The organism is Mycobacterium sp. P7213 (assembly GCF_900604305.1).
Taxonomy (GTDB): Bacteria; Actinomycetota; Actinomycetes; order Mycobacteriales; family Mycobacteriaceae; genus Mycobacterium.
In genome coordinates this window covers 1-57,671 of sequence record NZ_UWOA01000027.1, presented here as the reverse complement: position 1 = coordinate 57,671, position 57,671 = coordinate 1, and the positions used below count along the sequence as shown (strand labels likewise).

The window sequence follows — 57,671 nt, the reverse complement described above, 5'->3', positions numbered from 1 at the left end:
GTGTGGCGCTTGACCTTCTGCTCGGCCACCTCGCCCTCGTGCGCGACGAACTTCAGCGAGAGATTCATCAGCTGCTCGCAGCTTTCGCAGTGACAGTTGCGGCCATTCTCGATAAGGGCCCGACGATTCAGGAAGGCCTGGTGCATCCGCGACAACCGCTCGCTGACCAAGACCTGGGCATCGCCGTTGGGCGCCCAGAAAAAGGCGGCGTCGCCCTCCAGCTTCGCCAGCTTCATGCCCTTGGCGGCGTCGATGACTGATTCCAGCAGCGTGGCCACTGCCAGCTGGGCATGCACCAGATGGGTCCGGTTCCAGTTCATGTAGGCGGTGTATCCGCCGATGTCGGCAATGACGAGCACCGCGCGCCGGATGGCCATGAGCTCAACAGTCTAGTCCGGGTAGCTATCCGTAACCACGTTTCACCAGATGCCGTGCGCCGGCCTCCATGGCAGCTGGGCCGGCCACCTCGAAGCCGAATGCGTTGGCCAACCGATCGGTGATGTTGAAGGCCAGGCCGACCGCCAGTGCGTCTTTGACCTGCCCGGGTGTGACGCCGGCTGCCAGCACGGCACGTACGTCGTCGGCGTCGACGCGGTGCCGGCGTGTCAGTTTGTCGAGCAGGCGAAGGGTGGCCCGCAGCTCTTCGGGGATCGGGGCGGTGTCCAGATCGGCGAGGGTGGCGGCCGCGGTCTCGTCGTCGTAGCAGATGTTGGAGGTGGCCGTGTGCGCGGCGACGCAGAACGGGCAGTCGTTGGCCTTCGAGACGTAGGCGGCCATCAGTTCCCGCTCCCCGATGGTCCACGCCGATGGCCCGCGCATCGCCTCGTTGGTCAGGGGCCCACCGCCGTAGAAGTCCGGGCGATAGAAAGCGAGCTTGACGGCGTCGACCACGGGCTGGCGTGAGATCAGCCGAATGATTCCCAGCAGGGCCTTGGTGCGCAACCGGTGGCCGCGATCGAGGATGGCCAGCCTCATGGCGCTCCGCGGTCCGCGGTGGCATCGGCGAGCGCTTCCAGCGCGCTGGCGTACTGCCGGGTGGCCTGGCCGACCGCGGCGCACACCGCGATCTCGAAGATCTGGTCTTCGCTCAGACCTGCGGCTCCGACCGCGGCAACGTCCTCGTCGGTCACCTCGTAGGAGCGCAGGGTCACCTTGTCGACCAGGGTGCTGAGCGGTTCCTCGAGTCCGGCGTTGTCGTAAGCCGCTCGGCGCAATTCGAGGGGCGCTGTCCCGCCCCGACCCAGAACGCGGCCGAGCAGCGCTTGATGCAGTTCGGTGATGTCGGACATGACGTTTCGTGGACCTCCTCCCCCGCGCAGGGCCACATCGGTTGGTCACTGCCGTCCATTGTGCGACCGCAGGGCCCTTTCGGTCCAGATCAGTGCGACAGATCCGCCGGCGGGGTGTCGACGAGGCCGGCATCGGGTGCTCCCGACATGCGCAGCAGACCGCGCACAACGCGGATGACCAGCAGCCAGGAGCGCGGGGCACGCAAGTTGATGCCAGCGATCAGCTGTTTGACCATGGACAGCGTGTCGAAGTAGATACGCTCGATCGCCAGGTTCTCCTGCTCGTCGAAGACGAAGTAGGCGGTCATCCGGGTGCGGTGGCGTGATCCGGTGGCCGGAACCGTGCCTAAGGGTCCCAGATGTGTTCCGGTCAGCCAGAATTCGACGATCACTGCGTCGGCACTGTGACGCAGTGCGATGATCTCGTGGTTCTGGTCCGGGAATGCCACTCGGGTGTCGTGGTAGTAGCCGCGCACTTCCGCGTCGCCGTCGTGCACGGTCAGCGTCGGGATGATCTCGTAGTGGGGGTGGCCGAACGTGGCGAGCACGTCGTCCCAGTGCTGACGTACTTCGTCCCGAAAATGGTCGAGTACCAGCTGCTCACGGGCGCGCAAGACCTCGATGGACGGGATGGCGTAGCGGTTGGTCACGGTGTCCCCCTCATGGAGTCAGACGTTGTCCTGCACGCGCTCCTCTTACTCGTGGCTCGCCTGCCGATACTGCCGCAACTCGGCGCGCACCGCCGCATCGAATGCCCGGTCCAGACTGGCGTGCGCCGCCCGTCGGGCCACCCTGCGCATGGCGTTGACCAGGTCGGCAGCCCAGGCGAGTTCGTCGTCATTGGCCGGTAACCACCCGGGCCCGCGCTGGCGGACCACCTCGGCATGTCCGCTGCGGGTCAGAAGTCCGGCCGCATCGTCCAACTTCTGGTCGACGGCAATCACGGTCTCCAGCATCACCGCCAAGGGCATCCCCCGCGACATCAGCGTGGCGAGATCATCGATCTGATCGGTGTCGGTCACCCGGTAGACGTCGTCGGTGTCGGTCGGCTCGATGACTCCACTGGCGGTCAGGCGCCGCAACAAGGGGGCGTCCAACTGGCCCAGCCGCGCCTCCAATTGTTCGCGCGTCATCGTCCTCGACACCGGACGCGACCATGGCGCAGTCACCAACTCTCCCAGATCAGCCAGATCCAGGACCTCGACCAAAGCCTCACCACGCTGCAATCCGGTCAGGAACTTTAGGATGTGTTTGACCGTGAATCCCTCGCCGAGCAAACGGATGATCGCCTGCAACTGCTTGAGGTGCCGGTCGGTGTAGATCGCCACCCGGCCGCGGCGCTGGGGCCGGGGCAGCAGGCCGCTTTCCTGGTACACCCGGACGTTGCGAGTGGTGGTCCCAGCCTGTCTCGCAAGATCGTCGATCCGGTACTCGGTCACTACCACATCCTAGGCAGTCAGGACCGGGTCGCTGCGGGTCTTCTCGGCGGTGATCTTGAAGTCTTCCAGCTCCAGCGTCTTGAGTTGGTTGACGAATTGCGTGGCGAAGCCCGGGAACATGGTGGCGTTGAAACCGTCCTCGGTCAGATACCAGCTCTGGCATCCGGAATTCCACGTGGTGGTCTTCAGGCGCCGCTGGATGTCCTGGTTGTAGCGGTCCTGCACCTCGGGCCGCACGTCGAGCGACTTCCATTGGTACTGCAGTAGTTTCGAGATCGCGCCGACGATATAGTCGATCTGCGCCTCCATGTAGACCAGAGCCGAGCTGTGGCCGGGTCCGGAGTTCGGCCCGAAGGTGAAGAACAGGTTCGGATAACCCGATACCGCGACACTACGGTAGGCGTAGGCACCCCTGCTCCACTCCGAAGCCAGGTCACGGCCATCGATTCCGGTGATCGGAATCGGGGTGCCGGTTTTGGACACCTCGAATCCGGTGGCGAACACGATGGCGTCGAACTGGTGCTCGATGCCTTCGACGGTGCGAATCCCCTGGGGCGACAACCGAGCGATGGGCCAGGTGACCAGCTTGCAGTTGTCCTTCTGCAGCGCTGGATAGTAGTCACTGGTCATCAGCAGGCGCTTGCAGCCGGCGGAGAAGTCCGGTGTGAGCTGTCGGCGCAGCCACGGATCCTTCACCTGCGCGCGCAGGTTCGCCAGGCTCAAGGCCTCCACGAGCCGGGTGAACGGGCTGTCCCACACCACGCCGACCGCAACAGACTCATGGCCCCAGAACCAGGCGGACCGCATCAGCTTCTCGGCCAGCGGCACATCCTTGTAGATCTTCTTCAGCCAGCCACTGGTCGCTGTGTTGAGCCGCGGCAGCACCCATCCCGGGGTGCGCTGGAACACCTTGACCGACTCCGCCACCTTGACCAGTTCGGGGATGATCTGCACCCCGCTGGCGCCGGTGCCGACCACGGCCACCTTCTTGCCGGTGAAGTCGTAGTCGTGATCCCAGCGGGCGCTGTGGATCGTGTGCCCCTCGTAGTCCGCCAGGCCGGGGATATTCGGGAAGCTGGCGTTAGCCAGTGGCCCGGAGGCGAGGATGACGGACTTGGCCCGCACGGCTTCCCGGCCATCCAGGTCGATGGTCCACTCACCGGCGTCCGCGTCGTAGCTGATCCCGGAGACGTCGTGTTCGAACCGGATATACGGCGCGATCCCGAAGGATTCGACCATGGTGTCGATATAGCCGAGGATCTCCGCGCTGCCCGAGTAGGTGTGCGACCAGTCGGGGTTGGGAGCGAAGCTGTAGGAGTACAACCGCGACGGGATGTCGCAGGCCGCACCCGGGTAGGTGTTGTCGCGCCAGGTCCCACCGACCCGCGTACCGCGTTCGAGGAGGACGAAGTCGGTGATTCCCTGGTCTTTGAGGCGAATGGCGGCACCGATGCCGGCGAAGCCGGCGCCGATGATGGCTGTTGAGATAGTCACAGTGATCGTTCCTCTTACTTACGCGACCGGCTCGTAGGTCAGTTCCTGCGACCAGGTGGGGGTGTTGTGCACCAGCGCGGGCGGGATGATGCCGGTGATCCTGACCAGGGAATCGGCCAGCCAGTGGTACTTCGAGCTGCGGTCGATAACCTTCTTGCCGTGCCAGGAGATCAACTGATACATCGGCACCCGGCGCGCGAAAGAGCTTCGTTCGCCGACGCTTTGGAAGCGTCGCATGGCCTGGTAGAGGCGTTCCTCGTTGACGCCCATCGCCACGATGTTGTCGCGCATCTTGTTCAGCAGCGGGAAGTAGCTCAAGGTGCCGAGCAGCAGCGCGGGGTTCATCCAGCTGCCCACCAACTCGACGGCCAGCTTCCGAATGCCGGCGTGGCCCAGGATGTCCATCACCTCGAAGTCGACCGCCAGGTGACGCGACTCGTCTGAGTTGATCCGCTTGAAAACCTCTTGAGCCACCGGGTCTTTGACCTCGTCGGTGATGAACTTGATCAGCGCGCCGTCCAGGGCCACTTCCAGCATGGGGATGACGGTGCCCAGGATCGACAGCGACATGCTGTCGGAGAACTTGTCCAGCCAGGTGATCACCAACTGGACGTTGACGCTCGGAGCCGGAATTTCGTCGTCGTCCAGCATCCCCCACCGTCGCATCAACGCGAGCTCGGCGTTGGCGTGCTTCTGCTCCTCGGCGTGGAAGTGCTCGTAGATGCTCTTCAGGGTCGGGGTGGGAGCCTTCTTGGCGAGCGCCGCAAAGCCCCGGGCGCCGACGTTCTCGATCCACATCAGGTCGGTCATGAAGGGCTTGAGCTTGGCCCACAGCTCCGGCTCGATCAGCTCGGCTCCGGGGGCGTCCCAATCGATGTCGACCAAGGCCCACTGCTTGTCCTTGATCTTCTGCAGCATGTCGTCGAGGTTCATCGCCATGATCAGTTCTTTCCTTTCACAAGACGGTCATTCGCAGGTCAGTTCCGGGGAAGGAGGCGCGCAAGCAGCCGCCGCGAGCTCGTCGGATCGCTGGTCGGCGTAGACACCGGCGATGAAGGCCGCCACGCGGCGCAACGCGGGCTTTGCCTCCGGGGCCAGCCGCGGCAGCGCCTGGAAGACATGCACCATCCCCGGCCATACCTCCAAGGTGGAAGCTCCGCCGTTTCGGCGTATCTCGGTGTCCAGGTGGCGCGCGTCGGCGCTGAGGATCTCGAAGCCACCTACCTGGGTGAACACCGGCGGCAGCCGATCCGCCCGGGCGAAGTCGAGCCGGAGGCGCACATGGTCGGGGTCTTGGCCCCGCACGTAGAGCTCCACCAGCCGGCGCGCCGAGGCCGCCGACACCGCGGGGTCACGCCGCACCTTCTCCTGCTGCTCGGCGAGCTTGAGCGTGAGGTCGATCAACGGCGAGAACAGCACGACCCCGGCCGGTTGAAACCCCGGCTCATCGGCATGTGCGAGCAACATGTCGCAGCTCAGGTGGCCGCCTGCGGAGTCCGCACCGATCACGACCTCGGCGGCGGCATACCCCTGAGCCAGCAACCACCGGTAGCCGGCTTCGACATCGTCGGCGGCCGCCGGGAACGGGTTCTCGGGAGCCAAGCGGTAGTCCACGGAGAACATCGGCAGGCCGGTTGCCTCCGAGAGCCTGGCGACCAGCTTGCGGTGGGTCCGCGTCGAGCACAACACGTATCCGCTGCCGTGCACGTAGTACCCCGCCCGCCGGCCGAACTCGACTCCGGGGCCGAGCACCCATTCGCCGCGCACCCCTGCCTCGCGCACCGGAATGACCCGGGTGCCGGCCGGCGTAGAGCCGAGAGTTCCCATGATGGTGGCGATCAGACCGCGCGCGAACGCGATACCCGGTCGATTCATTGGAATCATGTTGTTCAGAACGTGCAACGTCCAGCGCGTGGACGTGCCGGCCACCACGGCGCGCATCGACGCGCGCGTGGGCACCGGCGGCAGGGGCAAACCATCGGGTTTCGTCACGCCACATACAACACCAACTATTGTGCCATTTGTCAATGGCACGATTGGCGATGTAGGCGTAGCGGCCGGAGTCAGGAGACCGTGACCGGGCCCAACAGCTCGGGCACTTCGGCCTGGTACGGCGGCAGGCTCGGTATGGCCGGCCTGAGTTGGGTCGACGGGGCCGGCGGAGGCGTGGATCCCATACTCCAGTTGCCGTCGTTGCCGGCGGTGTAGGCCAGCCAGACCCGGTCGACACCGGCTTGGGCCTTGGCTGCCTTGAGCAGTTCGTTCTGATACCCGGTGCGGGGTACCGCGAATGCGCCCTGCCCGACGCATGCCAGGGCACCACCGGCGAACTGGCCGGCGCCGGAACTGATGCGCCAGCCGTCAGGAGCCTGGCAGGCGTAGTGCAGGAACTGGCCGCAGGCCTCCGCCTGGAAGCGACCGTCGCCATTATGCACGGCGCATTGCTGGGTGGGGCTGGACAGCGGCTGACCGTAGGACCAGCTCCAGGCGAAGCCCGCCAACTGGTCGGCCTGTGGGTCCACAAAGTTCGGGCCGGGCGCGTTGGCACCGCATTTCATCATCTCGTGGATATCGGCGGACGTCATCGGCTGGGCGTTGCCGCCGCCGGCGAGCACATCGACCAGCGTGCTGGAGTCGAAGAACCGCGTGTAGGAACTTTCGTACTGCGCTCTGCTGAAGTAACAGTCCGGGTACTGCACGGTGACCGGCCTGCCCTTCTCCGCCACATTGCTGTCGTTGAACCCGAGCGCGTCCCACGCCGCATTCCGGCCACACCCGCTGTTGGTGAAGAGCAACACCTGCTTGCCGCTCGCCAGGATCTGGGCCATGGTGACGCCCAGCGGGATCGGCTGGGTGTCGCAGGATGAGCCGGGCTGCACCTGAGAGGGGCGGAACAACAGGTCACGCGCGGAGGTATTGCCCAGCGTGCTCTCGATGACCGCAGCCCCGGCAGGCAGCGACTTGGTGGTGTCATCGACCGGGTCGTCGAGCCGATTCTCGATGTAGAGGACCACCACCTGGTCGGGGTGCGCATCCAGCCAGCGCCTGATCTGCTGCAAGCCCGAGACCGCGGGCTGTTCGAAGGTGCAGCCCAGGTGGTTGTCGAAGCCGTGACACAGAATGGGTGCGTAGCCGCCGGGGGCGCCCAGGCTCGGATACCAGTGCAGGTCGAGCTCAAGGAACCTCATGTCCAAGTCGAGTTGATCGACCAATGAATAGAGCTGGTCGGGGTCCATGCCCGACAACGTCGGCGGCACGTTGGCATTGGTGTAGTTGAAAGAGTTATGGGTGGCGGGGATCTGGGCCTCCCCCAGCGGCAGCGTCATGCTCAGCCGGTACTGCTGTACCAGCGCCTTGTGGACCGGACCGGCCAGGTAGTTCTGCACCGACCGCTGGCCGATGGGGCTGCCGTTGCGCAGCGCGCAATAGTCGATCGGGCCATTGATCACCCGACACTGGCTGGCCACCAGTTGCGCCGCTGCGTCGAGCGTCTTACAGGTCGCCGCCAGCTGCCCGGTGGCGACATCGAAGCAGGCGCTGATCAGCCCGTGCTTGTTCCCGCCGAACCAGCTGCACGCCTCGACGGAACCGACTGTGCTGCAAGCGTTCACGATCGGGTTCGTGACATCGCCGATCGCCTTGCACACCGGGGTGAAGGCCGGACCCAAGTCGGTACAGGCGGTAGCCAGCGACGGCGGAGCGGAGGACGGGGACATCACGGTGATACCGACGGTGGCCGGCGTCGAGACCGTCACGCCGTCGGTGGTGGCGTAGCTGAAGGCGTCGGTGCCGACGAAGCCGTTGGCCGGGGTATAGGTGAAGGTAGCGCCCGTGATCGTCGCCGTGCCGTTCGCGGGAGGGCTGACGATGGCGAACTGCGTGGCCGGGTTCGCCGGAACGGCAACCAGTCCGGCGCTGACCGGACTGGCGGTGGTGGTCACCGCCACCACGTTCTGCGGCTCCGCGCTGGCCGCCGACGCCAGTCCGGGAAGTCCCACCGCGGTCCCCGCCCAAGCGATGAGCACCGACAACACGGCGAGGATCGCCGTCCAGCGCAGGCGGCGCGTTGCGGTGGTGGTAGCGGCCGGCCACCGGAAGTGGCGCCGAGAACGCTCAATTGCCGCCCCAAAGACCACCGACCAAACTCCTTATTCGGTTACGACACCGACTCGCTCTCGGAACACTCAGGCAACTTCCGTAACAATGGGCAACAGAAATCACACCGGCAACACGACACGATCACAGATCGGGCTCAATGAATTCTTCGGCTTAACTTGGCTTGCGCTCACTCAAAGGAGCGCGCCGTTCCCTCCGGCGCGAACGCCGACTGGCTCAGAAGTCCAGAAGTAGAGCGCTCGGCTCGACCACGTCCCCCAGGTCGAAGTCGCCGAGGTCCGGCGGCGGCGAACCATCGATCGGCGAGTACGAAGCACCGATCGACTCGGCGACAGCGCGCGGCAGATAGTTCACCAGGGCATCGACGAAACCCGTTTGGTCAACGTCTTCGAAGGGCTCCAGAATGCCGGCCAGGCCCGGCGCGTCACTGTTGAGATAGGCGTTGAGGAGATCGGCCGGTGCGCCGATCAAGCCGAAGAGTGCGCCGGTGATATCGCCGGCCGCCAGATCATCGACGAAGTTGCGGGCGAGCGTCTCGAATTCGACGACCACGGCCTGCAGTGAGCTGAGTGCGGCAAGCCCGACCGGCACCTGCACCGCGTGCAGCGTGGCCATTGCCGCGTTCACGATGTTCCCGACGATGTCGATGGGGATCGCCACCAGGCGGTCCACCAGCCCCAGGACCGGAAAGGCACTGATCACGATGATGATCGCCTGCCCCAACGCCTCGGTGATATCACCCGACGAGATGGCGCTGAACAGGGTGTCGAGCTGGTCGGGCAGGTTGATCAACCCGTCGACGAAGGACTGGGCGGTGGCCCCGAACGCCTCGAACGTGCGTTGCGCGTAGTCGAACCAGTTGGTGGCCAGTTGGACGACTGTGGGCAGCGGGTCCTCCAGCCAGTGCGCGCCGATGGTGCCCAGGTTGTTGAAGGTGTTGGTGACCAGGTCGATATAGGGGTCGAATGGACTGGCCGTCAGCTCGACTACGCGCGCGACGACGTCAGAGGGCGGCGCCGCCACTGGCGGCGCGATCAAGGTGCTCGCGGCCAGTGCTGCGATGCCGACGGCAATCCGGGGTTGGCTGACTGATCCCACAACACTCATTTCATGACTGGAGCCACTACGGTAACTCTGGGCACGCTGGTCAACGGTATAAACGGGCGTTTTGCGATTGCCACGTGCCAGCCAGGCCGCCTCTGGAGCGCCGGGTGCATCCGCAGCTGGGGGCACGTACCGCCGGCGGCCGAGCCCGCACCGGATACCGGGCAGCGAGCGGATCCGCACCGGTCAGTTTTCCTGTCGCCGAGTACCCAAGAAAGGACATAAGTCTTTTTATTCCCGACCTGCGGCTCCTTTAATGCATCAGCCGACGGGACATCGGCTATTTCATTCAGGGAATGTTTCAGATCCGAATACGAAAATTGACACGGCTTGCAATAATCCTGTGAGTTGCCAACTGACGGCACGGCGTACGGCCCGACATCTGCTGGGGGCATGTCGGAGACGTAATCGCCTGCCGCGCAAACAGCTTGGCGACCACCACCAGTGATCGCTCCGAACGAGGGGATTCGATGAAGAAAATCATCTTGGGCGTTGCATTTTGTGGCGCTGCGCTGGCGTTCGCCGGTGCGGCCAACGCCGCCAACGACAACCAGTACGACTTCCTCTACGGCTCAAGCGATGCGCTTATTCTCGGGCCGACCGGCATCGCGACACCGAGTGTCGGCTACATCAACAGCGCGGTGGACCGGTATCTCGATCCGCTGGGATACGACGGCACTCCCGCAACGACGTTGCCGCTGACCCTCCCCAACACCTGGGAATTCTTCCAGAGCGTCCCGGCGGGCCAGGCCGTCCTCGTCGACGCGATTCTTGCCGACTACGCCGCCGGCGAGATGGGCTGCGACGCTTCCGGCGTGTGCAGCGACCCGCTGACCATTTTCACCTACTCGCAGAGCAGCCTGGTCGCCGCCTATGCCCAGCAGGAACTCTCCGACGCCGGCGTGCCCACCGATGCCTTACGTTTCGTGATGCTCGGCGCCAACCCCGCCCCCGTCCCCACCGACCTCTACCCCACCGAAGTGTTCAACATCCAGGGCGACATCTACACGAATCCGCTGGGCCAAAGTTGGATAGACCTGCTGTTCGGTGGCACAAGTTGGCAGGACCTGCTGTACGGGCTACTAGTCCATAACGCCTACCTCGGATTGACGGCAGACCAGATCGACTCGGCCACCTCGGTCGTCGACGGGATGACCACCTTCAACGAGATCCCAGCACTGGACACCGGCGAATTGTGGCAAGCGCTGTTCACTTCGTTCTTTGGCTTGTGACGCCTAGGGGAGGAGTTGAGCCGGGCGGAACTCGGCTCAACTCCCTCACCCGCGGAGCGTCAAGGATCAACCGAAGCCGCTGTCAAGCATCAGCCGAAACACCTCAACCGACGCCCGAAGCCATACACCTCTGAAGTAGGGCGGGCGGGGCTCGAACCCGCGACCAATGGATTATGAGTCCACGGCTCTAACCAACTGAGCTACCGCCCCTGATACGCATGTGCGCGGGAACCATCGTGCCATGCCGCACCAGCGGCGTCTCCATGCACCGTGGCCCCCGATCCACGCCGTGACGATGTATCCGTCGACGACTTCGTCTCCCCTGCCTGTCCCGCTGATCGCGGACGCCTCCTGCCGATTGGCGTTGCGTCCCGGCCACAGGATCAGCACCGCCGGCCGACGTGACATCCGGCCGATCGACCTCCTTAATCATAGTATTATTGCAATATATGCATGATTACGGTAGCGTCGCCGCCATGAACACGACAGCGCATCAGACCCACTCCCACAGCGAACACACCCACGGCGCCGACTGCGGGCACGAGGCAATCCAGCACGGCGACCACGTGGACTACCTGCACGATGGTCACCGTCACGCCGCGCACGGTGACCACTACGACGAGCACTGATCACTAACCAACCAGCAAGCGGCACAGGCGTGTCCGCAACGTGGGCAACCGACCGCACGCAACCGATGGGGAAGGCTCCGCAACAGCGGGGCCTTCCTCATCAGCAAGCGGGGAACGCTGGCTAAGTGCCGCTGTCCGGCTCTTCGGAAGGACGAGGCAGATCCATGCCGGCCAAGCGGACCGGGTCCGCGATCGACACGATGCCCACCAGCCGACCATCTCGCACCGTGCACGCCATCAAGGCCAGCGGCCGGCCCGTCGGCCCCCAGCCCAAAATCCCGGGTTCGCCGTTGACCAGGACACGACGCGCGGTGAAGCGCGCCCCCTGACCTCGACGGACGGCCTCCACCACCGCACTGGCCCCAGTGGTCACGCTCACCCCGCGCACCGTGTGCCGACGCCAGCTGACCTCGGGGTCGAGCACCCGCAGCAGCGCCTCGAAGTCCCCTCCTTGCGCGGCCGCCAGAAACGCATCCACGACCTGGCGCTGCGCACGCCGATCCCCTGCCGGCGTCGGGACGTCCTGGACCTTGCGGCGAGCCCGGCTGGCCAACATCTTCGCGGCATCAGCCGATCTCCCCACGATCGGGCCGATCTCGGCGAACGGCACCGCGAACATGTCGTGCAGCACGAACGCCAGCCGTTCGTCGGGGCGCAGCGACCCCAGCACCACCAGCAGCGCCAATCCGACTGAATCCGACAGCACCGCCGCATCTTCGGGAGTGTCGCGGTCATCGGTCACGACGAGGTCGGGAAACTCCTGATCGATCGAGGCTTCGGGCCGCGCCGCACGCGACCGCAGGGTGTCGATGCAGATCCGGCCGATCACCGTCGTCAACCACCCCGACAGGTTGTCGATCGCATCGACGTCCTGGCGAGCCAACCGCAGCCAGGCCTCCTGGACCGCATCTTCGGCGTCCGCCCCCGAGCCCAGCACTCGATACGCCAACGCCCGCAGGCGATGACGCTGCTGATCGAAGGCCTGTGCCAGCTGCGTCTCGGTCGTCATCGGTTACCTCTCGAGGTGTCGGTCCGTCATAGGTAATGACGAACCGCACCCGACCGAGGTAACCACGAACACAAAGGAGCGCGCCATGAACACCACGCTGTGGATCATCGCCTGCGTCGCCGCCGCCGCATATGCCATCGGCGGCGCCACCCTGCTACTGCTGCCCCGGGCGCGGTACCGCGCGTTGGGCGCGAATCAGCACTGGGTCGACGACTTCGCCGACGGCCACCTCAAGGCGATCGGAACGATCAAGCTGCTCGGCGCGATCGGCCTGATCCTGCCGGCAGCTGTCGGAGTGGCACCACTGCTGGCGCCCCTGGCCGCCACCGGTCTGATGCTGTTCATGGCGGGCGCGGCCACCACCAGGTTCCGCCGCAGCGAGTGGATCGCCATGGCCGGCGACGTCATCTTCATCGCGATGTTCGCGTTCCTGGCCTGGGGCCGATTCGCGCTGCACCCGTTCGCCTGAACCCACCGGGCACCAGCATCGGCACCTGGCGGCGATACTGCCGGTATTCCTCGCCGAGCGCGGCCACCAGGTCTCGCTCCTCCAGCTGCACCGCGACCAGGATGAAGCACGTGGCCGCGACCGCGAACAACAGGTGACCGGCAGTCATGGTGGGCGTGGCCCAGAACGCGATCACGAACCCCACCATCAGCGGGTGGCGCACCACCCGGTACAGCGCGCGGGCGTGAAAACCGACATGGGAGTATGGCCGTTCCCGCCATGCGAGGTAGACCTGGCGCAGTCCGAACAGGTCCACGTGACTGATCATGAATGTCGACGCCAGGGCTATCACCCAGCCGATCCAGAACAGTCCCCACAGCACCGTGCGCTCCGCGGGCATCGTCAGATTCCAGACGGTTGTCGGGATCGGCCGCCACTGCCAATACAGCAGGACCAGAACCAGATTCGACGCCAGAACATAGGTGCTGCGTTCGATGCTCTCGGGCACCAACCGGGTCAACCACCGCTTGAATGCCGGGCGCGCCATCACGCTGTGCTGCACCGCGAACAGGGCCACCAGCGCGACATCGATGACAACCGCCCACCCGAGCGGCGCGGGCGGGCCGTGGTCGACGCTGCGCGGCACGACGAAGTTGCCGAGAAAGCCAACCAGATACAGGAAGACAGCGATGAAACCGAGATAGTTGAGTGCCCCGTAGGCCAGGGCGAGATAACGGGGCATGGCGCCCTCCCGAGTTTGCCGACGCCGCCATCGTAGTCCCCCGAACCCGCAGGTCACCATAGGTTTCGTCGGGCAAGTGACCGACCGTTAGCAAGGTCGGCTTACTATCCCAGGATGACCGCGGAAACCTTCGTCACCCACGCGCCCGGCGACGTCCGGATCATCGCCGACCGGCACGGTGACCGCGCCGCGCGCGCCGTGGTGTTCCTGCACGGCGGCGGTCAGACCCGCCGATCCTGGGGGCGGGCGGCCGCGGCGGTGGCCGAGCGCGGCTGGCAGGCGGTCACCGTCGACCTGCGCGGCCACGGCGAGTCGGATTGGGCACGCGAGGGCGACTACCGGTTGGTCAGCTTCGCCGCCGACGTTCACCAGGTGCTGCGCACCCTGCCGCCGGACCCGGTGCTGGTCGGCGCCTCGCTGGGCGGATGCACCGCGATGCTGCTCGGCGGCGAACTGGCGCCGGGCGCGGCCAGTGCGGTGGTCCTGGTCGACATCGTGCCCAACATGGACGCCTCAGGCGCGCAGCGCGTGCAGGCGTTCATGGCCGAGAACATGGAGTCCGGCTTCGACTCTCTCGACGAGGTCGCCGACGCGATCGCCGCCTACAATCCGCACCGGCCCCGCCCCGCCGACCTCAATGGGCTCACTACCAACCTGCGCCGGCGCGGCGACCGCTGGTACTGGCACTGGGACCCGCAGTTCATCAGCGGCCCCGAGCACCAGGGACCGATGGAGATCCACGATGTCGAGCGGCTCAACGCCGCGGTGCAGACCATTCTCGACGGCGGCGTGCCGATGCTGCTCGTCCGCGGCCAGCTCAGCGACCTGGTCAGCGCCGCCAACGCCGAGGAGTTCCTAGCCCGGTTCCCGCAGGTGGAGTTCGTCGACGTTGCCGGGGCCGGTCACATGGTCGCCGGAGATCGCAACGACATCTTCGCCGACGCCATCCTGGCCTTCTTGGCGCAGCACTCCGCCTGAACTCAGCCGAACACGGTCTGGCCGTCTGCGTCCAGCAGATAGCGCTCGGTGCCGTCGGCAACCCGCGGTGCGTCGGCGGCCAGTGACACCGCAATCTTGTTGCCGGCGTTGCGCATCACATCCAACGTCAGCTCGACGGCCTGCTCATCGGTGAAGTGCCGGCGCACCCCGGCGGCCACCTCTGCGTCGATATGCGCCGGTGTCCAGACCAGCGCGTCGACGTAGCGCAGCGCCACCTTCTGCGCCTCGCTGAGTAGCCGGGACTGCTCGAAACGTTCGATGTCGTCATAGAGCGACTCGGATCCGCCGGCATTCAGGGCGGTCGTCTCTCGCAGCGACTTGCACAGCCGGCAGTTGTGCTGGGCCGCTCCACGCAGCCGCACCACCTCAGAGGTCACCGGATCCAAGGACCGCAATCGGGCGACGGCGGGCATGAACCCGTTGAACAACGCGTCGGCCGGGTGGCCTGAGTTATCCCAGACGATCACGTCCGGCCATGACACCTCGACGCCGACGGCGTCCAGCCCGGCACGCACCCGGGGCACGAAGTCACCGATGTACATCTGCACGACGGCGTCGAAGGCCTTGTCCCCCAGCGCATCCCGCAGCCGATCCCGCTGGGCATCGGAGATCATGGAGACGTCCACACAGAACTGTTCGGCGAATTCGGTCACCGCCGGATCGGCATCGGACGCCTCGGCGCTCACCTCGGCCGGCAGCGGCGACAGGCCCAGCGTCCGCCCGCACACCTGGCGGACCAGGGCGCCCAGCCGGCCACCCGAGCACGCCACCAATCGGTTCAGCTCACCGAGTATCTCCATCTCGCTGAGTTTATGCCGCCCACATAGGGTGAAACCCATGCGCGTCGTCGTCATCACCAAAACCGGTCCTCCGTCAGTGCTGCAGGTGCAGGACCGGCCCGACCCGCCGCCGCCCGCCAGCGGACAGGTACGGATCGGGGTGCGAGCCGCGGGGGTGAACTTCGCCGATCACCTCGCCCGGGTCGGGCTGTATCCCGATGCGCCGAAGCTGCCCGCCGTGGTCGGTTACGAGGTCGCGGGGACCATCGAGGCCGTCGGTGACGGTGTCGACCCGGCCCGCATCGGTGAGCGAGTGTTGGCCGGCACCCGGTTCGGCGGCTACGCCGAGATCGTCAACGCCAACGCCGACGACACGGTCACCCTGCCGCCGGCGATGAGCTTCGAGGAGGGCGCAGCCATACCGGTGAACTACGCGACGGCCTGGGCGGCACTGCACGGCTACGGGTCGCTGCAGGCCGGCGAGCGGGTGTTGGTGCACGCCGCGGCCGGCGGCGTCGGCATCGCGGCGATCCAGTTGGCAAAGGCCGCCGGTGCCGTCGTGCACGGCACCGCGTCACCGGGCAAGCACGCCCAACTCGATGCCCTGGGCATCGACCGCGCGATCGACTACCGCCGCAAAGGCTGGTGGGACGGTCTGCCGCCGTATGACATCGTGCTCGACGGGCTCGGCGGCACCTCGCTGCGGCGCTCGCTGACGTTGTTGCGTCCCGGCGGACGCCTTGTCGCCTACGGTCTTTCGTCATTGCAGCAGGGCGAGAAGCGGTCGCTGCTGCGGGCGGCGCCGCAGGCGCTGGCCATGCTGCGCGGCTTCAGCCTGATCACGCAGATGGAGCAGTCCAAGACCGTTATCGGCCTGAACATGCTGCGACTGTGGGACGACCGCGGCACGCTCGGACCCTGGATCGCCCCGCTCTCCGAGGCGCTGGCAGACGGGACCGCGGCCCCGGTGGTGCATGCGGCGGTGCCATTCGCGGACGCACCAGAGGCCCACCGCATTCTGGCCGCGCGGGAAAACGTCGGAAAGGTGGTGCTGGTGCCCTGAGGGCGGTACGCCGGCTCACCGGTCGCCGCCGGCTATCCCGCGGTGGGTGGCCTCGGCATCCGAAATCGGCGGTCCCGCATCCGGAACACCGGGGTTGCGTGGTTGCGGGCGGCCGAGCGCCCCATCGGCCCCATCATTCCCATTGGGGCGTGGTTTCCGGTGGCTCGCAGCGGGCTGGCGGGTTCCGCAGCCAACCCAGGGAGACCTCCCAGCCGGGATGCACCGCCGGCGGGATCGGCGGAGTCGATCATCTGAACCGCTGTCAACCAGCGCTGCGGCACCGTCAACTTCCCCACCGGTGCCGATCGGCCGGTGCTCGCCAGCACCGCGTTGGGGAACTGCGGCGATCCGGGCGGACCGTCGGGACCGGCCGGGTTGGGCAACGCGGTTCCTGCGGCCGCTTTTGCCTGCGCATTCAGAATCGCCACAGCGAAGATGCCCTGCGACCCGGTGGTGAACACCACTTGTTGAGCGACCCCGAGCACCCCCAACGTGGGTCCCAGCACCGCAAGCTCGGCGACTATCGGCCACGTCTGTGGCGACGAGGCCGCCGCAAGACCCGCGTGCGCTGGCTGTGTGGAGGTAGCGGCCAGGAGTTGGGGGGACTCCAGCACGCCAGTCAGCGGCTTAAGTACCGATAGTTGCGGCTGCCCGGTGACAGCGTCGGCTGCCGCACGCGCCGCCGCGGCGTGTTGAGCGAATTGCCCGCCCGCGTTGGTTGTCTCCGGCGGCCGCTGAAACGGTGTGAGCGCGTGAGCCTGCGCCGAAGCCGCGGCGTAGCCATACATAGCGGAGGCGTCTTGAGCCCACATCTCGGCGTAGACGGCCTCGGTGGCAGCAATCGCCGCCACATTCTGCCCAAAGAAATTGGTGGCCACCAGCATCAACAACTGGGCCCGGTTGGCTGCTACCGCGGTCGGCGGTACGGTCGCCGCGAAGGCAGTCTCGTACGCGCCCGCCACCGCTCGGATCTGGGCCGCCGTCGCTTCGACTTGCGCCGCCGTGGCCGAAGCCCACGCGACGTATCGTGTGGCTGCCGCCACCATCGCTTGGGTGGCAGGACCCGACCACGCCTGGCCCTGCAGGCTCGAGATCGTCTCGGTGTAACCGGCGGCGAGTGAGTCCAGTTCTCTCCCGGTGGCGTCCCAAGCCACGGCAGCCGCGATCATCGGCCCCGAACCCGGACCGGAATACATTCGGGTCGAATTGATTTCGGGAGGCAGAGCGCCGAAGTCAAACACCACAGATCCTGCCGCTGCGGCAGCGGATCACTTGAAACGCTTCGCGGAAACTCCCGCGGCGCACCAACATCAGCTAGCCGCCGAGGGACGGGCGGGGCATGGTGAATCGACTGGGCGCCACACGCAGAGCGCTGGACACGGTCTGGCGCCCCGTCGCCGCCGCGCCGCCCATCATGGCGGCCATCGGGCCCATACCCAATGCCGGAGCAGCCCCGGACAGCTCAGCCGCCGAACCCTCCGGCACCGCCAGTTCGCCGGCAAGCTCGTCTTCGGACAACCACACCGGATCGGTGGAGGCGGCTGCCACCGGGGTGGCGTCGGCCCAGGCCGGGGGCACCGACAACTGGCCCACCGGGACCACGTCGCTCCCCATGTGGGCCAGTACCGCGCGACGGTCCGCGACTTCAGACTCCGCTGCCGGCCTATCGTCGTTCACCAGGACGTGCCTGCCGTCTTTTGGCTCACCCGCGCCGGCGTCACCATGGGCGATCAGATAAGCGTTACCGGCCAGCGCGAAGGAACCCACCGACGAGATGGTCCGCGCTGTCTGCAAGGCGAACGAGGTCGGTCCCAGCACGATGTTGAGGGCAGCGATCACATCCAGCGGCAGCCACGGATCCGCCTGAGCGGGCAGCGCCGCGGCCTGCCCGGTCGAGAGGCCGCCAAGCTGCTGCGGCAACTCGGCGAGCAGCGGCGAGAGCAGACTCTGCGTGTCCGAGGCAGCAGTGGAGCCCGCGGCACCGGCGACCGCGGCGGTCTGGGCCGCGCCGCCGACGGGGTTGGTTGTCTGCGGCGGCTGCTGAAACGGCGCCAACTTCGTAGCCGTCGCGGCCGAGGACGCATACCCGAACATCGCCAGGGCGTCTTGGGCCCACATCTCGGCGTATGCGAACTCGGTGGCCGCGATCGCCGGTGTGTTCTGCCCGAAGATATTGGCTGCAGCCAGGCTCGCAAGCTGAGCACGGTTGGCTGTCACGACCACCGGTGGAACGATCGCGACACGCGCCTGCTCATAGCTGGCCGCCGCCGCGCGCGCCTGGCCGGCGGCCCGTTCAACCTGGACAGCCGTTACCGCCGCCCACTCGGCGTAGGGCATTGCCGCTGCGGCCATCGCCGCAGACGCCCTGCCAGTCCAACCGTCGCCCTGCAAGTCCGCGATCACCGAGTGATAGCCGGTCGCAAATGCACTCAGTTGCGCAGCAAGCGCATCGTAAGCGGCCGCAGCGGCCAACAGTGGTCCCGAGCCGGGGCCGACATACATTTTCGCCGAGGTGATCTCGGGCGGAGACGTTCCAAAATACAACACCGCGCATATCCCCTCTAGTTGCCGTTCTATCGGCGACCAGCGGTGCCGGGCTCCCCCCGCGTTTGCAGTTCATGGAGCTGATCGACCAACGCTGGTTCCACCGGACCGGATCATGTGACGGCGTCGCCGCCCATCACGGGGAATGCCTTCCGGACAATGACTCCGGCCCGGTGGAAATCTGCTTCCACCTGAGTCCAGCTTCATCGCCGTGCTCGCCCTGCGCCATCGGAGCTGACACCCAATCGCGGGGGGTGAAAACCTGTAGAAAAGAGCTGCGACCGGCAAGAGCCGCCGGCCGCACCGGCTGCCCCTGGCGAGCTCAGACGGTGCGGGCCAGCCGGTGCGCCAGCAGTTCGGCGAAACGTGCCGGATCGTCAAGCGCCCCGCCCTCGGCCAACAGTGCAGTACCGTAGAGCAACTCCGCGGTCTCGGCCAGGTCGGCGTCCTCGCCGCCCCGCTCGCCGTGCGCCTGGCGCAGACCGGTGACCAGCGGATGGCTCGGGTTGAGCTCGAGGATGCGCTTGCCGACCGGGACCTCCTGGCCGTTGGCGCGGTAGATGCGGGCCAACGCCGGCGTCATCTCGAAGGTGTCGGTGATCAGGCACGCAGGCGACGCGGTCAGCCGGGTCGACAACCGCACCTCTTTGACCTGCTCGGCCAAGGTCTGTTCCAGCCACGCGATCAGGTCGGCGAAGTCCTTCTGCTGCTCCTCGCGCTCGGCCTCGTGCGCAGCCTTGTCCTCCTCGGAGTCCAGATCCACCTCCCCCTTGGCGGTCGACTGCAGCGGCTTACCGGCGTACTCGGCGACGGTGTTCACCCACACCTCGTCGACCGGGTCGGTCAGCAGCAGCACCTCGTAACCCTTGGCCTTGAACGCCTCCAGGTGCGGTGACTTCAGCAGCTGCTGGCGGGACTCGCCGGTGGCATAGAAGATCTGCTCCTGGCCGTCTTTCATGCGCTCGACATACTCGGCCAGCGTGGTCGGCTCGGAGTCGCTGTGCGTCGAGGCGAACGAGCTGATCGCCAGCAGCGCCTCCTGATTGTCGAAGTCGGACAGCAGCCCCTCTTTGACGACGCGACCGAACTCGGTCCAGAAGGTGCGGTAGTCATCGGGCCGCTGTGACTGCAGCTCCTTGATGGTCGACAGCACCTTTTTGGTCAGCCGCCGCCGAATCGCGTTGATTTGGCGGTCCTGCTGCAGGATCTCCCGCGAGACGTTGAGCGACATGTCCGCCGCGTCGACGACACCCTTGACGAAGCGCAGGTATTCGGGCATCAGCTGGTCGCAGTCGCCCATGATGAACACGCGTTTGACGTACAGCTGCACGCCGACCTGGGCGTCCCGGTTGAACAGGTCGAACGGCGCGTGCGACGGGATGAACAGCAGCGCCTGGTATTCGAACGTGCCTTCGGCCTTCATCGCGATGACCTCAAGCGGGTCATCCCAGGCGTGCGCGATGTGCTTGTAGAACTCGTTGTATTCCTCTTGCGCGACTTCATCTTTGGGGCGCGCCCACAGCGCCTGCATCGAGTTCAGTGTCTGGGTTTCGACGGTGACCGTCTCGTCTCCACCGTCTTCGGTGGCCGGAGTCACCCGCTCGATCTGCATCCGGATCGGCCAGGCGATGAAGTCGGAGTACTTCTTGACCAGACCCCGGGTCGTCCACTCCGCGGTGTAGTCGTGCAGCGCATCGTCGGCGTCTTCGGGCTTGAGGTGCAACGTGATCGACGTGCCCTGCGGTGCTTGCTCGCCCGGGTCGACGGTTTCGATGGTGTAGGTGCCATCACCACTGGATTCCCACCGGATGGTCTCACTCTGACCGGCCTTGTGGGTGACCATCTCGACCTTGTTGGCGACCATGAACACCGAGTAGAAGCCGATCCCGAACTGGCCGATCAGCTCTTCGGACGCCTTGGCGTTCTGCGCTTCGCGCAGTTGCTGGCGCAGCTCGGCGGTGCCGGAGCGGGCCAGGGTGCCGATCAGGTCCACCACCTCATCGCGCGACATGCCGATGCCGTTGTCGCGTACCGTCAGGGTGCGCGCGGCGGTGTCGACCTCGATCTCGATGTGCAGGTCGGAGGTGTCTGCCTCGAGGTCCTTGTTCCGGAACGACTCGAGTCGCAGCTTGTCCAGGGCGTCGGAGGCGTTGGAGATCAGCTCCCGCAGGAACGCGTCCTTGTTGGAGTAGACCGAGTGGACCATCAAATCCAGCAGCTGCCGAGCCTCAGCCTGAAACTCCAGCTGCTCCACACGTGCGCTCATAAGTCCCGAATTTTAGCGACGGCCCCATCGCGTTCTTCGGGGGGCCACGGCACGCCCGACGGCGCCACGACGGCCGCGGACCGCGTCTTTACCCAACCTTGACCAGCTGTTGAATCAACCCCCCGACGATTGCCACGTGACTACCATTCAAGCCGTGGAGCTGGGGGTTTTGGGACCTCTTCAAGCCCGGCGGGACGGCGCCCCGGTCGCAATCCCGGGCGCCAAACCGCGTGCGATCCTCACGCTGCTCGGTCTGCACGGTGGTGCGGTCGTGTCAGCCGAAACGCTGATCGATCTGCTCTGGGGTGATGCGCCGCCGCGTACCGCGGCCAAGGCGCTGCAGACGCACATCTCCTCGTTGCGCCGGGCGTTGGGCGATGGCTTCGTCCTCACCGAGGGCACGGGCTGGATCCTCAACACCACCGAGGTGGATGCCCCGCGCTACAAGCGGGCCATCAAGGCCGGACGAGACGCCGCGGTAGCCGGCGATACCGGTCAAGCGGTGGTCCGCTTCGAAGAGGCGCTGGGCCTGTGGCGCGGAACTCCGGAACTGCCCGATTCCCGCCGAGGCATCTCGGAAAGGACGCGCTGGCTCGAGGGCCACGCTGCCCTGGTCGAGGACCGTGCCGACGCGTTGCTGGCGACGGGCCGGGCCGCCGAGATCGTCGGCGAGCTGGAAGCCGCGGTGGCAGACGCACCGTTGCGCGAGCGGCGATGGGCCCAGCTGATCCTGGCGCTCTACCGCGCCGGCCGGCAGGGTGACGCGCTGGGCGCGTATCAGCGAGCCCGGTCGCTGCTCGCCGACGATTTGGGGGTCGATCCCGGGCCGGAGCTTCGACGGCTGGCCGCCGCGATCGTTGCCCAAGACGCCGCACTCGACCACCCCGCAGCCCAGCAGCTTAGATCGGTGACCCGCGCGGTGACATTTCTGCTCACCGATATCGAGGGCTCGACCGCCGCGTGGGAAGCCGATGCCGACGCCATGGCGACAGCGCTCGCGCGCCACGACGAACTCGTCGAGCAGGTGGTCACCTCCCGCGGCGGCCGGCTCATCAAAACCCGTGGCGAAGGCGATGCCACCTTCTCGGTCTTCGACCGGCCCTCAGCGGCGGCCGCCGCGGCTATCGAACTCCAAGACGCAATCCTGCACGAGCCGTGGGCTTTGCGTGAACCCATGCGGATCAGGATCGCCCTGCACACCGGCGAGGTAGAGCTGCGCGACGGTGACTATTTCGGTCGCGCGGTCAACCGTGCCGCCCGTCTGCGGTCGCTGGCCGCCGGGGGCCAGATTCTGTGCTCCGGCGCGACGGCCGAGCTCGTCATCGACACCCTGCCCGACGACGTCGGCCTCGCCGACCTCGGGATGCGTGCGCTGCGTAACCTGCCGCGCCCGGAGCACGTATTCGAGCTTCGACTCCAGACCGCCGAGCGAGTCGAGGAGACCGTCGACGCGCCTCTGGAGCGTCCCGAGCTTCCCGCGGTACTGACCGGTCCCGGTCGGTTCGTGGGGCGCGGCCTGGAACTGGAGCGACTCGCCTCCGCATGGCAGGCCGCGCTCGCGGGTGGCATTCACGCCATGCTGATTGCCGGTGAACCCGGCGTGGGCAAGACACGCCTGTCCGGCGAGTGGGCGCAACAGGCCTTCAAGGAAGGCGCCGTCGTGCTGTACGGCCGATCCGACGAGGACCTCGGTGCGCCCTATCAGCCGTTCGCCGAAGCACTGCGTTCGCTCGTCCCCTGCATCGGCGGACACAGACTGCGGGGATTGCGGGGCGTTGAAGCACTACTTCCGTTGATTCCTGGTCTGACCGAGGTACTCCCCGATCTGTCCGCGCCGCCCCGCGCCGACCCCGACACCGAGCGTTATGCGCTTTTCGACTCCGTGGTCGCGCTTTTGGAACTCGCCTCTGCCAGTGCGCCCATCGTGCTGATACTCGACGATCTGCACTGGGCGGCCAAGCCGACGCTGTTGCTGTTGCGCCATCTGCTGCGCTTCGGTGATCACACCCGAGTGCAGATCGTCGCGACCTACCGCAGCACCGACCTCGATCGATCCCATCCTCTGGCGGCGATGCTCGCCGATCTTCACCGGGACGGCACCGCAGACCGCCTTGCGCTGAGCGGCCTTGGTGCCGACGATGTGAGCGCCTATGTCGTCGATGCCGGGTACGACGACGAACAGCTGGCCCGGGCGCTGGCCTCGGTCACCGGCGGGAACCCGTTCTTTTTGATCCAGGCACTGCGGCATGTGGACGAAAGTGGCGGGGTCTGGGATCCCAACACCTTGCCGCAGGGGGTTCGTGAAGCCGTGAGCCGCAGGCTTTCCCGGCTTCCAGCAGCGACCAACAAAGCCCTTGCCGCAGCCGCCGTAGTCGGCAGCCGCTTCGCGGTAGATCTCGTGGAGCGGGTGGTCGAAGAAGACCTCGTCGACGCTTTCGACGAGGCCTGCAAGGCCGGCATCGTCATCGAAGAGCCCGGCGGGCGGTACCGGTTCAACCACGCCCTCGTCCGGCAGGCGCTGATCGCCGAGCTGGCCTCGGTGCGGCGCATGCGACTGCACCACCGCATCGCCATCACGCTGGAAGCCAGCGCCGGTGCAGACGAGGAGCTGCTGGCGGAACTGGCGTATCACTACTTCGAATGTGCGTGGGCGGGAAACGCGGCCAAGGCCGTCGAGTATTGCCGACGAGCCGCGGATCAGGCGATGTCACGCCTGGCCTACGAAGGCGCCGCCGACCTGTACGACCAGGCGCTGCACGCACTGGAGGAGATCGACGACGAGCTGCCCGATCGCGCCGACCAGAACGCCGAGCTGCTAGTCGCCCGCTGTGAGGCGCTGCTTGCCGCCGGTGAAGTGGCTTCGGCGACCCGCGCTGTCTCGCAATTACAGGCAGCAACAGTCGATTCGGCTCGGCTGGCAGCGTGGGCGACATGCTTCGACGGCCAGCTGTCGATGCTGGTGCATCCGGAACGATTGGACGAGATCGAGGCTGCGCTGAGCGTGGCCGCCGACGCGCTGGCCAGGTTGGGCGATGCCGAAGGCCAAGCAAAGGCCCACACTGTACGGGCCGGATGCCTTGCGCGCCTTGGACGAATCGGCGACTGCGAGATCGCCCTCGACAGCGCGCTGACCGCAGCTCGGCACGCCCGTGAACACCGTCGCGTGAACGCGGTGCTGGCGGGAGCGCCCCTGGCGGCCCTGTGGGGCCCGAACCCGGTTCCGCGCGCCGGCGGGCGTTGTCTTGACGTGGTGCGACTGTTGCGCATCACGACGGACTCCCCTGCGGTCGAGGTGACGTCGACGCGATGCCAAGCCGTGTTGGAGGCCTTTCGCGGCCGGGCCGCCACCGCCCGACGAATGATCGACTCGGCGCGGCGCATGGTGACCGAAATCGGCCTGCGCCATGCCCTGCTCGAGGTTGAGCAGTTCGCCGGAATCATTGAGCTGGTCGTCGACGAGCCCGGTGACGCCGAGCCACATCTTCGTCAGGCCTATCAGGGCTTTCGCCGCATGGGACTGGACGCCGACACCGCCGAGACCGCTGCGCTGCTGGGGCGTGCTTATCTGGCTCTCGGCCGAGATGCCGAGGCGCAGGAGTTGTGCACCGAGAGTGAGCGTCTCGCCGGACACGCATTGAAGGCGTCGATCGCCTGGCGCACGCTTCGGGCGCTGCTGTTGACGCGACGCGGGGATCATGCCGCCGCCCGGCGGATGGCCGAGTCCGCGGTCGAGCTGGCGCAGCGCACCGACGCCTTGGTCGACCACGGCGATGCCTGTCTGGCCCTGGCGACGGTGTTGAATGCCGCCGGCGACGGTGCGGGAGCGCGGGCCGCCGCGGAGCGAGCGACGGGACTCTACGATCGGAAAGGCGCCGAGGCGCTTGCCGCCAAGGCGCGCGAGATGTTGGACGAACGGGGGTGCGACCGCGACGACAGCCACGTGGCGATCGCCGAACTCGAGGCGCGGCAGGCGGAGCCCGAGAAGGCACGTCCTCGACTGCCGCTGGGAAACTTGGCAGGCGCGGTGGCCAAACACTGGCGGGAAAGGTTCGCGGCGCGGGATTGGGCCGCCATGACAGCTATCGCGGCCGACGATATCTGCACCGATGACCGGCGGGGCGTGGTGGGCGCCGGGGTCCGACGCGGGCGAGATGTCGCAATCGCCGACATGCGGGTGCTCGCCGAGCTTGATACGAACATGATGTCCACAGTCGTGGCCACCCGCGGCGAGCGTCTCGCCCTCTGCCTTGACCGACTGTCGGAGCACGATCCCCGGCCCGACGCGTTTCACGGCGAGATACTCAGCCTCGTCGAGATCGACACCGACGGACGGCTCGCGGCCGGTGTCATCTTCGAGGTTGACGACTTCGCTGACGCCCTGGCCGAACTCGACGCGCGCTATCTCGCCGGCGAAGCCGCCGCCTGCGCACACGCGTGGTCGGTGATAACGGCGGCTTTCGGTGCGATGAGTAGACGCGAAATGCCTCCGACCGCGCCCGGCTTCACCGACGTAGACCGCCGTACGCTGGCGGCGGTCGGGTCCGCAGACCTGATGGCATACCTCAGCGTCGCGCTGAAAGACACGGCACACAACACCATTTACGTCGAAGCCGTGCATCGGCTGACCGACCGCGGCGCGGTGATCACCCACGTAGCCAAAGGGAGTTCGCAGGACGGGCTGGACGCCGAGTGGCGCGTTGTCGATACCCTCACGATCGACGGCGATCTCATCAGCCACTGCGAGATGTTCGACGAGGCAGATCTCGACGCGGCTCTTGCGCGCTTGGACGAACTGCACCCGCAGCCGCAGCGGCTGCAGAACGCGGCAAGCCAGGTCTCGGAACGCGTCCTGACGCACTTCGCGGCCCACCAATGGGACGCCCTGGCGACCGTATTGGCCGAGGATTACCACTACGTCGATCACCGAAGCGTGGTGAATGCAGGGATTCGACACGGTCGAGATGCAGCAGTCGAGAATCTGCGCGTTGTCGCGAATCTCGGCATCTCAGACCTCAACACCACCGTCATCGCGACCCGGGGCGAGCGACTCGTGCTGACCCGCAGCGGCTATTCGTTCCGAGATCAAGGACCCGGGGCTTTCGGCGGTGAACAACTCGATGTCGGTGAGATCGATGAGGCGGGGCGGCTGGTGGCGAGCGTTACGTTCGACTGCGATGACTTCGACGCCGCCATCGCCGAACTGGACGCCCGTTACCTGGCCGGCGAGGCGAGCGCCTGCGCACGCGCGTGGTCGGTCATAACGGCCGGCTATGCAGCATTCAACCGACACGACTTTCCCGATCTCGACTGGGTGAACATCGATCACCGTCGCGCGCGGGCGTTCGCACCCGGTGAATTGACGGCGTATATGCGCGCGACGTGGGATCTAGCGCCTGACGTCGGGGGGTACAGCCAGGCCGTGCATCGGCTGAGCCCCCTGGGCGCGGTCGTCACCCACGTGGTGCGCGGTACCTCACACGAGGGGTTCGAGGCCGAATGGCGCGAAGTCGTTCTGCTCACGGTTGAGGGCGAAATGATCAGCCGCTGCGAAGTATTCGACGAGGCCGACCTGGACGCCGCGCTCGCCAAATTCGACGAGCTGAGCCGGTCGAGTCCGACGCTGGAGAACGCAGCGACCCGAACCTGCGTACGCATTGCCGAGGCATTCGACCGCCGTGACGCGGAAGCGATCTTCGCGCTTGCCGACGACGACGGCCGCTACGAGGATCGGCGGAAAGGCCTGCGCTCGATCCTCGACGGCCCCGAGCGGCGGAAAGTCATCGACGCCACGCTGCAGACGGTCCCGAGCACCTGGCGGTTGGAGGTCGAACCGATCGCAGTCCGGGGATCTCGGCTCTCGCTGACCCGCGACTGTTATCGCGACGCCGGTGATCCCGATCGAACCGTCCTCGTCGAGATATTGCATCTCGTGGAAGTCGACACCACCGGTCTTATGCAGCACACGGTCACATTCGATCTCGACGACATCGACGCTGCCCTCGCCGAGCTCGACGCCCGTTACCTCGCCGGCGAAGCGGCCGGTTACGCGCAGACGTGGTCGCTCGTCACCGACGCGTATGCCGGTTTCAACCGGCGCGAGGTCTTTCCAACCACGCCGGACTGGATCAGCATCGACCACCGACGGGGAGCGGGCTTCGAGTCCGGCGACATGATCGCCTACCTGGAGGCCGCCTGGGCCGATTCGCCGGACACCACCATCCACATCGCGGCTGTGCATCGACTCAGCCAGATCGGCGCCGTCGTCACCCATGTGGCGCAAGGGATCTCACAAGACGGTTTCGCCGCCGAGTGGCGCGATATCGTCGTCATGACTGTCGACGGCCGCCGGGTCAACCGTTCTGAACTGTTCGACGGGGACGATCTCGACGCCGCGCTGAGCCGGTTCGACGAACTCAGTTGATCGCGGCCGCCGTCACTGCGCCTGACTCACCGACGACATGTGGAAGTCGGGGATCCGCAATGACGGCATCGACGCCCGGGTCGCCCAGTCGCCCCATTCCCGGGGCAGCGTCGGCTCGGCGATGCCGGCCTGGGTGGCGCGGCGCAGCAGGTCCAATGGGCTCTCGTTGAACCGAAAGTTGTTCACCGCCGCGGTCACCGCGCCGTCCTCGACCAGATAGACGCCGTCGCGGGTCAGTCCGGTCAGCAGCAGCGTGGTCGGATCCACCTCGCGGATATACCACAGCGTGGTCAGCAGCAGCCCGCGCTCGGTCGAGGCGATCATCTCGTCCATGCTGGCCGAACCGCCCGTCATCAACAGGTTGTCGGCGGCCAGGGCGACCGGGACGCCGAACTCGGCGGCCGCGGCGCGCGGGTAGGCCAGCGCGTTGATCACCCCACCGCGGATCCAGTCCACGCAGCCGATGTCCAAACCGTTGTCGAACACCGACACGGTCTCCGATGAAGTGCCGGTCGCCACGAACGGCGCGCACTCGAGCCCGAAGGCGTGTGGATCGGAATACAAGGTCAGGGGTAGTTCGGACAGCCGCTCCCCCACCCGGGTGCCACCGCCGGGTGCCGACAGCGCGGTTCGGCCTTCCTGGGCGCCGCGGCCACCCATCGTCCAACCGAGGTAGATCATCATGTCGGCGACAGTGGAAGGCGGCATCAGTGTCTCGTAGCGTCCGGCCGGCAATTCGACGCTGCGCGCAGCCCAGCCCAATCGCGTCGAGAGCTGTTCCAGCAGGGAATCCGTTGGCACGTCGACGAAATCCGGGGTGCTGACGCCAGCCCAGGCGCTGGCGCCGGCGCGTTTGGCGTTGATCTCCACCGTTCCGGTGGGTTGGGTGAAACGTCGCCGCAACCCGGTCGAGGACGCCAGAAACGTTGTCGCCACCTCGTGGCGGGCGAAACCATAAAGCTGGTCGGCGCCCCGAAAACCTCGACTCAGCGAGCCGGCCAGCTCGGCGAAGGCCTCCGCGCCGGTCTGCGGGACCGCGGCGTCCCAGTCGTCCGGCGCGGCCGTGCCGCCCAGCAGGTCCGCGGCGTCGCGAGCCTCCGGTGCGCCCGCAGCGGCCTCCGCCGAGGCCGTCACCAGCTCGGGAATCAGCGCCGGATCCACCTCCGCCGAGCTCAGCGAGCCGACCCGCGCTCCCTCGTCGTCGGAAACGATCGAGATGACCGTGGTGGTCCGGCTGCTCGACACCCCATTGGTGGTCATCGAGTTACCGGCCCAGCGCAGCGACGCCTCAGTCCGGTCGGTGACCAGCACGATGGTCTCAGTGTTACCACTCTTGGCCGCCGCCAGCGCGGTGTCGATGACGTCTTGCGGCCCGATCATTCCCGGCCCCCCTCGCTGCGTGTGTTGAGCACGTTGATCCCCCGGAACAGTGCTGACGGGCAGCCGTGGCTGACCGCGGCGACCTGACCGGGCTGCGCCTTGCCGCAGTTGAACGCCCCGCCCAGCCGCCACGTCGAGGCGCCGCCGACAGCTTCCATCGCATTCCAGAAATCGGTGGTGGTCGCCTGATAGGCCACGTCGCGCAGTTGCCCGTCGAGGCGGCCGTCGCGAATACGGAAGAACCGTTGCCCGGTGAACTGGAAGTTGTAGCGCTGCATGTCAATCGACCATGAGCGGTCCCCGACGATGTAGATGCCGTTAGCCACCCGACCGATCAGATCTGCGGTAGACAGGTCCTCGGTACCGGGCTGCAGGGACACGTTGGCCATCCGCTGGATCGGGACATGGTGCGGCGAGTCGGCGTACGAGCACCCGTTGGAACGTGACTGCCCCAACCTGGGCGCGAACACCCGGTCCAGCTGATACCCCACGAAACGCCCGTCGCGCACCAGATCCCAGCTCTGGGCCGCCACGCCTTCGTCGTCATAACCGATGCTGGCCAACCCATAAGGCACCGTGCGGTCAGCGGTCACGTTCATCACCGGTGAGCCGTATTGCAACGTGCCGAGCTTGTCCGGGGTGGCGAACGACGTACCGGCGTACGCCGCCTCATAACCGATGGCTCGGTCGTATTCGGTCGCGTGCCCGATGGATTCGTGGATGGTCAGCCACAGGTTGGTCGGGTCGATCACCAAGTCGGTTGGTCCGGCGGCAACGCTGGGCGACTTGACCTTCTCCGCGAGCAGCACCGGAAGCTCGCTCAGCTCGCTCGACCAGTCCCAGATCTGGTCGCCGGCGACCGCTTCCCAACCGCGCGCGGTCGGCGGCGCCAGCGTTCGCATCGAGTCAAAGCCGTGCGGGCCGACGGTGACCGCCTCGCAGACCGGCATGAGCCGCACCCGCTGCTGGGTGATCGCCGAGCCGAACGTGTCGGCGTAGAAGGTCTGCTCCTTGACCGCGGTGAGTGAGGCCGACACATGGTCTACCCCGTCGGATGATAGGAGGCGGCCCGAATAGTCCTCCAGCACGTCGATCTTGTCCGCGGCAGGCACGTCGAACGGATCGATCAGATAGTCCGACACCCATGTCGCGTCGCGGTACACCGGCTCAGCCGCCAGCTCGACACGTTCGGTGTTGAGCACCGCCAGCGTCTTGGCGACCTGCACCGCTCGCCGGGCGGTGTCCGCCGCGACGCCCGGCGCCAGCTCGGCATGTGAGGCGAAACCCCAGGTGCCGTCGACCACCACCCGCACCGCGAAGCCGAGCTCACGGTTGAGCACGGCGGTCTCCAACTCACCGTCGCGTAGCCGGATGACCTCGGTGGCGATCCGATGGATACGCAGGTCAGCATGCTCGGCGCCGGCCGCTCTGGCCGCCGACAACGCGGCGTCGGCCAGCTCATGGCGGGGCAGGGCCAGAAACTCGGCGTCGATCCCCCGGTTCGCTGTCACCCATCCACCGTAACGACGTGCCGGAGGTTGACCTCGGAATAGGTGTCCATAATGATCACGGCGTGACTGCGCCGCAGCGACTGGTTCAGGACGGTGTCCGCCACTACGGCAGGTTCGACGGGCGAGTCCGCAACGTCAATCCCGTCGACGGGCACCGGGGTGTCGCGCGACTGTGGCGTGAGTTTCGGCTCAAGGAATGGATCGGTTTCGGCTTGATTCATCCCGAGATGTCGGGCGCGATGATCATGCAGGACGTCAAATACCTGGCCTCGTCGGAGCTGTTCGTCCACGATCAGGCCAGCGGTGTCCTGGTGGAAAAGAGCGCTCGGTTACGGGGTGCCACCCTGGACCTGCCAGACGACCTGCTGCACGGCGGCCGCTGCCGAGTCAAGACACGCCGCTACCTGCTCGCCTACGACTTCGACGCCGACACCGGCACCATCGCGGTGCGGTTCGACTGTGCCGCAGACCGGCACGGGCCGGCGATCACCGGTGCGCTGACGCTTTACACCGATGGGGCCGCACCGCCGCTCAGCCTCAGCGCCAGGCTCACCCCGACGATGGACTACTACACGTTCAAGCAGCCCTTCCCGGCTGACGGGGCGCTGACGGTCGGCGACCGCACCTACGTCTTCGATCCGGCACGCGACTTCGCCATCCTCGACGAACATCGTTCGCAGTTCCCGTATTCGACGACGTGGACGTGGGGCACGTTTGCCGTCCGCATGGCCGGTGGTGTGGTCGGGTCCAATTTCGTCGAGCGGCAGGAGTTCAGCGACGACGATGACGAGTCCTGCAACTGGGTTCCCGGCGGGGTCGAGCCGCTCGCGGGCGTCGAGTTCGCGGTCGAATCCGAGCACCCGCTGTCGAGCGCACAGGTCCGCGACCGTGACCGTCGCCTCGATGTGACGTTCACTCCGACCGGCCGCAAAGCGGTCAAGGCCAATCTGGTTGCCGCCGGAATCGACTATTGGCAACTCGCCGGAACCTACCGGGGAACCGTGCGATCCTTGGCAGGAGAATGTTTCACCTTCGATCACGTGCCGGGGGTGCTTGAGCGGATGAAGGCCCGCTTTTGAGTCCACGCGATCGCCGGGGCGTCCCGACGAGCCCAATGCTGGGTTACGCGCTGCTCGCTCCCAGCCTGTTCGGCGTGGTGGCATTCCTGCTGCTGCCGATGCTGGTTGTGGTGTGGCTGAGTCTGCACCGCTGGGACCTGCTGGGGCCGATCAGTTATGTCGGCGCGGAGAACTGGCGATCGGTGCTCACCGATCCGGTGTTCGGCAATTCCCTTGTGGTGACCGTGCTTTTCGTCGCCCTCGTCGTCCCGCTGCAAACCGCACTGGGGCTGGGCGTGGCGGTCCTGCTGGCCCGCGGGTTGCCCGGCAGCGCCGTGTTTCGCACCGTGTATGTGCTGCCGTGGATCTGCGCACCCCTGGCCATCGCGGTGCTGTGGCGCTGGATTCTGAGCCCCACCGACGGCGCGGTGAGCACGGTGCTGGGGCATCGCATCGAATGGCTGACCGACCCTGGGCTGGCACTGCCGGTGACCTCGGCGGTGGTGGTGTGGACCAACGTCGGCTACGTGGCGCTGTTCTTCCTGGCCGGAATCCTGGCCATCCCCACTCAGGTGCTGTCGGCGGCGCGCATCGACGGGGCGAACGGGTGGCAGCGGTTCTGGCGGGTAACGCTGCCGATGCTGCGGCCCACCATGTTCTTCGTACTGGTCACCGGCGTGGTCAGCGCGGCCCAGGTGTTCGACACCGTGTACGCGCTGACCGGCGGCGGGCCCGGTGGCCGCACCGACCTGATCGCCCACCGCATCTATGACGAGGCGTTCGGGGCGGCTGCGATCGGCCGGGCCGCGGTGATGGCACTGGTGCTGTTCGCCGTACTGGTTTCAGTGACGGTCGTCCAGCAGCTTTCGTTGGGCCGGCGGGTCAGCTATGACCTCACGTAAGCCCACGGCGTCGGGGGTGCGTGCGTTCTAACCACCGTTGAGTGCGCTGTGACGCCGACCCCACACCAGGTAGAAGACCAACGCGATTGCCAGCCAGCCGGTGAACACGATCCAGGTGTACCGGTGCAGGCTGCACATGATCCATCCGCAAACCACCACCGACAAGACCGGCGTAATCGGATAGCCGGGCACCTTGAATCCGCGGGGCAGATCCGGTTCCCGGACCCGGAGCACAACCACCGCCACGGACACGACGACGAACGCGCTCAAGGCGCCGATGGAGACCGTTTCGGCCAGACGCTGAAGCGGTACCAGACCGGCGAGGGCGGCCGCCACGACCGCGACGATCATGGTGTTGGTTGCCGGTGTCCGGGTGCGCGGGTTGACCTTGGCGAACGTCGCCGGCAGCAGGCCATCGCGACCCATCGCGAGAAGGATGCGGGTCTGGCAGTACATCGTGACCAACGTGACAGAGAAGATCGAGATCACCGCGCCCGCGGCCAAGACGGTGCTGCCGAAGCGGTTTCCGGTGATGTGGTCCACGATCACGGCCAGGCCCGCGCTTTGCCCCTCGAAGTCCTGCCAAGGCTGGCTGCCCATCGCGGCCACCGCGACAATCACGTAGACACCGGTCACGATCAGCAGTGCCGCGATGATCGCCCGCGGGATCGTGTGCTGCGGGTCTTTGGCCTCCTCCCCGGCGGTCGATACCGCGTCAAGGCCGACGTAGGAGAAGAAGATGGTGCCCGCTGCCCAGCTGATTCCGGAGAATCCGAACGGGGCGAAGTCGGTGAAGTGGTCCGCTCGAAACGCCGTTGACGCGATCACCGCGAACATCAGCAGCACGCCGAGCTTGATCACCACCATCACGGCATTGACCTTGGCCGATTCGCTGGTGCCGCCGATCAGCAGCGCCGCACACATCGTCACCAAGACGATGGCAGGCAGATTGACGAAACCACCGTCGGAATCCCATGGCCCCGATGAAATAGCTTGCGGTACCGAGAATCCGAAGGTATTGAGCGACAGTTTGCTCAGGTACTGACTCCACCCCACTGACACCGCGGCGGTGGACACCCCGTATTCGAGCAGCAGGCATGCCCCGACGACCACGGCCATGAATTCACCGAGGGTGGCATAGGAGTATGAGTATGCCGAACCCGAAATCGGCACCGCTGAAGCCAACTCCGCGTAGCACATCGCGGCCAGACCCGCTGCGGCCCCGGCGATGAGGAACGAAACGACCACTGCCGGGCCGGCTTGGGGTACCGCCACCGGGAAGACAAAGAAGATCCCTGTTCCGACGGTCGAGCCGACGCCGAACATGGTGAGCCGAAAGCCGCCGAGCCTGCGTCGCAGGTGGTTAGTGCCCCCGGCGGGGGTCGGTCCACCGTTCACCGGCCGACGCCGCAGCATCTGCCGTGACAGGCTGAGCGCCGGCGTTGACATGGTGCCCCTAGCTGGACGGTACGTGTCCATCATTGAACACGGCCCGATGGACGCAAGGGGCTTACAACACGACGAACCGGGTTAGGAACAGGTTACGTCGATTTCGAACGGCTTGTTCACCGGCTGCATCGGGTTGGCGGTATCGATCCCCGTCGCGGTGCCGCTGATCTTGTATTCGTTGCCGTCCTTGGTCGCCTTGGCATCGCCCTGACCGGTACCCGCGGTGTAGGCCAGTGTCACCCCGTTGACGTTGCCCAGCCCGACCGACTTCACCTCCGGCGGGTTGGCATCGGTGAGCACCGCGGCGATGCCGGTGGCCGCTCCACCGATCGCGATGTTGACGTCGCCGCCCATCGTGGTGCACACGGTCGTGCCGGTGACGTTCTGGTCTTGACCGTCGATGGTGACTTTCGTGTTTGCCGCGGTACCGCTGACGTTCACCGACGCACTGGTTCCACTTGAGGCGCTCGAGGAGGACGCGGGGGTGGTTTCCGACTTCTTGTCGTTCGAGCACCCAGACAGACCTACGACCGCGATTGCTGCCGCTGCTGCGACAACCGTTATTGAACGCTTCACCGGTACTCCTTTGTTGTGGGTGGTCACGTGCCTGGTTTCGTGCTGTTTGGTGGGCGCGGGCGGGGGCCGGCGGGCTAGGCTTTACCCCGCATCCTGATCAGATGGCGGTGTGCTGACGCCCGTGGCAGACCGCCCGCCACGCTCATTTGGGAGTGTGCTGGGCGGCCCAACCTCGGCGCATCAGGTAATTACCTGATATTTGCTCCGGGATGCGCGGTCTCGGACCCGACGCGGGAGGGGGTTGGCCGTGGTGAGCCGCCTGCTCGAACGCGATACGACGCTGACCGCCCTTCATCGCTGCTATCGGACCGCCACCCGCGGGCAGGGGCAGCTGGTTTTACTGCGTGGCGAAGCCGGGGCGGGCAAGACCACGGTGATCGCCCAGTTTCTCGCCACCCTCGATCCGGGCATCCGGGTGCTGCGCGGCTGGTGCGACGGCCTGGCCACCCCGCGGCCACTGGGTCCCTTCATCGACATGCTCGCCTACCTACCCGCGAGCCGGGCTGCCTCGATACGCGCGGCCATCGATGCGGGAGACACCGAGGCGGTCTATTCCGGGCTGGCCGGCGTCGTCGGTGACGGCACCCCTTCGGTGGGTGTGATCGAGGACCTGCACTGGGCCGACAGCGCCGCCCTGGATCTGCTGCGCTACCTGGCCCGGCGCATCGACACACTGCCGGTGCTGATGCTTGCGTCCTACCGCGACGACCAGGTCGGCCCCAGCCATCCGCTGGCCGTGTTTTTAGGCGATGTGGCTACCTGGGCGACCGTAACGCGCATGGTGTCGGATCCGCTCAGCGCCACCGCGGTGGCTGCGCTGGCCGCCGGTAGCGGCATCAACGCCCAAGCGTTGTACCGGCTTACCGACGGAAACCCGTTCCTCATCACAGAGGTGTTGGCAGCGGGACCCGATGCGCTGGGCGAGGGCGGCCTGCCGTGCAGTGTCTCCGAAGCGGTGCGGGGCCGACTCGCGCGACTGTCGGACGCTGGGCGCGAAACCGCGCACGCGGCAGCGATCTGCGGGCCGCGGGTGCACCCCGCCCTGCTCGATGCGGTATCGCCGGGTGCAACCGGCACCCTGGACGAATGCCTCGCCGCCGGGGTGCTGGTCGCCAGTGCCGACGCGGTGGGATTCCGCCACGAGCTGACCCGTCGTGCCACCGTCGAGCAGATCCCCGACTATCAACGCCGAGTGCTGCACAAGCGAGCGCTGACCGTATTGGCCGAACCCCCGATCGACCCGGACACACTGGCGGCGTTGACTTTTCATGCCGTACAGGCCGGCGACACCGACACCGTCATCAGCCACGGCCCGGCAGCCGCCGAGCGCGCCGCAGGATCTGGCGCCCATCGGCAGGCCGCAGACCTGTATGCATTGGTGCTGCGCCACGCGGGCACCATCCCCGACGAGCAGAAAGTGTTGTGGCTCGAACAGCACGCCTTCAACGGTTATCTGAGCGGGCAGGTCGAATCTGCGGTGCTGTCATGGCAACAGGCGATCGCGCTTCGCCAGCAGTTGGGGGATCCCCGCCAGGAGGCTGAGGACCTGCGCCGGCTGTCACACGTCCTGCAGCTGCGGGGACGCCCTACCGAAGCCTCGGCGGCCGCGCACGCGTCGCTTCGGCTGCTCGAAAACCTGGGGCCGTCCCCACAGTTGGCCTGGTCGCTGATCAATATGGCGCACATCGCCGCTCTTTCCCTCGACCCCGCCTGTGCCCGATATGCGACCCGCGCGAAGGCTCTCGGTGCCCGATTCGGGGACCCTGCCGTGGTGATCCACGCCCGCGGATACGCGGCGCTCACCACGGTCTTCTGCAGCAACACCGGCTGGGACGAGTTCGAGCAGGTGTGGCGAGAGGCGGCGGCGTGTCCTGGGATCGAGGAGCACAGCGGAATTTTAGGCATTCTCCTCGGCACGTTCGCTGTGGTGCGCGGCGATGTCCGTCGCGCAGAGCGCTACCTCGCCGAGGTCGCGGCCTACCTCGACCACCGCGACCTTGGCATGTTCCAGGCTTTGGCGGCGGGACTGCAGGCACTGACCGGCCTGGCCGGCGGCGACTGGACGTCCGCCGCGCTGGCGGCCGAGCACATCCTGACCCAGCCCGAATTGGCCCCCCAACACCGGATCGCGCCGTTGATCACGGTGGCCTTGATCCGGGCACGCCGTGGCGAGGAACCGGTGTGGCCGCTGCTCGACGAGGCCCTTGACGCTGCGACGGGCAGCCTGCTGCGCCTGCCCGTCTGCGCCGCGCGCGCCGAGGCCGCCTGGCTGGCCGACGACGACGAGGCGGCCCGCCACTGCGCGTCCGAGGTCCTTACGGTGTCCGGCACGGCGTACGCGTGGCTGGGGGGTTCGCTGCGGCGCTGGGCTCATCTGGCCGGCGACCGATCCGCTATTGACGTCATCGCTGCCACGCCCTATGAGCTTGAGATCCATGGGGATTGGAGCGCAGCCACCCGGGAGTGGATCCTTCGCGACTGTCCCTACGATGCCGCCATCGCTCAACTCGGCGGTGACATCGACGCCGTTGAGGCCGCGCTGGGCACCTTCCGCCGGCTGGGCGCCCGGGCCGCTGCCCGGCGCGCCCAGCAGCGTCTCGCCCACCTGCGCGGCCGCGATCCCGACCGCCGCCGCAAAGACACCAGCGCTGACCCACGCGGCCTCACCAAGCGCCAGCGCGACGTCCTCGAACTCCTTGCCGCCGGACGAAGCGACGCCGAAATCGCCACCGCCCTCTACATCAGCGCTAAAACTGCCAACACCCACGTCTGCGCCATCATGGCCAAACTCGGCGTCCACAACCGCACCCAAGCCGCCGCCTACGCCCACCAACAACCCCAGTGAGCCATCCACGTCAATGTTGAGCAGCACTTCACACCTCCCGCACAACTACCTTCGCGCCTCCGCGATCAACGCGTTGCTGACGCTCGGCGCGCTGATCACCCTGGCGCCCTTCGGACTCGGGCTGTTGACGTCGTTCACCCCGGCGCGCCAATTCGCCACCAATACCCCGCTGTCGTGGCCACACCCGCCGACGCTGGACAACTACGGCGATCTCGGCGGCGCCGGGTTCGGCCGGGCGGCGGCGGTCACCGCGCTGATGACGGCGGTGATCATGGTGGGACAGTTGAGTTTCTCGGTGCTGGCCGCCTACGCGTTCGCGCGGCTGGAGTTTCCCGGCCGAGACACGTTGTTCTGGGTCTATGTGGCGACCCTGATGGTGCCGGCCACCGTGACGGTGGTACCGCTGTATCTGATGATGGCGCAGCTGGGGCTGCGGAACACGTTCTGGGCGTTGGTATTGCCGTTCGTATTCGGTTCGCCGTATGCGATCTTCCTACTCCGCCAGCATTTCCGCAGCGTCCCCAGTGATCTGATCAACGCCGCGCGACTCGACGGAGCCAACACCCTGGACGTGATCGTGCACGTGATGCTGCCGGCCAGCAGGCCGATCCTGGTCACGCTCGGGCTGATCACCGTGGTCTCACAGTGGAACAACTTCATGTGGCCGCTGGTGATCACCAGCGGGGACAAGTGGCGGGTACTCACGGTGGCCACCGCCGCCCTGCAGTCGCGCTACAACGCGCAGTGGACGCTGGTGATGGCGGCAACAACGGTGGCGATGATCCCGTTGATCGTGCTGTTCATGGTGTTCCAGCGCCGAATCGTGCAGTCGATCGTGATCACGGGGATCAAGTGAGCCGGCCGCGGTTCTCCACCATGTTCGCCGCGGCGGTGGTGGCCCTGGCCGCCCTGCTCGGCGCCGCGGCGGTGCTGCTCAACGGAGTCTCGAACCGATCGGCGGCCGGCGCGACGCTGGTGACGCTACGACTGTGGGACGAACAGGTCGCCAACGCCTACCGGCAGTCGCTGGCCGCGTTCCACCGCACCCACCCCGAGATCGAGGTGCGCGTCAACGTCGTCGCCTACGGAACCTATTTCGACACGCTGCGCACCGATGTGGCAGGTGGCGGCGCCGACGACATCTTCTGGCTCTCCAACGCCTACCTGGCCGGCTACGCCGACAGCGGACGGCTGATGAAGATCGATGCGGCGGACACGGATTGGGAACCGTCAGTGGTAACTCAGTTCACCCGTGACGGCACGCTGTGGGGCGTCCCGCAACTGACCGATGCCGGGATCGCGGTGTACTACAACGCCGATCTGCTGGCCGCCGCGGGGATCGCTCCCGCGCAACTGGAGCAACTTCGCTGGGATCCCCGGATCACGCACGACACCCTGCGGTCACTGTTGGCCCGGCTCACCCGCGACAGCGCCGGACGAAGCGCCGACTCCCCCGGTTTCGACCACCGCCGAATCCGGCAGTGGGGCTACAACGCCGCCAACGACCCGCAGGGCATCTACCTGAACTACATCGGCTCCGCCGGCGGGGTGTTCCAGCGCGGCGAGGACTTCGCCTTCGACAACCCGGCGGCGATCGGCGCCTTCGGTTACCTGGTGCAGCTGATCAACGACGACCATGTGGCTCCGCCGGCCTCGGAGACCAACATCAACGGCGACTTCTCCCGCAATCAGTTCCTGGCCGGCAAGATGGCGCTGTTTCAGTCCGGCACCTACAACCTGGCGGCCGTCGCCGAGCAGGCGGGGTTCTCCTGGGGGGTAGCGATGTTGCCCGCCGGGCCGGTAGGACGAGTCAGCGTCACCAACGGGATCGCCGCCGTCGGCAACGCCGCATCGCCGCACCCCGCGGCGGTGCGGGAGGTGCTGAGCTGGCTCGGCAGCCGCGACGGCAACGCCTACCTGGGACGCCACGGGGCGGCGATACCGGCGGTACTCAGCGCACAGCGGGTCTACTTCGACTATTGGGCGCAGCGCGGGGTCGACGTCACGCCCTTCTTCGCGGTGCTCAACGGGCCCCGCATGCCCGCCCCGGGCGGCGGCGCGGGCTTCGCCGCCGGAAACCAGGCCATCAAGCCATATTTCGATGAGATGTTCCTCGGCCGCTCCGCTGTCGACACGGCCCTCCGCCAAGCCCAGGATGCCGCGAACGCGGCCGCACGCCGGTAGTTGCCCGCGAATCGGGTGGACGCACAAAACTGCGGGTGGCTACCTGCGTGAGCGCGTTCCGGCTCTCAGGGCGTCGTCAACACGGTCAGTTCAACAGCCACTGCCGCACCGCACATCACGACCACCACCGCCAGTGCCACCAGGTCGGTCCACCCGGGCCGCGCCGGCGACGCCGAAATCTGGCCGATGCCACCACGAGCGGTGATCGCGTCGCCCATCTCGTCGGCGCGGCGAAGAGTCACGGTGATGGCCGCAGCCATCAGGTCAATGGCCTCACGTGCCCAGTGGCGCAGGCGTTGCCGCCGGGTCCGCGGCCGGTGCCGGGGCCGCAGGCGCCGCGCGGCATAGAGCACCCGGAACTCATCGACGAGCATCGGAAAAGCCCGCAGCGCCAGCGCCAACGCCACCGCCCACTCATCGACGGGAATGCGAAGCAGCCGCAACGGTCGCCCCAGCGTGGCCACCGCGGGAGCGATCTCCGCGACATTGGTGGTCCACGACACCATCGCGCCCAGCCCCAGCAATACGATCGACAGCGCGGTGATCCGCAGGAAGTACAACAGCCCGCCCAGGCCGGCCGGATCACCGCCGGACATCGCCGCGGTCCCACCGCCGACCACCAGCAACACCCACAGCCAGCGCGGCACTGACGGCAGCGCGCCCCGGGGAATGCGAGCGATCCGGGCCGCGCCGAATACCAGCAGCGCCACCGCACCGATCGTCACCCAGCCGGGATAGAAGGTCAGCAGCACCGAGATGCCGAAGACCACGACCAGCTTCGTCCCGGCCCACAGTCGGTGCACGGCCGAGTCGCCGGGCACCGGCCGCAGCAGCACCACCGGCCGAGGGGCGCTGCGCGCCTCCCGCGTCACGCCGCACCTGCCGGCGCCGACACCAAGACACCGTTGTGCAGGTGCAGGGTCCGTGGGCACAGGTCGCCCAGGCCGGCGAAATCGTGCGAGATGACCACCACCGTCAGACCACTTTGCCGCCGCAGATCCTCCAGCAGTCGCAGCAAGCCGTCGCGGCTGGCGGCGTCAAGGCCGGCCAGCGGCTCGTCGAGGATCAGCGCCCGCGGCGACCGGGCCAGTAAGCCGGCCAGGACCAGCCGGCGCATCTGGCCGCCGCTGAGCTGGTCGATGCGCCGTCCAGCCAGCGCCGGGTCCAAGCCGACGGCAGCCAGCGCGGCGCTGACCTTGGCGTGGTCACGCGGCGAAAAGCCCGCGGCAGAAGCCACTTCCCGACCAACGTGGCTGCGCATCAGCTGCAGGCGAGCCGCCTGGAATGACAGCGCGACGGCCCCCACCTGCTGGTCGGCGGGCCGACCCCCGAGCAGGCAGCGGCCGGCGGTCGGGGTGGTCAGACCGGCCATGATCCAGGCCAGGGTGGACTTGCCCGAACCGTTGCCGCCATGGATCAACAAGCCATCGCCTTCGTCGACGCTGAAGCTGATCTCCCGCAGAGCGGTCTTGGCCCACGGTGTGCCGCTGGCGTATTCATGCCCCACGCCTGACAATTCGAGCACCGGCTCGCCCACGTGCGCCGGGGCGCCGCCACCGGATGCGGCGGGAACCTCGGCGGTCTCCACCATGGCGGTGTTGTCGCGGGATCCGGACAGGTCGATGGTGCGGTCGGCGCTGCCGGCCTCGTCGTTGTAGTGGGTGATGTGCACCAAGGAGGTGCAGCGCCGGCCGGAGCAGCCGGCCAGGTCCGACAACACGCCCAACAGCACCTCGCGTCCTTGCGGGTCGACCATGCTGGTGACCTCGTCGGCGATCAGCAGTGCGGGTTCGCGGGCCAGCGCCGCCGCCACGGCCAGCCGCTGCAGCTCGCCGCCGGACAGGCCGCCGGTGTCGCGCTCGGCGAAGCCCGCCAGGCCGACCTCACCGAGCAGCCGCTCGACGTCGGTGCTGGTTCCCGGCGGCAGGCCCCACACCACGTCGTCGGCGACCCGGGTGCCCAACACCTGGCTCTCGGGATGCTGCATGACGACCGCGGTGCCCCCGAGCGCACCAAGCCCCACCGCGCCGGGGCGCTCAACGGTGCCGGCCGTGGGGGGCCGCCCGGCCAGCAACAGCATCAAGGTGGTCTTGCCCGACCCGTTGGCGCCGGTGATCGCGACATGCTCGCCGGCGACGACTTCCAGGCTCACCGGACCGAGGGCGTCATGGTCGGACTGCGGATAGCGGAACCGCACCTGATCCAGCCGGACCGGGACCGGCGCTACTGGACCGCTCTCGGCCAGAAGGTCCAGTTTGTGCACGTCGGGCACCCCACGGAGCCGGTGGAGCACCCGCGACAACGCCCACCACCCCAGCAGCGAGACGGTCATGACGCCGATAGTCATCTGAGCCAGGATGAGCCACTGCCAGTAATGCAGCAGCACCCCGAGAAGCCCGTTCAAATCCTCAGCGGCCCGCTGGAATTCCGGCAGCGGGATCCGCGCCATAGCGGCCGCGACCCCGTGCACATTGGCGGTGATCGCGTCGAAGATCAGGTGGCGCAGCCGGGACAACACGGTCAGCGCCAGCACCATAACGGTGCCGAAGATGCCGCCGGCCACCGCGGAGGCCACGATCACGGTGGGCAGGCCGCGACGATGCCGCTTGATGACGCCGGTCAGGCCGCCGATGTAGGCGCTGTTCACCACTGTCATGAAGCCGCCCATCCCTGCGATCAGAAACGCGATGGTCGCGGCGGCGACGGTGGCGGCGATCAACACGCGAATCCGGTAGCGGTAGGCCAGGAGCCCCATCGGCACCGTGCCGAGCATCGCCAGACCAGCGGCGAAGGGGACCACGACCGCGATGATCGCCGTCGCCGCGCACAGCGCCGCCATCACAGCGGCCTGCGCAATCTCGAAGGGCTGCATCGACCGCGCCCGGACTCGGTTCTCGCCCTGGCCGGTCTTGGTCACCCGTCGATTCTGCCAGTCGCTCGGAGCGTCCCACGCTGAGCGGACCGACGTGGTCCACTTTCGTGCACGCTTGTGAAATACTGGCCCGATGGTAGCCCCCGCCCAATCCAGCCTTGGAGCCGATTTGCTCAGCGTTGTCTCCCGGCTCAACCGGCTCGCTACCCAACGAGTCGCACTGCCCATCCCGGCCGCACAGGCGCGACTTCTGTCCACTATCGAGGACCTCGACGTGGCCCGGATCTCCGACCTGGCGGCGGTGGACCACTGCTCCCAGCCGACGATGACCACCCAGGTGCGCCGACTCGAGGACGCCGGGCTGACCACCCGCACCCCCGACCCGCTCGATGCCCGAGCCGTGTTGATCCGGATCACCGATAAGGGCGTGGACACCATGGCGCGGGTCCGCCAGGACCGGGCGGCGGCGCTGGACCCCGAATTGGACCGGCTTTCTACCGAAGACCGCCAGACACTTGCCGACGCCGTCGAGGTGCTTCACCGATTCCTGGCCGAGGCCGGGCCGACCCGACCGGCCCGCTGACACCCTCGCAATCGGGCCGTAGTTCCACTGAGAAGTTTCCAGCCTGAGGGGCTTTTCGCATATGCTCAACAGCGGCATCGGCCCGAAGCGAAGCTAGGCCTCCTGCGGCCCTCGCGGCTCGCCCACTGGGCTGCCGGTCTTCGGGGGAAGGACATCGTGGCGGATAGATTGGCGCTGGTCACCTCGATCGCCGCCCAACTGATGGCTACCACACCGTCGACGGCTGCTGCGGTCAGTGAACGCGTGCTGCAGACGTTGGTGGAGCAACTCAACGTCGACGCCGGATTCCTGCGTCACAACGACCACGAGATCAGAGCCTCCAAGCTGGTGGCCGAATGGCCGCCGCGCCCGAACGCCCCGGAGCCCGACCCGTTGGCGGTCGTCTCGTTCACCACCGCCGATCCGGTCTTCACCACCTGCGCGCATGGCAAGCGGGTGGCGGTTATCCGGCCGGAGCCGAACGAGTCCGGCTATGTGCGCCAGATGTCGATGGACCACGCCATCGAATCGCTGTCGGTCGCCACCGCGCCACTGATCTCCGGTCCGGTGACCATCGGCATGCTTGGCCTGGTCAAGTTTCGCCGACCCAAGTGGCGTCCCGAAGAGCTCAACACGATCGAGGCGATCGCCTCGCTGTTCGCGCAGTTGCAGGCCCGTGTCGCGGCCGAGGAGCGGCTGCGCTATCTGGCCGACCACGACGACCTGACCGGCCTGCACAATCGTCGTGCGCTGGTCGCTCACCTGTCCGAACGACTCGTCGCCGGCAAGCCCGGTCCGGTCGGCGTCTTCTACATCGACCTCGACCGGCTCAAGCCGATCAACGACTACCTCGGTCACGCCGCCGGCGACTGGTTCATCCAGGACTTCGCCCGGCGACTGCGTGCGTACGCCGGAAACCGGACCATGGCGGCCCGCATCGGCGGGGACGAATTCGTCGTCATCCCGGACTGGCCGATGTCGATGGCCAGCGCCGAGACCTTCGCCGACCGACTGCAGGGCGCGCTTCGCGAACGGGTGGAGATCCAGGGCCATACGGTCAACAGCACGGTCAGTGTGGGCGTGACCGTCGGGCTACCCGGGGAAGACACCAGCGCCGGTCTGCTGCACCGCGCCGACGAGGCCGTCTTGGCGGCGAAACGCGGCGGCGGCAACCAGACCGTCAGCTCCACCGACGATATGTCCTTGAAGAGCTTGTTCCGCAAGGACATCGAACTGCACATGCAGGGCAAGATCGATGACGAGTCGTTGTTGTTGTACTACCAGCCCGAGGTCGATCTGTGGAGCGGCGCGATCGTGGCAGTGGAGGCGCTGGTGCGCTGGCGTCATCCCACCCGCGGGTTGCTGTTGCCGAGTTCGTTCATCAGCATCGCCGAATCCGCCAACCTGGCCGATGATCTGGGCCGGTGGGTGATGCGCACCGCGTGCGCAGAATTCAGCCAATGGCAGACCAATGGCGTCCGGACCAGCGCGACGCTGCGCGTCAATGTCTCGCCCATCCAGCTGGCCGCCCGCGGTTTCGTCCAGAACGTGGTGGAAACCATCAACGAATTCGGCCTACGTCCCGGCTCGCTGTGCCTGGAGATCACCGAGCGGGCGGTGGTGCAGAACATCGAGAGCACCCGTCGAACCCTGGCGGAACTGCGCGAAGCCGGGGTGCAGATCGCCATCGACGACTTCGGCACGGGTTACGCCGTCTTGTCACATCTGAAAGATCTGCCGGTCGACACCCTGAAGATCGACACCGTCTTCGTGCGCGAATTGGGCGTCAATCCGGGCGATCTCGCCATTGTCCGAGCGATCATCGCGCTGGCCGAGGCATTCGGTCTGCAGGTGGTCGCCGAGGGTGTGGAAACGTCGGCGGCCGCGCTCACCTTGATGCGGCACGGCTGTCACCGCGCGCAGGGCTTCCTGTTCTCCCGCCCGGTGCCGGGGCCCGCCGCCGAAGCAATGCTGGCGTCACGCTGGATGGCGATGCCGTTCCTGGCCGACAGCCAAGCTTTGGTGATCTGACAAGAACATCGCCCGGTAGAAAGTGGCACACAACCGCACCCCCGTCTGCCTGCCGGCGAGCGCGGCAGTCGGTGCGGTGCACCAACGCGGCTCGGCGTGCGGCGACACACGGCGATGCGGACCCCTCAAGGTGCCCCGGGCGAAGCTTCGGGAGGAACTCGACGGCCTCGGCGCACGCCGCAGCGCGCCCGATCCGTACAAACCAATCCCTCGCATAACCGGAGATAGTACATACCTTTTGGATGATGTTCAATCAATACGAGACTGTGCGCCTCGTCACGTCGATCGTCTATGTGTCGGGGCGACGCGGTCCGTGCCCGGCCGTGGCCAACACCGCCCACGCCCTCGGCGGCGCCCGTCATAATCAGAGCCATGGAGCGACGGCGGAACGCGCAAACCCCTCAGGCACCGATGGACACGCTGCGGCAGTTGCCGGCCCTGGTCGCGCTCGAGCGGATCCCCGTTCCGGTGCTCGCAATCGCCGACGACGGCACCATCTTGTTCGCCAACAGCGGGTTCGCCGCCATGCTGGGCTACACCCAGGAAGAGGTGCTGGCCCTGGAATTCCGGCAGATCTTCGGCCAGGTTCCACCGGCTGAGGAATCGGCCTTGTCGGTGATGCATTCGCTGGCAAATCTGGTTGTCTCCCTGGAACATCGGGACGGCTCGACGGTGCGCGCCCTGATGAGCAAGTCAGCGCTCGAACGTGCCGACGACCGGGTTGCGCTCGCCACGTTCCAAGACCTCACCGAGCAGCTCTGGCTGGAGGAACGCTAGCGCTTCAGCGCCCGGTGGCCGACGCGCCGTCACCGCCGTTCTGATAGCGCAGCGTGTTGCGGGCCAGGAACTGCCGGAAATACGACAGTGAGTCGGCCACTACGATGGCGGGCAGCAGCGTCTCCCACATCCGCGTCACCCGTCCGATGCTGTCACCGGCATAGTGCGTCAACAGCCACGTCCCAAGCATCGCCGAGGTGATCGACTCGGCAACCTGGCGGGCATCGAGCTCCTCGCGGAGGTCGCCCTCGGCGATCGCGCGCGCGGTCTGAGCGGCGACCGCGTCCGCCCATTCGCCGCCGACCTCAGCCCCCAATTCATTGGATTCGGCCAGGGCGAAGACCAGGTGACCCGCCGCCCGCGCCTCCTTGTCGACGGACAACAACTCCGTGACGGCGAACATGCCGTGGATCATCCCCTCCAAAGCGGGTGAGGACGGCTGACACATGCTCCGAAACGTGGTCAACACCGTGGCGAAACCGCCCTCGATGATGGCCGTCACCAACGAATCCATCGAGTCGAAGTGGTGGTAGAGCGCCCCCTTGGTCACCCCGGCCCGCTCGATGATCGCGGTTCGCCCGGCAGCGACGTAGCCGGCCTCGCCGAACACGTCGATGGCCGCATCGAGCAACTTGCGCCGAGTCGCCTCGGACCGGACCTGGCGCGCCATCAGCCGACCTCCCCTTCGGGCACCGCCGACTTCGCCACCGCCGTCGTCTTGACTGCCAACGCAGTACGCCGACGAACGAACTGAACGAAATAGTCGATGCGATCCGCAGGCACCACACTGGGCAGCACAACCGACCAGACCCGCTCCAACTCACGCAGGAACTGTTCGGGCTCATCGAGATTGCCGGCCTGTCGCAAGCCCAGGTACAGCGCCACCATCATCCGGGCCACATCGCGCGGATCGCGGTCGAGGACGTCGCCTTCGGCGATCGCCCGCTCGGTCACCGCGCTCAGCGCCTGAATCGCATTGTTGAGCACGGTGGCCTGCAACCCCTCGGCGCCGCCGACGACCGGCAGCAGGTGCAGCATTGCTCGGGCACCGTCACTGGTGAGGTCTTCGACCGCCATGAGGTAGCCCACGTCAAGCAGGGTTTCCAAGCCGGAAAGCTTGCGGTCCACCAATGCCCTCATCGCTGTGCCCGTCTTGGCGAGTTGTTCGTCGATGACGGCCAGGGCCAGCGCGTGCTTAGATCGGAAATGAAAATACATCGCACCCTTGGTCAATTCTGCTTCAGCCAGAATGTCGTCGAGGCCGACGTCATGAAATGGCCGCTGGGCGAACTGATGCGCAGCGGCACGGATGATCTGCTGGCGCGTCGCATCGGCGCGCCGGTCGGTCGACTCAGCCAACGCGTGATCTCAGCCTCGTCGCTGACCAGCAGTCGTACCACACCCGGGTTACGGTATCAGTCGAATGACGAAGTTGACTCATTTCTATACTGTAAATCGTCATTCAGCTTTGCTGGCATTCTGAAAAACGCCAATTCCGTGGTGCCAGATTGCATTCGGTCTGTCGAGGCTGTCGCACCGGCGATCACCGTTGTCCGGCTAGCCGGCGGGTATCGCGAAGGCGACGAACTGGGTTACCTGACGCGGTGAGAAGTTGTCGTCACTGACCAGCACCACGGTCTGCCGGCCATCGGGCAGCCGTGGGCCGAGCGTCAACCCCTCGATGTTGTCCAGCGGATCCAGCCCGGGTGTGGTGGACAAGTCGGCCACCAACGTCTTGGTCATCGGAGTCACGGCTGCAGCCGCGAGCGCCGGCATACCGAGCACATCGGTTGCATCGGCGATCTCGGCGCGAAACAGGCGTACCGTCGGGCGGTCACTGAACGCACGCTCGATCACCAAGAACGCGGTGTCCGACAGTGCCACCAGATCAGTGAGGCCGTTGGTTTTGGCCGGGACGGCCGCAGGCTCCAGCGGATAGGCGTACTGCGCGACCGGAGCGTCGGCGTCGAGGCGGTAGGCGGTGATGCGAGTCAGCGCACCCCGGTCGCGATCCGGCAGCGGGCCGTCGTCATACCCCGGGCCCTCCATTGCGGCGAACAGCATCCGTCCGTCGTCGGTCACCGTCAGGCCCTCGAGAGTGGTGTTGCGGCGCGGCCCGGTGGGCTGCGCCGACATCGCCAGCTGCGTCGGCAGGGTAAACCGGCCGAGGTAGCTACCGTCCAGCCCGGCGATACGCACCCACGGGTCGGCCAACACCGCACCGCGTGGGCCGTCGGTGCGCCGCTCCCCCTCTGAGGACCAATACAACCGTTGGCGGCCGGCATCGAAGGCGATGCCTTCGGGGTCCGGCGGTATGACGGGCGGCGTCGCATCGAAGGCCTGGGGCTCGAACGGACGCCCGTCGGAGTCCAGCAGCGGGTTCATGGCACTGACCGCCAGCCCGTCGACGCCGCGGTCGGACACCGTGAGCCGCACCGTATAGAAGCGGGCGGGGCCGTTGGCCGAGCGGTCATCGCTGATCACGTAGTAGCAATCACGGCCCGGGTCGTAGCTGATTCCGGACAGGCCACCCACGACAGTGCCGGCGAACCTGGTGTTCGGTGCCAGTAGTGCCTGGCCCAGATACTGCAGTCCGGCGGTCGTCGTGGGGTTCTCGCACGGCGTGCAACCCGCAAGTGCAGCACCAACGGTCAGCAGCGCACCGCACAGCGCCGGTAACCGGCTCCACGTCCTACGCACCTCGGTAATCTAAAACGCGGTTTACCGGCGGCCTCACCTGGATACGGTGCATGAGGTGACCACTTCCGATGCCCTGCGCGACACTTTGGACGGCCGCTGGCGGACGGTGAAAAACCAGGTCCGGGCCACTCTGTGCGATGAGAAGTTTCGTCCGCACTACACACCGAACACGGCTATCGCCCGCGCCAAGGTCGCCGAACAACTCCGGATCATGGCCGGCTCCGGCGTGGCGGCGGACAGTTTCCGCAAGGAACACGGCGGCACCGGCGACGTCGGCGCGGCGATCACCATGATCGAGATGTTGGCGATGTCGGATCTGTCGCTGATGGTCAAGGCCGGGGTCCAATGGGGGCTGTTCGGCGGCGCAGTGGAGAACCTGGGCACCGAACGACACCACCGCGCCTACGTCGAGAAGATCATCGACCTCGACCTGCTCGGCTGTTTTGCGATGACCGAGACCGGCCACGGCAGCGACGTGCAGTCGCTGGAGACCACCGCCACCTACGACCCGGCCACCCAGGAATTCGTGATCGACTCCGCCACGGGGTCGGCCCGCAAGGACTACATCGGTGGAGCCGCCGAAACCGCCACCGTTGCGGCGGTTTTCGCCCAGCTCATCACCGGTGACGAAAGCCACGGTGTGCATTGCTTCCTGGTGCCGATCCGCGACGCGCAGGGCAACGACCTGCCCGGTGTGGTCACCTCGGACTGCCACTACAAAGGCGGCCTTCCGGGAGTGGACAACGGACGCATCGTCTTCGACCATGTTCGGGTGCCCCGGGAGAACCTGCTGAATCGCTATGCCGATGTCGAACCGGACGGCAGTTATCGGTCATCGATTGAGAGCGACGGCCGGCGGTTCTTCACCATGATCGGCACCCTGATCCGAGGGCGGGTCTCGGTGGGCGGAAGCGCAGGCGCCGCCGCCCGGGTCGCCCTGGACATCGCTACCCGATATGCGTTGCAGCGCAGGCAGTTCAGCGCCCCAAGCGACGACGGGATCGAACACGAGGTGCTCATCATCGATTACCTGGTTCACCAGCGCCGCCTGTTCCCGCTGATTGCCCGCTCCTATGCCCTGCAGTTCGCCCAGAACGAGCTGGTGGGTCGCTGCCATGATCTGCAGACCGCCGACGAACCCGACGCCGAAGAACAACGCGAACTGGAGGCACGAGCAGCCGGGCTCAAGGCCGCCAACACCTGGCACGCGTCCCGGGCCATCCAGGAGGCGCGCGAGGCCTGCGGCGGCGCCGGCTACATGGCCGAGAACCGGCTGATCGCACTGCGCGCGGACGTTGATGTGTTCACCACCTTCGAGGGCGACAACCACGTGCTGACGCAACTGGTGGCCAAGCAGCTGCTGACCACCTACGCCGACGACATCGCCGACATGAGCCCAGTCGGGTGGGTGCGATTCGCGGCTGAGACTGTCGGGGATCGGGTGCTCAAACGCACTGCCGCCGAGACGATCATCCAGACCATCGTGGACGCCCGGCAGGACAGCGAGGAGGAGGGCAGCCTGTTCAACCGCGGCACCCAGGTGCACATGTTCGAAGACCGCGAGGAATATCTGCTGACCTCGGTGGCACGGCGGCTCAGAGGCAAGGCCCAGGAAATGAGCGACTTCGATGCCTTCAACGCGGTCCAGGACCACTTGCTGCATGCGGCCACCGCGCACATCGACCGCGTCGTGCTGGAGGCGTTCGTCGCCGGGATCAACTCCTGCCCGGATCCCGACGCCCGCGAACTGCTGGAGCTGGTGTGCGACCTCTACGCGCTCAGCGTCATCGAGGACGACAAAGCCTGGTTCATCGAGCACCGGTATCTGTCCACCGATCGAGCCAAGGCCGTCACCCGCGGCATCAATGACCGGTGCCGGAAATTGCGCCCGCACGCCCAGACTCTGATCGACGGGTTCGGCATCCCCGAAGAATTGCGGTACGCCGAGATGCTGCACCCCGAACACCTGTCGGTACCGCCCGCCGGTGCGTCCACCGGGTAGCCGTCTTTATAGGCTGTCTGGACCCCAGACCGAACAAAGGAGTACCTCTCATGGCGTGGTTCCTCGCCCTGAATGCCACCCCCACCAAGGGCGTGCAAGCGCCCACCTATGAGCTGCACGAAACCGCTGATCTCGAGCGGATCACCGAGGAGATGGCCACCTTCGCGGCCACCGACCGGGCCGTGGCAGTTCCCGCCGTCTTCAACAACGGCCGCCAGCAGGTCACCGTGTACGTGCGGCCGGCCGCCTGGGGCGCGTGGGCGATCTACGAGCTCAGCGAAGAAGAGCGTCGCGAGATGATGGCCAACAATCCGCTGGTCAACGCGCTCGCCCAGGCCCGTGCCGCCAAGCAGCAGGGACAGCCACAGCAGGCGCCGGCGATGTTCGCACCGCAGCAGCCGCCTTCGCAGGCGGGTCCGTCGGCGATTCCCCGGCTGGACTAAACGCCGCCGGCCTCAAACGTGGCTCCCCCGGGTGGACTCGAACCACCAACCCTCCGGTTAACAGCCGAATGCTCTGCCAATTGAGCTACAGGGGATTGCTGTCCTCGCGGACTTGCAAGACTCTAGCGCATACCGAAACCACCGCGGTGCAACGGGGGTCGCACCCGGCCCCCGTCGCACCGCGTGAGGCAGGATGGAAGCACTGCATCGACTGTTTTAAGGGGCCGCATTGATCGGGTATGTCGTGGTGATGGGGGTCGGCTACGTGATGGGCACCAAAGCCGGCCGCCGCCGCTACGAGCAGATTGTCAGCACCTATCACGCGGTGACGAGCAGCCCGGTCGCCAAGGCGCTGATCGACAAAGGACGGCGCAGCATCGCCGACCGGATCCATCCCGATCCGACGATGGTGACGCTGACCGAACTCGAGGACGGCATCACCGTGGTGCGGCCGGAGGAGCCAGACGACGACAACCCGCGGCGGTGAGCTCCGCGACCTCAGGCGGTCAGATCGTCGCCGCTGGCCTGTTCCAGCAGGCTTCGCCGGTAGGCCTCCATGGCCACCAGATCGCCGAAGAGCGCGTGGTATTCGTCGCTGTGCTCCACCGGAGACATGCGCTGCAGTTTGGACTTGACCTCGGCGATCTGGCGGCCCACCCACACCTCCTGGAGGCGGGCCAGCACGCCGCCGATATAGCGCGGCAGCTTGTCCTCATCGACGCGGATGGCCTCCACGCTCAACTCGTGGATCAGCGCGGTGGTCAGCGACGAAGGCGTCTGCTCGCGCACGGTCTCGATCCACTGCGCGCCGCCGGTGCCGGCCACTCCCGCCGTCCCCCCGGCCGCATCGATCGCCGAGCGCACCGCGGCATAGCCGGGGTGGGTAAAGCTCTCCACCGTCAAGGTGTCGAACACCGGCCCGGCCAGCGCCGGGTACTGCAGAGCCGCTTTGAGCGCCTCACGCTGCGGCCACAACGTCGGATCGGTCGGGTTCGGTCGGGCGACCGCCGGCTTTTCGGCCGGGCCGGCGGCCGCGGGAGACGCCGGACGGTCCCGAGCCGGCCCGCTGCTTTTGGCATCGCCCTTGGCCTCGTTCTTGGCCCGCGCACGCACCCGGCCGATCACCTGCGCGACGTCGTCCCAGCCCACCCAGCCGGCCAGCTGGCGCGCGTATTCGTCGCGCAGCGTCGGGTCCTTGATCGCAGCGACCATCGGCACGCAACGGCGCAGCGCAGCGACCCGGCCCTCGGCTGTCTCCAGGTCCATCTCCGCGAGCGCGGTGCGCACCGCGAACTCGAACAGCGGGGTGCGGCGTGCCACCAGGTCGCGCAGCGCTTCGTCGCCGTGTGCCAGGCGCAGATCACACGGATCCATGCCGTCGGCGGCGACCGCGACGAATGACTGTCCGGCCAGCTGCTGCTCACCCTCGAGCGCCTTGACCGCGGCGGCACGGCCCGCCGCATCGCCGTCGAAGACGTAGATCAGTTCACCTCGAAAGAACTTGTCGTCCATCATCAGTCGGCGCAGCATCGCCAGGTGCTCATCGCCGAAGGCGGTACCGCACGAGGCGACCGCGGTGGTGACGCCTGCCAGATGCATTGCCATCACATCGGTGTAGCCCTCGACGACGATCGCCTGGTGTCCGCGGGCGATGTCTCGTTTGGCCAGGTCCAGGCCGAACAGCACGTTGGACTTCTTGTACAGCGTGGTTTCGGGGGTGTTGACGTACTTGGCCTCCATCGGGTCGTCGTCGAACAACCGGCGCGCACCGAACCCGATCACCTCCCCCGCCGACGAACGGATCGGCCACAGCAGCCGGCGGTGGAACCGGTCCATCGGGCCGCGACGCCCTTCGCGGGACAGCCCGGCGGCCTCCAGCTCCTTGAACTCGAAACCCTTGCGCAGCAGATGTTTGGTCAGGCCGTCCCACCCGGATGGGGCGAAACCGCACCCGAACCGCTCGGCGGCGGCGGCATCAAAGTTTCGCTCGGTGAGATACTTGCGCGCCGGTGCGGCCTCAGGGGTGCTCAGCGCCGCCGCGTAGAACTCGGCAGCCGCCGCATTGGCGGCGATCAGCCGGCTGCGGCCGCCGCGCTCGCGCTGGATGTTGGTCGCCGACGCGCCGGTGTAGGTGATGGTGTGGCCGACCCGGTCGGCCAGCAGCTCGACCGCCTCGACGAAACTGGCGTGCTCGATCTTCTGCACGAAGGCGTAGACGTCGCCGCCTTCCCCGCAGCCGAAGCAGTGGAACAGGCCGTGGTTGGGCCGGACGTGAAACGACGGCGACTTCTCGTTGTGAAACGGGCACAAGCCCTTGAGCGAGTCGGCGCCGGCGCGTCTGAGCTGCACGTAGTCACCGACCACGTCCTCGATTCGGACACGTTCGCGGATAGCGGCGATGTCGCGATCGGAGATGCGGCCTGGCACGGGGTCAGTGTAGAGCGCGCCGCCATCTGCACCACCGCGATCGCGTGCACGGCGGAGCCGGGCGAAGCGGATCGCCGCCATCTGCCCAGCCCTCGGTACCGGAACCGCCCATGTTTTAATGACGGGTCAACTGCTGCGTCAGGGGCGTGAATGAACTCGAAACGGGTCTGGTTGCTGACCCTTGTCGCCGTCGCCGTGCTCGCCGCGGCCGCGGTGACGACCTGGCTGGTGCTGCCCGACCGGTCGCGTAGTGCGGCCGGCGTCACCGGCGAGACCGTCAAGCAGGTGCTGCTCAACGGCACCGAGCTGACCGCAATGCTGGACCAGCCCTTCACCACTGTCACCGGCCCGCCGTCCTACGGCGGCCTGGAGGCGATGGACGACTCAGCAACCCCCGGCGACTGCGTGGGAGTCCTCGACGTCGCGCAGCGAAGCGTGTATGCCTCGGCCCCCGTCCAGAGCTACGCGCGTGAGACCTGGATCGACCCCGAGCCCGCTCACGACGGCTTCAAGCCGCTCGACACCCGGGTGATGTTCGTCAAGGAGGCCGTGGTCGCCCTGCCCACCGCCGACGACGCGCGGCAACTGTTCGATAAGTTCACCGAGCAGTGGAAGCACTGCGACGGTCAACCGGTCAACGCGGCCGACCCGGACACGGCCGGATCGCCGCACCTCCGCGGCACCGAGATGCACATCACCGACGTGCGGATCACCGACGATGTCCTGGCCGCATCGATCGTGCTGGACAAGAGCCCCAAGGCGCCGGACACCCGCGCGATCGGGCTGCAGGACAACTGCATCGTCGGTGTCCTGATCGCCTTCACCGGAACCGAGAACGCCAGTGGTTCCGGTGACCCGCAGACCAGCAGCACCGATGTCGTGCGGGCGATGATGGACAAGGTCGCCAAGCTCGGCTGAGTTCATCCGCGGTGGCCGCACGCACGGCGAAGCCGGGTGCTGGGCGCTCCCCTACTTGCGGGGGCGGGCCCGCCGCTGTGTCACTAGCCCGCGACGAGGCGTTCCAGCCGCCCCTCGGTGCATGACGCGATCTGGTCGACGACCACCCGCAGCCGTGCATTGTCGTCAGCCGCGGCGTTGAACGCCGGAACGAAGATCGGGTCCAGGCTCTCCGGTGCCGTGGCGAGCAGCCGGTGCGCGACCTCGTGCACCTGCTCACGCTGGGCGGCCTGAATCCTGCGGTGCTGGTCCGACGATATGATGAACTGCACCGCAAGGGTTTTCAGCACGGCTACTTCAGCCCGCACTAGTTCAGGCACTTCCAGGTTTGCCTGGTAACGGGTCAGCGGTCCCGGGCCGGCGGCGTCGTGGGTGGCGGTGATCGCCGCGGAGGCGAAGCGCCCGACCAGTTCACTGGTCAGCCGTTTGAGTGCCACCGACGCCGACAGTGTCGCGTCGTAATCACCCACAGCGGCCACCACCGGCAGTTCGGTGAGCCGGCGAGCCGCCCCGGCCAGATCGTGCACCCCGTGGGGGTCGCCCAGACGCGTCAGTTCGGCCACGGTCGAGGCGTCGGCGAGCACCCGCAGGTCGATCCGGCCGGAGATGACGCCGTCTTCAACGTCATGCACCGAGTAGGCGACATCGTCGGCCCAGTCCATGATCTGCGACTCCAGACAGACGCGTCCCTCCGGTGCGCCGCGGCGCATCCAGTCAGCGGCCTCCCGGTCGTCGTCGTAGAAGCCGAACTTGGTCCGTACCGAGCCGTCTGTCGCGTGGCGGAACCACGGGTATTTGGTGACCGCATCCAGCGTCGCCCGGCTCAGATTCAGGCCCGCACTCGCACCGTCCGGACCCAGGACCTTGGGCTCCAAACTGGTCAAGATGCGGAAGTTCTGCGCGTTTCCCTCGAATCCGCCACAGCTCGCAGCGATTTCGTTGAGCGCCTGCTCACCGTTGTGTCCGTAAGGCGGGTGGCCGATATCGTGAGCCAGGCCGGCCAGGTCCACCAGGTCAGGGTCGCAGCCCAATCCGATCGCCATCCCCCGCCCGATCTGCGCGACCTCCAGCGAGTGGGTCAGGCGGGTGCGCGGGGTGTCGCCGTCTCGGGGGCCGACCACCTGGGTCTTGTCGGCCAGCCGGCGCAGGGCAGCACTGTGCAGCACCCTGGCCCGGTCGCGGGCGAAGTCAGTGCGGTGCTGGCCGCCGGTTCCGGGCAGGCCGGCGGTTTTCGACGACTCCGCCACGATGCGTTCGCGGTCGTGCGCGTCGTAGCTGTCGCAGGAGTTGGTAGCCACCGCCGCCAGTCTATTTTGACCCGACCCGAGACCATGACACCGCGGGCCGAAGTTCGGCATCCGACCGCTGCGAACCGAGTGGGCCGGTCGCAGAATTCCGTCGATCACCCCCCGATCACATATAGATTTACCGGCATGCGCATTCCCCGGCTGGCCGCTGCCGCCCTGGCGTTTCTCCTCGCAGTGCTGCTGGTAGCCCCAAGCGCTGCGGCGCAGCCTTCGATGCGTCTGCCCACTTTGATCACCGACAGCGCCGGGGCGCTCTCGCAGTCCGATCGCGCCGAGGTGCAGAACGCGATCGACAAGCTCTACGCCGACCGGCACATCCGGCTGTGGGTGGTCTACGTCGAGGTGTTCTCCGGGCAGACCGCTGAGGACTGGGGACGCAGCACGGCGCGACTCAGCGATCTCGGCAGCAACGACGCCTTGCTCGCTGTTGCCACCGCCGACCGCAGCTACGCCTTCCTGGTTTCCAACGCCATCTCCGAGATCAGCTCGGACAAGGTCGACGCGTTGCGGCGCAACCAGATCGAACCGGCCCTGCACCGCAACGACTGGGCCGGTGCGGCCTCCGCGGCCGCCACCGGACTCGACGCCGCCGCCGCACCCACGCAGGTGAGCTGGACACCGATCCTGATCGCCCTGGCCACGGTGGCGCTCGCCGGCCTGGTGTTGCTGCTGGTGGTCCGTCACCTGCGTCGCCGCCGCCGCGCCGCGGCACTGGCGGCGGCCCGGCGGGTCGACCCCACCGACCCCAACGCGCTGTCCGACGTGCCGGTGTTCGCGCTGGACGCCTTGTCGCGCGAGAAAGTCGTCGAGGTCGACAATGCGGTCCGCACCAGCGCCAACGAATTGGAGCTGGCCCTCGAAGAATTCGGCACGGAACGCGTGCGACCGTTCGCGCAGGCCGTCTCCTCCGCCAAGGCCGCTATGGAGCACGCCTTCACGGTGCGCCAGCAGCTCGACGACGATATCCCTGAGACACCGGCACAACAGCGCGACTTGCTGACCGGGGTGATCGTCACCGCTTCAAAGGCCGACCGCGAACTGGAGATCCAGCGTGCCGCGTTCGAGCAGTTGCGAGATCTCGTACTCAACGCCGGCGACCGCCTCGACACACTGACCCAGCAACTGGTCGAGCTGACCGGGCGCATCCCGGCCTCCGAGCAGCACCTGGTCGAACTGCACACCCAATTCGACGCCACCGCGCTCAGTACGGTGTCCGGCAACGTCAAGACCGCACAGGATCGGGCCGCCTTCGCCGAACGCAACATCACCCGGGCCCGCAGCCTGGCCGACCACCCGGTGACCGGCGGGCAGAGCGAGCTGGTGGACGCGGTTCGGGCCGCCGAGTCGGGGCTCGGCCAGGGCCGAGCCCTGCTCGACGCGGTCGACAATGCCGCAAGCGACATCCGTCACGCGGTCGCCACACTGCCCGAGACCATCGCCGACGCCGAAGCCGGCATCGCCCAAGCCACCGCACTGTTGCAGCGCGGGGCGGGCACGCATAAGTCCGAGCTGGTCACTGTTCGTGATCGCGTGGTCAAGGCCGTCGCCGCCGCCCGCGCCTCCGGAGATCCCCTGGGGGCCTTCACCGCGTTGCTCAAGGCGGACGCCGACCTGGACCAGCTGCTGGACACGGTCGCCGAGGAGCACGCCGCCGCTGAACGGTTGGCTCGCACGCTCGAGCAGGCCCTATTCACCGCGTCGTCGCGCATCCGCGCCGTGTCCGATTACATCGATACCCGCCGCGGTAGCGTCGGCCCGGAAGCGCGCACCCGGCTGGCCGAGGCACGGCGCCGCCTCGACGCCGCCCAAGACAAGCGCAGCACCGATGTCGCGGGCGCCATCACCCAGGCCAACGGCGCGGCCACCCTGGCCGCCGCGGCGCAGTCGCTGGCCAAAGCCGACGTACAGGACGCGCAGCGCGCCTACTACGGGCGTTACGGCAACGACCGCGGMGGTGGCAACGACACCGGCGCCATGCTGGGCGGCATCATCATCGGCAACATCCTCTCCGGCGGTGGCGGCGGCTTCGGCGGTGGCGGCTTCGGTGGTGGTGGAGGGGGCGGCTGGAGTCCCACCTCGTTCGGCGGCTCGTCTTCGGGCGGGGGCTTCTTGGG

Annotated in this window: 46 protein-coding genes and 2 tRNA genes (1 of these 48 running past the window's edge); 19 read left to right on the top strand and 29 right to left on the bottom strand. The window is 67.1% G+C overall.

Features of this window, described 5'->3' with window-relative positions; all coding sequences use genetic code 11:
- The 10 genes from EJK91_RS12275 to EJK91_RS12230 all read right to left on the bottom strand — a co-directional run.
- Positions 1–377, bottom strand: partial view of a DUF2652 domain-containing protein gene (locus tag EJK91_RS12275; RefSeq protein ID WP_024440622.1) — the 5' portion only. The gene continues 343 nt to the left of window position 1, outside the view; only the first 377 of its 720 coding nucleotides appear in the window; its start codon is at positions 375–377; the stop codon falls past the left edge of the window.
- 25 nt (positions 378–402) lie between these two features.
- A complete protein-coding gene (locus tag EJK91_RS12270) occupies positions 403–975 on the bottom strand; it encodes a carboxymuconolactone decarboxylase family protein (protein ID WP_125079056.1) in 573 nt (190 codons plus the stop codon).
- Positions 972–1,289 (bottom strand): hypothetical protein, encoded by a 318-nt coding sequence (locus EJK91_RS12265; RefSeq protein ID WP_024440624.1) that lies wholly within the window; start codon positions 1,287–1,289, stop codon positions 972–974. Before EJK91_RS12265 ends, EJK91_RS12270 begins: the two co-directional genes overlap by 4 nt.
- 89 nt (positions 1,290–1,378) lie before the next feature.
- Entirely contained in the window at positions 1,379–1,939 is a 561-nt protein-coding gene (locus tag EJK91_RS12260) for an ester cyclase (RefSeq protein WP_024440625.1), read from the bottom strand.
- 45 nt (positions 1,940–1,984) lie between these two features.
- The gene (locus tag EJK91_RS12255) at positions 1,985–2,728 is read right to left on the bottom strand and encodes a MerR family transcriptional regulator (protein WP_036457049.1); all 744 of its coding nucleotides are present in this window, start codon (positions 2,726–2,728) and stop codon (positions 1,985–1,987) included.
- Between the two features lie 9 nt (positions 2,729–2,737).
- On the bottom strand, positions 2,738–4,222 hold the full coding sequence (locus tag EJK91_RS12250; protein WP_125079055.1) for a flavin-containing monooxygenase: 1,485 nt from the start codon (positions 4,220–4,222) through the stop codon (positions 2,738–2,740).
- Positions 4,223–4,240: 18 nt separating this feature from the next.
- A complete protein-coding gene (locus EJK91_RS12245) occupies positions 4,241–5,161 on the bottom strand; it encodes a reductase (protein ID WP_024440627.1) in 921 nt (306 codons plus the stop codon).
- A gap of 27 nt (positions 5,162–5,188) precedes the next feature.
- Positions 5,189–6,163, bottom strand: coding sequence for an alpha/beta hydrolase (locus EJK91_RS12240; RefSeq protein WP_046300181.1), 975 nt, complete (start codon positions 6,161–6,163; stop codon positions 5,189–5,191).
- A gap of 122 nt (positions 6,164–6,285) precedes the next feature.
- Entirely contained in the window at positions 6,286–8,358 is a 2,073-nt protein-coding gene (locus EJK91_RS12235; RefSeq protein ID WP_125079054.1) for an Ig-like domain-containing protein, read from the bottom strand.
- Between the two features lie 196 nt (positions 8,359–8,554).
- The gene (locus EJK91_RS12230) at positions 8,555–9,445 is read right to left on the bottom strand and encodes a hypothetical protein (RefSeq protein ID WP_125079053.1); all 891 of its coding nucleotides are present in this window, start codon (positions 9,443–9,445) and stop codon (positions 8,555–8,557) included.
- 467 nt (positions 9,446–9,912) lie between these two features.
- On the opposite strand from EJK91_RS12230, the gene EJK91_RS12225 reads away from it, so the two are divergent.
- Positions 9,913–10,674, top strand: coding sequence for a PE-PPE domain-containing protein (locus EJK91_RS12225; protein WP_046300167.1), 762 nt, complete (start codon positions 9,913–9,915; stop codon positions 10,672–10,674).
- Positions 10,675–10,810: 136 nt separating this feature from the next.
- On the opposite strand, the gene EJK91_RS12220 is transcribed toward EJK91_RS12225, so the two are convergent.
- Positions 10,811–10,884 (bottom strand) — tRNA-Ile (locus EJK91_RS12220).
- A gap of 266 nt (positions 10,885–11,150) precedes the next feature.
- On the opposite strand from EJK91_RS12220, the gene EJK91_RS12215 reads away from it, so the two are divergent.
- A complete protein-coding gene (locus tag EJK91_RS12215; protein WP_036457137.1) occupies positions 11,151–11,303 on the top strand; it encodes a hypothetical protein in 153 nt (50 codons plus the stop codon).
- 121 nt (positions 11,304–11,424) lie between these two features.
- Here EJK91_RS12215 and EJK91_RS12210 read toward each other — a convergent pair whose 3' ends face one another.
- Positions 11,425–12,312 (bottom strand): sigma-70 family RNA polymerase sigma factor, encoded by an 888-nt coding sequence (locus tag EJK91_RS12210; protein WP_024440632.1) that lies wholly within the window; start codon positions 12,310–12,312, stop codon positions 11,425–11,427.
- 85 nt (positions 12,313–12,397) lie between these two features.
- Here EJK91_RS12210 and EJK91_RS12205 point away from each other — a divergent pair, with 85 nt between their 5' ends.
- Positions 12,398–12,781: a DoxX family protein gene (locus tag EJK91_RS12205; protein ID WP_024440633.1), complete on the top strand. Its 384-nt coding sequence runs from the start codon at positions 12,398–12,400 to the stop codon at positions 12,779–12,781.
- Here the strand turns inward: EJK91_RS12205 and mddA are convergent.
- Positions 12,723–13,502, bottom strand: coding sequence for a methanethiol S-methyltransferase (gene mddA, locus EJK91_RS12200; protein WP_125079052.1), 780 nt, complete (start codon positions 13,500–13,502; stop codon positions 12,723–12,725). The genes EJK91_RS12205 and mddA overlap by 59 nt on opposite strands.
- Positions 13,503–13,616: 114 nt before the next feature.
- On the opposite strand from mddA, the gene EJK91_RS12195 reads away from it, so the two are divergent.
- A complete protein-coding gene (locus EJK91_RS12195) occupies positions 13,617–14,480 on the top strand; it encodes an alpha/beta fold hydrolase (protein WP_125079051.1) in 864 nt (287 codons plus the stop codon).
- A gap of 2 nt (positions 14,481–14,482) precedes the next feature.
- On the opposite strand, the gene EJK91_RS12190 is transcribed toward EJK91_RS12195, so the two are convergent.
- On the bottom strand, positions 14,483–15,301 hold the full coding sequence (locus tag EJK91_RS12190; protein WP_125079050.1) for a carboxymuconolactone decarboxylase family protein: 819 nt from the start codon (positions 15,299–15,301) through the stop codon (positions 14,483–14,485).
- A 37-nt stretch (positions 15,302–15,338) separates the two neighbouring features.
- Between EJK91_RS12190 and EJK91_RS12185 the strand changes: the two genes are divergently transcribed.
- On the top strand, positions 15,339–16,343 hold the full coding sequence (locus EJK91_RS12185) for a zinc-binding dehydrogenase (RefSeq protein ID WP_024440637.1): 1,005 nt from the start codon (positions 15,339–15,341) through the stop codon (positions 16,341–16,343).
- A 32-nt stretch (positions 16,344–16,375) separates the two neighbouring features.
- Here the strand turns inward: EJK91_RS12185 and EJK91_RS22950 are convergent, their stop codons facing one another.
- From EJK91_RS22950 to htpG, 3 genes are all read right to left on the bottom strand, one after another.
- Positions 16,376–17,584 (bottom strand): PPE family protein, encoded by a 1,209-nt coding sequence (locus EJK91_RS22950; RefSeq protein WP_125079049.1) that lies wholly within the window; start codon positions 17,582–17,584, stop codon positions 16,376–16,378.
- Positions 17,585–17,657: 73 nt separating this feature from the next.
- A complete protein-coding gene (locus EJK91_RS12175; RefSeq protein WP_277424725.1) occupies positions 17,658–18,890 on the bottom strand; it encodes a PPE family protein in 1,233 nt (410 codons plus the stop codon).
- Positions 18,891–19,209: 319 nt separating this feature from the next.
- The gene (gene htpG / locus EJK91_RS12170) at positions 19,210–21,153 is read right to left on the bottom strand and encodes a molecular chaperone HtpG (protein ID WP_125079047.1); all 1,944 of its coding nucleotides are present in this window, start codon (positions 21,151–21,153) and stop codon (positions 19,210–19,212) included.
- A 154-nt stretch (positions 21,154–21,307) separates the two neighbouring features.
- Here htpG and EJK91_RS12165 point away from each other — a divergent pair, with 154 nt between their 5' ends.
- Positions 21,308–27,574 (top strand): BTAD domain-containing putative transcriptional regulator, encoded by a 6,267-nt coding sequence (locus EJK91_RS12165; RefSeq protein WP_125079064.1) that lies wholly within the window; start codon positions 21,308–21,310, stop codon positions 27,572–27,574.
- 12 nt (positions 27,575–27,586) lie between these two features.
- Here the strand turns inward: EJK91_RS12165 and EJK91_RS12160 are convergent, their stop codons facing one another.
- Together EJK91_RS12160 and EJK91_RS12155 are read right to left on the bottom strand one after the other, a co-directional pair.
- Positions 27,587–28,954, bottom strand: a complete 1,368-nt coding sequence (locus tag EJK91_RS12160; protein WP_024440641.1) for a metallopeptidase TldD-related protein — start codon at positions 28,952–28,954, stop codon at positions 27,587–27,589.
- Entirely contained in the window at positions 28,951–30,465 is a 1,515-nt protein-coding gene (locus tag EJK91_RS12155) for a TldD/PmbA family protein (protein ID WP_046300161.1), read from the bottom strand. Before EJK91_RS12155 ends, EJK91_RS12160 begins: the two co-directional genes overlap by 4 nt.
- Positions 30,466–30,527: 62 nt before the next feature.
- Here EJK91_RS12155 and EJK91_RS12150 point away from each other — a divergent pair, with 62 nt between their 5' ends.
- Together EJK91_RS12150 and EJK91_RS12145 are read left to right on the top strand one after the other, a co-directional pair.
- The gene (locus EJK91_RS12150) at positions 30,528–31,544 is read left to right on the top strand and encodes a DUF2804 family protein (protein ID WP_164517948.1); all 1,017 of its coding nucleotides are present in this window, start codon (positions 30,528–30,530) and stop codon (positions 31,542–31,544) included.
- A 35-nt stretch (positions 31,545–31,579) separates the two neighbouring features.
- Positions 31,580–32,425: a carbohydrate ABC transporter permease gene (locus EJK91_RS12145; RefSeq protein WP_024440644.1), complete on the top strand. Its 846-nt coding sequence runs from the start codon at positions 31,580–31,582 to the stop codon at positions 32,423–32,425.
- A 27-nt stretch (positions 32,426–32,452) separates the two neighbouring features.
- Here the strand turns inward: EJK91_RS12145 and EJK91_RS12140 are convergent, their stop codons facing one another.
- Positions 32,453–33,874 (bottom strand): APC family permease, encoded by a 1,422-nt coding sequence (locus EJK91_RS12140; RefSeq protein WP_024440645.1) that lies wholly within the window; start codon positions 33,872–33,874, stop codon positions 32,453–32,455.
- An 81-nt stretch (positions 33,875–33,955) separates the two neighbouring features.
- On the bottom strand, positions 33,956–34,450 hold the full coding sequence (locus EJK91_RS12135; protein WP_024440646.1) for a lipoprotein LpqH: 495 nt from the start codon (positions 34,448–34,450) through the stop codon (positions 33,956–33,958).
- A 250-nt stretch (positions 34,451–34,700) separates the two neighbouring features.
- Between EJK91_RS12135 and EJK91_RS12130 the strand changes: the two genes are divergently transcribed.
- The 3 genes from EJK91_RS12130 to EJK91_RS12120 are packed head-to-tail and all read left to right on the top strand — an operon-like array spanning position 34,701 to position 39,479.
- Complete coding sequence (locus tag EJK91_RS12130) at positions 34,701–37,295, top strand: helix-turn-helix transcriptional regulator (protein ID WP_125079045.1); 2,595 nt, start codon at positions 34,701–34,703, stop codon at positions 37,293–37,295.
- Positions 37,296–37,311: 16 nt separating this feature from the next.
- Entirely contained in the window at positions 37,312–38,151 is an 840-nt protein-coding gene (locus EJK91_RS12125) for a carbohydrate ABC transporter permease (protein WP_241178689.1), read from the top strand.
- A complete protein-coding gene (locus tag EJK91_RS12120) occupies positions 38,148–39,479 on the top strand; it encodes an ABC transporter substrate-binding protein (RefSeq protein ID WP_125079043.1) in 1,332 nt (443 codons plus the stop codon). The genes EJK91_RS12125 and EJK91_RS12120 overlap by 4 nt, the downstream gene beginning before the upstream one ends.
- 65 nt (positions 39,480–39,544) lie before the next feature.
- On the opposite strand, the gene EJK91_RS12115 is transcribed toward EJK91_RS12120, so the two are convergent.
- Complete coding sequence (locus EJK91_RS12115; RefSeq protein WP_024440650.1) at positions 39,545–40,351, bottom strand: CbiQ family ECF transporter T component; 807 nt, start codon at positions 40,349–40,351, stop codon at positions 39,545–39,547.
- Positions 40,348–42,351: an ATP-binding cassette domain-containing protein gene (locus tag EJK91_RS12110; RefSeq protein ID WP_125079061.1), complete on the bottom strand. Its 2,004-nt coding sequence runs from the start codon at positions 42,349–42,351 to the stop codon at positions 40,348–40,350. Before EJK91_RS12110 ends, EJK91_RS12115 begins: the two co-directional genes overlap by 4 nt.
- A gap of 133 nt (positions 42,352–42,484) precedes the next feature.
- Here EJK91_RS12110 and EJK91_RS12105 point away from each other — a divergent pair, with 133 nt between their 5' ends.
- The 3 genes from EJK91_RS12105 to EJK91_RS12095 all read left to right on the top strand — a co-directional run bounded on the left by EJK91_RS12105 (position 42,485) and on the right by EJK91_RS12095 (position 45,721).
- Positions 42,485–42,934: a MarR family winged helix-turn-helix transcriptional regulator gene (locus tag EJK91_RS12105; protein WP_046300156.1), complete on the top strand. Its 450-nt coding sequence runs from the start codon at positions 42,485–42,487 to the stop codon at positions 42,932–42,934.
- Between the two features lie 201 nt (positions 42,935–43,135).
- On the top strand, positions 43,136–44,944 hold the full coding sequence (locus tag EJK91_RS12100) for a sensor domain-containing phosphodiesterase (RefSeq protein WP_046300175.1): 1,809 nt from the start codon (positions 43,136–43,138) through the stop codon (positions 44,942–44,944).
- A 411-nt stretch (positions 44,945–45,355) separates the two neighbouring features.
- A complete protein-coding gene (locus tag EJK91_RS12095) occupies positions 45,356–45,721 on the top strand; it encodes a PAS domain-containing protein (protein WP_024440654.1) in 366 nt (121 codons plus the stop codon).
- A gap of 4 nt (positions 45,722–45,725) precedes the next feature.
- Here EJK91_RS12095 and EJK91_RS12090 read toward each other — a convergent pair whose 3' ends face one another.
- The 3 genes from EJK91_RS12090 to EJK91_RS12080 form a co-directional block, all read right to left on the bottom strand.
- Positions 45,726–46,391, bottom strand: coding sequence for a TetR/AcrR family transcriptional regulator (locus tag EJK91_RS12090; protein WP_125079042.1), 666 nt, complete (start codon positions 46,389–46,391; stop codon positions 45,726–45,728).
- Positions 46,391–47,080, bottom strand: a complete 690-nt coding sequence (locus tag EJK91_RS12085; protein ID WP_024440656.1) for a TetR/AcrR family transcriptional regulator — start codon at positions 47,078–47,080, stop codon at positions 46,391–46,393. Before EJK91_RS12085 ends, EJK91_RS12090 begins: the two co-directional genes overlap by 1 nt.
- 198 nt (positions 47,081–47,278) lie before the next feature.
- On the bottom strand, positions 47,279–48,421 hold the full coding sequence (locus EJK91_RS12080; protein ID WP_024440657.1) for an esterase-like activity of phytase family protein: 1,143 nt from the start codon (positions 48,419–48,421) through the stop codon (positions 47,279–47,281).
- A 55-nt stretch (positions 48,422–48,476) separates the two neighbouring features.
- On the opposite strand from EJK91_RS12080, the gene EJK91_RS12075 reads away from it, so the two are divergent.
- Both EJK91_RS12075 and EJK91_RS12070 read left to right on the top strand, forming a co-directional pair.
- The gene (locus EJK91_RS12075) at positions 48,477–50,423 is read left to right on the top strand and encodes an acyl-CoA dehydrogenase family protein (protein ID WP_444850816.1); all 1,947 of its coding nucleotides are present in this window, start codon (positions 48,477–48,479) and stop codon (positions 50,421–50,423) included.
- Between the two features lie 50 nt (positions 50,424–50,473).
- Entirely contained in the window at positions 50,474–50,866 is a 393-nt protein-coding gene (locus EJK91_RS12070) for a hypothetical protein (protein WP_024440659.1), read from the top strand.
- Positions 50,867–50,885: 19 nt separating this feature from the next.
- Here EJK91_RS12070 and EJK91_RS12065 read toward each other — a convergent pair.
- Positions 50,886–50,961: transfer RNA gene (locus tag EJK91_RS12065), tRNA-Asn, on the bottom strand.
- Between the two features lie 134 nt (positions 50,962–51,095).
- Here EJK91_RS12065 and EJK91_RS12060 point away from each other — a divergent pair.
- A complete protein-coding gene (locus EJK91_RS12060; protein ID WP_024440660.1) occupies positions 51,096–51,353 on the top strand; it encodes a hypothetical protein in 258 nt (85 codons plus the stop codon).
- Between the two features lie 11 nt (positions 51,354–51,364).
- Here the strand turns inward: EJK91_RS12060 and dnaG are convergent, their stop codons facing one another.
- Positions 51,365–53,293, bottom strand: a complete 1,929-nt coding sequence (dnaG, locus tag EJK91_RS12055) for a DNA primase (protein ID WP_024440661.1) — start codon at positions 53,291–53,293, stop codon at positions 51,365–51,367.
- Between the two features lie 150 nt (positions 53,294–53,443).
- On the opposite strand from dnaG, the gene EJK91_RS12050 reads away from it, so the two are divergent.
- Positions 53,444–54,211: a sensor domain-containing protein gene (locus tag EJK91_RS12050; protein ID WP_024440662.1), complete on the top strand. Its 768-nt coding sequence runs from the start codon at positions 53,444–53,446 to the stop codon at positions 54,209–54,211.
- An 83-nt stretch (positions 54,212–54,294) separates the two neighbouring features.
- Here EJK91_RS12050 and EJK91_RS12045 read toward each other — a convergent pair whose 3' ends face one another.
- Complete coding sequence (locus EJK91_RS12045) at positions 54,295–55,548, bottom strand: deoxyguanosinetriphosphate triphosphohydrolase (protein ID WP_024440663.1); 1,254 nt, start codon at positions 55,546–55,548, stop codon at positions 54,295–54,297.
- Positions 55,549–55,683: 135 nt separating this feature from the next.
- Here EJK91_RS12045 and EJK91_RS12040 point away from each other — a divergent pair.
- On the top strand, positions 55,684–57,671 hold a 1,988-nt coding region (locus EJK91_RS12040), incomplete at its 3' end, for a TPM domain-containing protein (protein ID WP_164517947.1).

Excerpts from the sequence above, each read along its gene's own strand:
- EJK91_RS12270 (WP_125079056.1), bottom strand. The coding sequence starts at position 975 with ATGAGGCTGGCCATCCTCGATCGCGGCCACCGGTTGCGCACCAAGGCC.
- EJK91_RS12265 (WP_024440624.1), bottom strand. The coding sequence starts at position 1,289 with ATGTCCGACATCACCGAACTGCATCAAGCGCTGCTCGGCCGCGTTCTG.
- EJK91_RS12245 (WP_024440627.1), bottom strand. The coding sequence starts at position 5,161 with ATGGCGATGAACCTCGACGACATGCTGCAGAAGATCAAGGACAAGCAG.
- EJK91_RS12240 (WP_046300181.1), bottom strand. The coding sequence starts at position 6,163 with ATGCGCGCCGTGGTGGCCGGCACGTCCACGCGCTGGACGTTGCACGTT.
- EJK91_RS12230 (WP_125079053.1), bottom strand. The coding sequence starts at position 9,445 with ATGAGTGTTGTGGGATCAGTCAGCCAACCCCGGATTGCCGTCGGCATC.
- EJK91_RS12225 (WP_046300167.1), top strand. The coding sequence starts at position 9,913 with ATGAAGAAAATCATCTTGGGCGTTGCATTTTGTGGCGCTGCGCTGGCG.
- EJK91_RS12215 (WP_036457137.1), top strand. The coding sequence starts at position 11,151 with ATGAACACGACAGCGCATCAGACCCACTCCCACAGCGAACACACCCAC.
- EJK91_RS12210 (WP_024440632.1), bottom strand. The coding sequence starts at position 12,312 with ATGACGACCGAGACGCAGCTGGCACAGGCCTTCGATCAGCAGCGTCAT.
- EJK91_RS12205 (WP_024440633.1), top strand. The coding sequence starts at position 12,398 with ATGAACACCACGCTGTGGATCATCGCCTGCGTCGCCGCCGCCGCATAT.
- mddA (WP_125079052.1), bottom strand. The coding sequence starts at position 13,502 with ATGCCCCGTTATCTCGCCCTGGCCTACGGGGCACTCAACTATCTCGGT.
- EJK91_RS12195 (WP_125079051.1), top strand. The coding sequence starts at position 13,617 with ATGACCGCGGAAACCTTCGTCACCCACGCGCCCGGCGACGTCCGGATC.
- EJK91_RS12190 (WP_125079050.1), bottom strand. The coding sequence starts at position 15,301 with ATGGAGATACTCGGTGAGCTGAACCGATTGGTGGCGTGCTCGGGTGGC.
- EJK91_RS12185 (WP_024440637.1), top strand. The coding sequence starts at position 15,339 with ATGCGCGTCGTCGTCATCACCAAAACCGGTCCTCCGTCAGTGCTGCAG.
- htpG (WP_125079047.1), bottom strand. The coding sequence starts at position 21,153 with ATGAGCGCACGTGTGGAGCAGCTGGAGTTTCAGGCTGAGGCTCGGCAG.
- EJK91_RS12160 (WP_024440641.1), bottom strand. The coding sequence starts at position 28,954 with ATGATCGGGCCGCAAGACGTCATCGACACCGCGCTGGCGGCGGCCAAG.
- EJK91_RS12145 (WP_024440644.1), top strand. The coding sequence starts at position 31,580 with ATGCTGGGTTACGCGCTGCTCGCTCCCAGCCTGTTCGGCGTGGTGGCA.
- EJK91_RS12140 (WP_024440645.1), bottom strand. The coding sequence starts at position 33,874 with ATGTCAACGCCGGCGCTCAGCCTGTCACGGCAGATGCTGCGGCGTCGG.
- EJK91_RS12110 (WP_125079061.1), bottom strand. The coding sequence starts at position 42,351 with ATGCAGCCCTTCGAGATTGCGCAGGCCGCTGTGATGGCGGCGCTGTGC.
- EJK91_RS12105 (WP_046300156.1), top strand. The coding sequence starts at position 42,485 with ATGGTAGCCCCCGCCCAATCCAGCCTTGGAGCCGATTTGCTCAGCGTT.
- EJK91_RS12100 (WP_046300175.1), top strand. The coding sequence starts at position 43,136 with ATGGCTACCACACCGTCGACGGCTGCTGCGGTCAGTGAACGCGTGCTG.
- EJK91_RS12095 (WP_024440654.1), top strand. The coding sequence starts at position 45,356 with ATGGACACGCTGCGGCAGTTGCCGGCCCTGGTCGCGCTCGAGCGGATC.
- EJK91_RS12090 (WP_125079042.1), bottom strand. The coding sequence starts at position 46,391 with ATGGCGCGCCAGGTCCGGTCCGAGGCGACTCGGCGCAAGTTGCTCGAT.
- EJK91_RS12070 (WP_024440659.1), top strand. The coding sequence starts at position 50,474 with ATGGCGTGGTTCCTCGCCCTGAATGCCACCCCCACCAAGGGCGTGCAA.
- EJK91_RS12050 (WP_024440662.1), top strand. The coding sequence starts at position 53,444 with ATGAACTCGAAACGGGTCTGGTTGCTGACCCTTGTCGCCGTCGCCGTG.